Origin of the sequence: Corynebacterium sp. UMB9976 (assembly GCF_030212265.1) — a bacterium.
Lineage (GTDB): Bacteria > Actinomycetota > Actinomycetes > Mycobacteriales > Mycobacteriaceae > Corynebacterium.
The window spans coordinates 1-57003 of sequence record NZ_JASODY010000012.1 but is presented as its reverse complement, the minus strand read 5'-3'; the positions used below and the strand labels follow the sequence as shown (position 1 = coordinate 57003).

General features: G+C 66.0%; 53 protein-coding genes and 2 tRNA genes (1 of these 55 only partly in view). 19 read left to right on the top strand and 36 right to left on the bottom strand.

From position 1 onward, the window contains the following. A protein-coding gene (locus tag QP140_RS06945; RefSeq protein ID WP_070761836.1) for a succinic semialdehyde dehydrogenase crosses the window boundary here: on the top strand, nt 1–278 show its end. The gene continues 1321 nt to the left of window position 1, outside the view; 278 of the gene's 1599 nt are visible here — the last part of the coding sequence; the start codon falls outside the window, past its left edge; it ends in the stop codon at nt 276–278. A gap of 119 nt (nt 279–397) precedes the next feature. Here QP140_RS06945 and QP140_RS06940 read toward each other — a convergent pair whose 3' ends face one another. After that, on the bottom strand, nt 398–1150 hold the full coding sequence (locus QP140_RS06940; protein WP_284758811.1) for an SDR family oxidoreductase: 753 nt from the start codon (nt 1148–1150) through the stop codon (nt 398–400). A 75-nt stretch (nt 1151–1225) separates the two neighbouring features. Between QP140_RS06940 and QP140_RS06935 the strand changes: the two genes are divergently transcribed. Then, on the top strand, nt 1226–2149 hold the full coding sequence (locus QP140_RS06935; protein WP_284758794.1) for a PPK2 family polyphosphate kinase: 924 nt from the start codon (nt 1226–1228) through the stop codon (nt 2147–2149). Between the two features lie 100 nt (nt 2150–2249). On the opposite strand, the gene QP140_RS06930 is transcribed toward QP140_RS06935, so the two are convergent. From QP140_RS06930 to eno, 5 genes are all read right to left on the bottom strand, one after another. After that, nucleotides 2250–2323 (bottom strand) — tRNA-Leu (locus QP140_RS06930). 30 nt (nt 2324–2353) lie between these two features. Then, nucleotides 2354–3355 (bottom strand): Ppx/GppA phosphatase family protein, encoded by a 1002-nt coding sequence (locus tag QP140_RS06925; protein WP_284758792.1) that lies wholly within the window; start codon nt 3353–3355, stop codon nt 2354–2356. A 4-nt stretch (nt 3356–3359) separates the two neighbouring features. Continuing rightward, nucleotides 3360–3959, bottom strand: coding sequence for a DUF501 domain-containing protein (locus QP140_RS06920; RefSeq protein WP_070758619.1), 600 nt, complete (start codon nt 3957–3959; stop codon nt 3360–3362). A 74-nt stretch (nt 3960–4033) separates the two neighbouring features. Then, nucleotides 4034–4747, bottom strand: a complete 714-nt coding sequence (locus tag QP140_RS06915; RefSeq protein ID WP_148812612.1) for an FtsB family cell division protein — start codon at nt 4745–4747, stop codon at nt 4034–4036. Nucleotides 4748–4772: 25 nt separating this feature from the next. Continuing rightward, nucleotides 4773–6050, bottom strand: coding sequence for a phosphopyruvate hydratase (gene eno / locus QP140_RS06910; RefSeq protein WP_284758790.1), 1278 nt, complete (start codon nt 6048–6050; stop codon nt 4773–4775). 198 nt (nt 6051–6248) lie between these two features. On the opposite strand from eno, the gene QP140_RS06905 reads away from it, so the two are divergent. Beyond that, nucleotides 6249–6884 (top strand): 8-oxoguanine DNA glycosylase OGG fold protein, encoded by a 636-nt coding sequence (locus QP140_RS06905; RefSeq protein WP_148812616.1) that lies wholly within the window; start codon nt 6249–6251, stop codon nt 6882–6884. A gap of 32 nt (nt 6885–6916) precedes the next feature. On the opposite strand, the gene QP140_RS06900 is transcribed toward QP140_RS06905, so the two are convergent. The 4 genes from QP140_RS06900 to mfd all read right to left on the bottom strand — a co-directional run bounded on the left by QP140_RS06900 (nt 6917) and on the right by mfd (nt 13847). Next, nucleotides 6917–7684 carry a lytic transglycosylase domain-containing protein gene (locus QP140_RS06900; RefSeq protein ID WP_148813079.1) on the bottom strand — a complete coding sequence of 256 codons (768 nt, stop codon included), beginning with the start codon at nt 7682–7684 and terminating at the stop codon, nt 6917–6919. A gap of 151 nt (nt 7685–7835) precedes the next feature. After that, nucleotides 7836–8519 (bottom strand): metal-dependent transcriptional regulator, encoded by a 684-nt coding sequence (locus QP140_RS06895; protein WP_284758789.1) that lies wholly within the window; start codon nt 8517–8519, stop codon nt 7836–7838. 10 nt (nt 8520–8529) lie between these two features. Beyond that, entirely contained in the window at nt 8530–10050 is a 1521-nt protein-coding gene (locus QP140_RS06890) for a MazG nucleotide pyrophosphohydrolase domain-containing protein (protein WP_284758788.1), read from the bottom strand. A gap of 47 nt (nt 10051–10097) precedes the next feature. Further along, nucleotides 10098–13847 carry a transcription-repair coupling factor gene (gene mfd, locus QP140_RS06885; RefSeq protein WP_284758787.1) on the bottom strand — a complete coding sequence of 1250 codons (3750 nt, stop codon included), beginning with the start codon at nt 13845–13847 and terminating at the stop codon, nt 10098–10100. Between the two features lie 157 nt (nt 13848–14004). On the opposite strand from mfd, the gene QP140_RS06880 reads away from it, so the two are divergent. From QP140_RS06880 to pth, 7 genes are all read left to right on the top strand, one after another. Continuing rightward, nucleotides 14005–14076, top strand: a tRNA-Gln gene (locus QP140_RS06880). Nucleotide 14077: 1 nt separating this feature from the next. Then, the gene (locus tag QP140_RS06875; protein ID WP_284758786.1) at nt 14078–15427 is read left to right on the top strand and encodes an MFS transporter; all 1350 of its coding nucleotides are present in this window, start codon (nt 14078–14080) and stop codon (nt 15425–15427) included. A 209-nt stretch (nt 15428–15636) separates the two neighbouring features. Further along, nucleotides 15637–17103, top strand: coding sequence for a bifunctional UDP-N-acetylglucosamine diphosphorylase/glucosamine-1-phosphate N-acetyltransferase GlmU (gene glmU, locus QP140_RS06870; protein ID WP_284758809.1), 1467 nt, complete (start codon nt 15637–15639; stop codon nt 17101–17103). 164 nt (nt 17104–17267) lie between these two features. Beyond that, nucleotides 17268–18239: a ribose-phosphate diphosphokinase gene (locus QP140_RS06865; protein ID WP_070758627.1), complete on the top strand. Its 972-nt coding sequence runs from the start codon at nt 17268–17270 to the stop codon at nt 18237–18239. 181 nt (nt 18240–18420) lie between these two features. Then, nucleotides 18421–19374 carry a hypothetical protein gene (locus QP140_RS06860; RefSeq protein WP_284758785.1) on the top strand — a complete coding sequence of 318 codons (954 nt, stop codon included), beginning with the start codon at nt 18421–18423 and terminating at the stop codon, nt 19372–19374. A 329-nt stretch (nt 19375–19703) separates the two neighbouring features. Then, nucleotides 19704–20342 carry a 50S ribosomal protein L25/general stress protein Ctc gene (locus QP140_RS06855; protein WP_284758784.1) on the top strand — a complete coding sequence of 213 codons (639 nt, stop codon included), beginning with the start codon at nt 19704–19706 and terminating at the stop codon, nt 20340–20342. A gap of 137 nt (nt 20343–20479) precedes the next feature. Beyond that, nucleotides 20480–21127 (top strand): aminoacyl-tRNA hydrolase, encoded by a 648-nt coding sequence (pth, locus tag QP140_RS06850; RefSeq protein WP_284758783.1) that lies wholly within the window; start codon nt 20480–20482, stop codon nt 21125–21127. Between the two features lie 89 nt (nt 21128–21216). On the opposite strand, the gene QP140_RS06845 is transcribed toward pth, so the two are convergent. Both QP140_RS06845 and QP140_RS06840 read right to left on the bottom strand, forming a co-directional pair. Beyond that, on the bottom strand, nt 21217–22704 hold the full coding sequence (locus tag QP140_RS06845; protein ID WP_284758782.1) for a glyceraldehyde-3-phosphate dehydrogenase: 1488 nt from the start codon (nt 22702–22704) through the stop codon (nt 21217–21219). A 149-nt stretch (nt 22705–22853) separates the two neighbouring features. Then, entirely contained in the window at nt 22854–23828 is a 975-nt protein-coding gene (locus QP140_RS06840) for a hypothetical protein (protein WP_284758781.1), read from the bottom strand. 90 nt (nt 23829–23918) lie between these two features. Here QP140_RS06840 and QP140_RS06835 point away from each other — a divergent pair, with 90 nt between their 5' ends. Then, nucleotides 23919–25565, top strand: coding sequence for a peptide chain release factor 3 (locus tag QP140_RS06835; RefSeq protein ID WP_148812634.1), 1647 nt, complete (start codon nt 23919–23921; stop codon nt 25563–25565). 108 nt (nt 25566–25673) lie between these two features. On the opposite strand, the gene QP140_RS06830 is transcribed toward QP140_RS06835, so the two are convergent. Continuing rightward, nucleotides 25674–26339, bottom strand: coding sequence for a hypothetical protein (locus QP140_RS06830; RefSeq protein ID WP_148812636.1), 666 nt, complete (start codon nt 26337–26339; stop codon nt 25674–25676). A 49-nt stretch (nt 26340–26388) separates the two neighbouring features. After that, on the bottom strand, nt 26389–27264 hold the full coding sequence (gene ppk2, locus QP140_RS06825; RefSeq protein ID WP_070758634.1) for a polyphosphate kinase 2: 876 nt from the start codon (nt 27262–27264) through the stop codon (nt 26389–26391). 333 nt (nt 27265–27597) lie between these two features. Here ppk2 and QP140_RS06820 point away from each other — a divergent pair, with 333 nt between their 5' ends. Continuing rightward, nucleotides 27598–28284, top strand: coding sequence for a TetR/AcrR family transcriptional regulator (locus tag QP140_RS06820; RefSeq protein ID WP_284758780.1), 687 nt, complete (start codon nt 27598–27600; stop codon nt 28282–28284). A gap of 22 nt (nt 28285–28306) precedes the next feature. Here QP140_RS06820 and QP140_RS06815 read toward each other — a convergent pair whose 3' ends face one another. From QP140_RS06815 to rsmI, 10 genes are all read right to left on the bottom strand, one after another. After that, nucleotides 28307–29392, bottom strand: a complete 1086-nt coding sequence (locus QP140_RS06815) for an enoyl-CoA hydratase/isomerase family protein (protein WP_284758779.1) — start codon at nt 29390–29392, stop codon at nt 28307–28309. A gap of 85 nt (nt 29393–29477) precedes the next feature. Continuing rightward, nucleotides 29478–29801: a putative quinol monooxygenase gene (locus tag QP140_RS06810; RefSeq protein ID WP_284758778.1), complete on the bottom strand. Its 324-nt coding sequence runs from the start codon at nt 29799–29801 to the stop codon at nt 29478–29480. A 58-nt stretch (nt 29802–29859) separates the two neighbouring features. Continuing rightward, nucleotides 29860–31704 (bottom strand): ABC-F family ATP-binding cassette domain-containing protein, encoded by a 1845-nt coding sequence (locus tag QP140_RS06805; protein WP_284758777.1) that lies wholly within the window; start codon nt 31702–31704, stop codon nt 29860–29862. Between the two features lie 57 nt (nt 31705–31761). Continuing rightward, nucleotides 31762–32814, bottom strand: coding sequence for a 4-(cytidine 5'-diphospho)-2-C-methyl-D-erythritol kinase (locus tag QP140_RS06800; protein ID WP_284758776.1), 1053 nt, complete (start codon nt 32812–32814; stop codon nt 31762–31764). Then, a complete protein-coding gene (gene rsmA, locus QP140_RS06795; RefSeq protein WP_284758774.1) occupies nt 32811–33782 on the bottom strand; it encodes a 16S rRNA (adenine(1518)-N(6)/adenine(1519)-N(6))-dimethyltransferase RsmA in 972 nt (323 codons plus the stop codon). Before rsmA ends, QP140_RS06800 begins: the two co-directional genes overlap by 4 nt. Nucleotides 33783–33875: 93 nt before the next feature. Then, the gene (locus QP140_RS06790) at nt 33876–35036 is read right to left on the bottom strand and encodes a resuscitation-promoting factor (protein ID WP_284758773.1); all 1161 of its coding nucleotides are present in this window, start codon (nt 35034–35036) and stop codon (nt 33876–33878) included. Between the two features lie 306 nt (nt 35037–35342). Further along, the gene (locus tag QP140_RS06785) at nt 35343–36200 is read right to left on the bottom strand and encodes a TatD family hydrolase (protein ID WP_284758772.1); all 858 of its coding nucleotides are present in this window, start codon (nt 36198–36200) and stop codon (nt 35343–35345) included. A 21-nt stretch (nt 36201–36221) separates the two neighbouring features. Continuing rightward, the gene (gene metG, locus QP140_RS06780) at nt 36222–38057 is read right to left on the bottom strand and encodes a methionine--tRNA ligase (RefSeq protein ID WP_284758771.1); all 1836 of its coding nucleotides are present in this window, start codon (nt 38055–38057) and stop codon (nt 36222–36224) included. A 109-nt stretch (nt 38058–38166) separates the two neighbouring features. After that, the gene (locus QP140_RS06775; protein ID WP_284758770.1) at nt 38167–40110 is read right to left on the bottom strand and encodes a BCCT family transporter; all 1944 of its coding nucleotides are present in this window, start codon (nt 40108–40110) and stop codon (nt 38167–38169) included. 182 nt (nt 40111–40292) lie between these two features. Further along, nucleotides 40293–41225 (bottom strand): 16S rRNA (cytidine(1402)-2'-O)-methyltransferase, encoded by a 933-nt coding sequence (gene rsmI / locus QP140_RS06770; protein ID WP_442875019.1) that lies wholly within the window; start codon nt 41223–41225, stop codon nt 40293–40295. Between the two features lie 125 nt (nt 41226–41350). On the opposite strand from rsmI, the gene QP140_RS06765 reads away from it, so the two are divergent. Continuing rightward, entirely contained in the window at nt 41351–42853 is a 1503-nt protein-coding gene (locus QP140_RS06765; protein WP_284758808.1) for a dolichyl-phosphate-mannose--protein mannosyltransferase, read from the top strand. Nucleotides 42854–42914: 61 nt separating this feature from the next. On the opposite strand, the gene QP140_RS06760 is transcribed toward QP140_RS06765, so the two are convergent. From QP140_RS06760 to QP140_RS06735, 6 genes are all read right to left on the bottom strand, one after another. Beyond that, nucleotides 42915–43730, bottom strand: a complete 816-nt coding sequence (locus tag QP140_RS06760) for a zf-HC2 domain-containing protein (RefSeq protein WP_070758645.1) — start codon at nt 43728–43730, stop codon at nt 42915–42917. Nucleotides 43731–43809: 79 nt separating this feature from the next. Then, nucleotides 43810–44232, bottom strand: coding sequence for a DoxX family protein (locus QP140_RS06755; RefSeq protein ID WP_070758646.1), 423 nt, complete (start codon nt 44230–44232; stop codon nt 43810–43812). 33 nt (nt 44233–44265) lie between these two features. Continuing rightward, complete coding sequence (gene sepX, locus QP140_RS06750) at nt 44266–45600, bottom strand: divisome protein SepX/GlpR (protein WP_284758768.1); 1335 nt, start codon at nt 45598–45600, stop codon at nt 44266–44268. Between the two features lie 181 nt (nt 45601–45781). Next, complete coding sequence (locus QP140_RS06745) at nt 45782–46477, bottom strand: GNAT family N-acetyltransferase (protein ID WP_070758648.1); 696 nt, start codon at nt 46475–46477, stop codon at nt 45782–45784. 30 nt (nt 46478–46507) lie between these two features. Continuing rightward, nucleotides 46508–47746, bottom strand: a complete 1239-nt coding sequence (gene glp / locus QP140_RS06740; protein WP_284758767.1) for a molybdotransferase-like divisome protein Glp — start codon at nt 47744–47746, stop codon at nt 46508–46510. Nucleotides 47747–47750: 4 nt separating this feature from the next. After that, nucleotides 47751–48638 (bottom strand): UTP--glucose-1-phosphate uridylyltransferase, encoded by an 888-nt coding sequence (locus tag QP140_RS06735; protein WP_187441053.1) that lies wholly within the window; start codon nt 48636–48638, stop codon nt 47751–47753. Between the two features lie 129 nt (nt 48639–48767). On the opposite strand from QP140_RS06735, the gene QP140_RS06730 reads away from it, so the two are divergent. Together QP140_RS06730 and mscL are read left to right on the top strand one after the other, a co-directional pair. Then, on the top strand, nt 48768–49505 hold the full coding sequence (locus tag QP140_RS06730) for a 5-formyltetrahydrofolate cyclo-ligase (RefSeq protein ID WP_284758766.1): 738 nt from the start codon (nt 48768–48770) through the stop codon (nt 49503–49505). 38 nt (nt 49506–49543) lie between these two features. Continuing rightward, nucleotides 49544–50008 (top strand): large conductance mechanosensitive channel protein MscL, encoded by a 465-nt coding sequence (gene mscL, locus QP140_RS06725; RefSeq protein ID WP_070758652.1) that lies wholly within the window; start codon nt 49544–49546, stop codon nt 50006–50008. Between the two features lie 248 nt (nt 50009–50256). On the opposite strand, the gene QP140_RS06720 is transcribed toward mscL, so the two are convergent. From QP140_RS06720 to QP140_RS06695, 6 genes are all read right to left on the bottom strand, one after another. Then, nucleotides 50257–50904 (bottom strand): MogA/MoaB family molybdenum cofactor biosynthesis protein, encoded by a 648-nt coding sequence (locus QP140_RS06720; protein ID WP_070758653.1) that lies wholly within the window; start codon nt 50902–50904, stop codon nt 50257–50259. A gap of 104 nt (nt 50905–51008) precedes the next feature. Beyond that, complete coding sequence (locus QP140_RS06715; protein WP_284758765.1) at nt 51009–52502, bottom strand: S1C family serine protease; 1494 nt, start codon at nt 52500–52502, stop codon at nt 51009–51011. A gap of 37 nt (nt 52503–52539) precedes the next feature. Next, entirely contained in the window at nt 52540–54129 is a 1590-nt protein-coding gene (locus QP140_RS06710) for a sensor histidine kinase (RefSeq protein ID WP_284758764.1), read from the bottom strand. Continuing rightward, the gene (locus QP140_RS06705) at nt 54126–54821 is read right to left on the bottom strand and encodes a response regulator transcription factor (protein WP_284758763.1); all 696 of its coding nucleotides are present in this window, start codon (nt 54819–54821) and stop codon (nt 54126–54128) included. Before QP140_RS06705 ends, QP140_RS06710 begins: the two co-directional genes overlap by 4 nt. Nucleotides 54822–55019: 198 nt before the next feature. Next, entirely contained in the window at nt 55020–55187 is a 168-nt protein-coding gene (gene rpmF / locus QP140_RS06700; protein ID WP_015381369.1) for a 50S ribosomal protein L32, read from the bottom strand. Nucleotides 55188–55209: 22 nt separating this feature from the next. Next, nucleotides 55210–55479 (bottom strand): type B 50S ribosomal protein L31, encoded by a 270-nt coding sequence (locus tag QP140_RS06695; protein WP_012359795.1) that lies wholly within the window; start codon nt 55477–55479, stop codon nt 55210–55212. 359 nt (nt 55480–55838) lie between these two features. On the opposite strand from QP140_RS06695, the gene rpmB reads away from it, so the two are divergent. Genes rpmB through rpsR form a run of 4 tightly spaced genes read left to right on the top strand, consistent with a single transcriptional unit; the run spans nt 55839 to nt 56817 of the window. After that, a complete protein-coding gene (gene rpmB / locus QP140_RS06690; protein ID WP_012359794.1) occupies nt 55839–56075 on the top strand; it encodes a 50S ribosomal protein L28 in 237 nt (78 codons plus the stop codon). Nucleotides 56076–56077: 2 nt separating this feature from the next. Continuing rightward, a complete protein-coding gene (gene rpmG / locus QP140_RS06685; RefSeq protein ID WP_012359793.1) occupies nt 56078–56242 on the top strand; it encodes a 50S ribosomal protein L33 in 165 nt (54 codons plus the stop codon). Between the two features lie 3 nt (nt 56243–56245). Beyond that, nucleotides 56246–56551, top strand: coding sequence for a 30S ribosomal protein S14 (gene rpsN / locus QP140_RS06680; RefSeq protein WP_012359792.1), 306 nt, complete (start codon nt 56246–56248; stop codon nt 56549–56551). 17 nt (nt 56552–56568) lie between these two features. Further along, the gene (gene rpsR, locus QP140_RS06675; protein ID WP_012359791.1) at nt 56569–56817 is read left to right on the top strand and encodes a 30S ribosomal protein S18; all 249 of its coding nucleotides are present in this window, start codon (nt 56569–56571) and stop codon (nt 56815–56817) included. Nucleotides 56818–57003 lie beyond the last annotated feature (186 nt).

The window sequence follows — 57003 nt, the reverse complement described above, 5'->3', positions numbered from 1 at the left end:
ACCGCATCGCCCCACAGATCCGGGCCGGTTCCGTCTCCATCAACGACGGCTACACCGCCGCATGGTCGGCCATCGACAACACCAGTGGCGGCATGAAGGACTCTGGCATGGGTGGCCGCCACGGCGCGGCCGGGCTGTTGAAGTACACCGATAGCCAGAACATCACCGAGCAACGGTGGATGTCCATGCGTGGCCCTGAGAGCCTGGGGGCCAAGGCCTACGCGCGCATCATGAGCACCGCACTGCTGGCAGGCAAGAAGCTGCGCATGCTGCCCTAAGTACGCCGCACACGCGCGCCAGCCCTCCCCGACGGAGTCTTCGCCGGGGAGGGCTTCTTGCTGGAACGCTGGCTCCGCGAAGAGGCGCTCGCGGCGTACTCAGCGGCGGTGCCGCGCCCTTATTTCACGACCGGTCGCACGCTCACGGTCTCCAGGCAGGCCGCAGGCCCCATCTCGGCGGCCAGCCGCACCGCGGCGGCGATGTCCTCGGCGCGGACGTAGACACCCGGGTCGTAGCTATCGTTGCCTGCCTGGGCCTGCAGCTCGCGCTGCATATCCGAATCGACCTTCCCGGGGTGCACGGAGCTGACCCGAACCCTCCCCCGCTCTTCTTCGCGCAGGGCATCCGTGATCGCCTTGAGAGCGAACTTCGAGGCCGCATACGGCCCGTAGCCAGGGCCGGAGTTGTGCCCCGCCCCGGAGTTGATTGCGATCACCATGCCTCGCGCCTCACGCAGCGCCGGCAGCAGCAAGCGCGTCAGCTCGGCCACGGCGATGACGTTGACGTCGAGCACCTCCCGCCACATCTGAAGCGGTGCCTCCGCGATGGGAGCATGCCCCGTCACGCCCGCGGAGTGCACCAGCAGGTCGAGACGCTGCGGGGCGACGTCGGAAGAAAAAGCTTCCGCCAACGCCGCCGGATCGGACAGGTCCACAGCGACCACCTGGGCGTCCGGAAAATCCTCCCGCAGGCTGTGCGCGGATGTCTCCGAGGAGCAGCACAGGATGAGCCGGTGATCGCGGGCAAGGTCCTCCGCGATCGCCCGGCCAATGCCGCGGGACGCACCCGTGATCAGCGCAAGCGGCCGATTGCCGCTGTTGCCGGAGGTGGAATGGTCCTGATTCAAAGCTGCGTTATCCATGCTCACCATGCTAGTGAGCACCCTGCGAGCAGCACCATCCCCGTCGAGCTGAGCAAAGCCTCCGAAGCCGCTAAACTTGGGGTTATGAGCTTTGGAATGAACAACGCTCTCGGGCTGCGCGCGCCCAAGGGCAACATCGACCTCAAGTCATTCAACCCTCGCGAAACCCCGGGGGTGAGGGGCAAAGGCGAGAAGTTCGAGAAGCGGGTCAACAAGGCCTATAAGAAGATCGCCGAGGAACTGCGCGCCGAGCAGGCCAAGCTCTACGCAAACGGTGCCAGCGACGAGCAGGTCGGCAGCATCCTCATCATCCTGCAGGGCGTGGACGCCTCCGGTAAGAGCGGTGCCACCAACGCGATCCTGCAGGCCGTGTCCCCGCAGGGCGTGAACGTCGCCACCTTCGCAGAACCGGTCGAGTCGATCGACGATACCGACAACCGCGACTTCCTGTCCCGCATCCGCCACGAGCTGCCGGGCAACGGCGAGATCGCGATCTTCGACCGCTCCTACTACGAAGACGTCCTGGTCTCCCGCGTGGAGGGGCTCAGCGACGTCGAGGAAATCGACCGCCGCTACGACGCCATCCGTCGCTTCGAGAAGAAGCTCGAGGCCGACGGCACCCGTGTCATCAAGGTTCTCCTACACATTTCCCCGCAGTTCCAGACCAAGAGCTTCCTCTCCCGCCTGCGCAACCCGGCGCAGCGCTGGCGCTACTCCCCCAGCGACCTCGGCGTGCAGAAGAAGTGGGATGAATACCAAGAGGCTTATGCCCGTGCCATTGAGAAGACGAACGATGTTGCCCCGTGGTACATCGTGCCTAGTGATAAGCAGGACTACGCCCGCCTGGTCGTGCGCTACCTGCTGCTCAACGAGCTGCGAAACATGAAGCTGGAGTGGCCAGAGGTCGACTTCAACCTCGAGAAGCAGCTGAAGAAGGTCGAGAAGGCCGCCGTCAAGGCCGAAGAGAAGGCAGCCAAGGACGACGAGAAGGCAACAAAGAACAGCTAGGCGGAAGAACAGCTAGGCGGCGGCGCACAGCCACCGGCTGCAATAGCGAACACTACTAGCGAAGCCAGGCGGGAGAGGCGCTCTCCAGCCTGGCTTTTCGTACCCCCAGTCGGGTTCGAACCGACACTGGGCGGATTTTAAGTCCGCTGCCTCTGCCAATTGGGCTATGGGGGCATAGGGTCCGCGCGCTAGCGCGCACGGATTCTAAGCGCCGTTTCGGCGCATAACTTTTGCCAACATACCATCGAGGATGTCTTTCTCACTGATCGTGATCTCCTCGACGCCCAGGGCCAGGAAGCGGCTGGCGACCGCGTCGATGACCACCGCGCCACCTCCGACGACGTCCGCGCGGCCGGGGTGCATGGGACCGCACTCGAGGCGCTGGTCGACGGTCTTATCCCGCAGGTCGATGGCGGTATCCCGGAACGTGCGCAGCGGCAAGCGACTCAGGTGGATCTTCTCCGGCTGGTAGCTATCCAGCCCCTGCGTGATCGCGCTGAGGGTGGTCATGGTCCCAGCCACACCCACCAGGCGAGTCACACCCGTGAGGTCGACGTGCTCCTCCACCTCGCGGAGCTGCGTGGCGACGTAGTCCTCCGCCGCTGCGATTTCCTCCGCGGTCGGCGGATTGCTGTGCAGGTAGCGCTCGGTGAGCCGCACGCAGCCCATATTCGCGGAGTAGGCCTCGACCGTACCGGTGTCCGCGACGGCACCGTCGGCGTCGACGTCATGGACGACGAACTCGGTGGAACCGCCACCCAAGTCGATGACGCAGATGCGCTCCGGGGTTCCGGACGGCAGGTCGGCGACGGCCCCGGCGAAGCTTAGCTCCGCCTCCTGCTCGCCGCTGATGACCTCAGCCTGGCGGCCGTCAACGATCCGGCCCAGGTGGCGGGCGGTGATGGCGAAGAACTCATCGCGGTTCTTCGCATCGCGGGTAGCGCTCGTCGCCCCCATCATCACGTCCTCGACGTTGTGATCCACCATGCGCTGGGCGTAGGTGGCCAGGGCGTCGTCGACACGTTGGAGGGCCTCCGGTGCGAAACCACCCGTGGCGTCCACGCCCTGACCGAGCCGGACGATGATGTTATCGCGGTTGAGCTCCGTCAGCGTTCCGTCGGCCGCCCGCTCGGAGATGAGCAGGCGGATGGAGTTCGTGCCGCAGTCGATCGCGGCGAAGCGACGTGGGGCGTCGGCCTGGGCCATGTGTCTAGCTCCTCTGGTCTCGTTCGCGCTCGGGCAGGAACATGCCGGTGTTCTCCGCTCCCTCCACGGTAGTGGCCTGGACGAGGGAGATACCCAGCTCCTCGGAGGTCGGCCAATCGGCCGGGATCGCGGTGCCGGACAGGCTCGGGTCGTGCTCCACGGCCAGCGCCACGGTCTCGGTCCCGAGCCGGAGGCGTTCCGGCCCCTCGGCCAGCGCGTAGGCCATGAGGACGTGCAGGCACTTCACCCGATCGGGCATGCCCCCGCCCGAGAACTCAGTGCCGAGGTCCTCCATTGCGTTGCGCGTGGCCAGGTAGTGCTCGTGGGCAGCCTGGTAGTCCCGCTGTAGCTCCTCGTCCTCACCGAGGCGTTCCTGCATTGTCTTCATGACGCCGGCAACCTCCAGACGGCTGGCCTCTGCGGTCAGTCGGGGGTCGGTGAGGTAGTACAGCGTCGGGAACGGGGTGCCGTCCGGCAGCCGGGGGTGGGTCTTCACGACGGCTGGCTGGCCGTCTGGGGTTCGGTAGCTGACCTCCACCGCGCCGCGCGGCTCTCGGCCGAGCTGGGCGGCCATGATGTCCAGGTCTTCACGACTGACCGTCATTCATTCTCCTCTTGAAAAAGCCCGCGGGCTTGGGTCCTTCCAAGCTCTTCCGCGGGGCGTGCCGACTCCGGCGATTATGGCTGATTCTCGGGCAGGATCGGAAGTTTCATATCGCCGCTTGGCTGTTCGCCACCCTCGGGGTTGCCGCCGGGGTCCTGATTCTCGCCCTGACCGGCGGGGGCGCTACCGGCGTCGCCCGGAGCTTCCTCCCCAGGTTCGACGGCCACGGAGTCCCACAGCTTCTTAAACCACGGGCTGTTCTCGTATTCCTGCTCCGACGGGCTCTTCCCCGCCCCGGGGGCGTCCTCCCCCGCCGCCCCGGTGATCTTCGGCGAGATGATGCGGTAGGCGGACTCGCCGGGCTCGATCACGCCGAGCCGGATGCGAGCCTGCTCCTTGAGGTAGTCCTCGTTTTCGAAGCGGTTGAGCTCCGCCTGGAGCTCCGCTTTGTGGCGCTCCTGCTCCTGGATGGTGTTCTGCAGCTGGGCCAGCTCCGTGCGCTGTTCGTAGTAGTTGCGCAGCGGGGTGGCCAGGGACAGGGCCATCAGACCGACCACCAGGATCACAACGATCGCGGCAACGGGGCTCATTCGGGACGGCAGGGCGACGAAGCGGCGTGCCACGCGCTTGGGTGCCTGCCGCATCCGACGGCGACGGGCCTGATTGCGCTCCATGGAGCGCGCCTGCGGCAGCCGCTGGCCCGCGGAATCCGCTGAATCCGTGTTCGCCCCACCGCGCTGGTCACTGCCAGCGGGGCGGGGCGAATGATCGCGGGAGGGGTGGGTCATAACGGGCTATTCTAGTCCGCTCGCCCTAGTTCTTGAAGCGGGGGAAAGCGGAGCGACCCGCGTAGACTGCTGCACCCTCCAGGTAGCGCTCGATGCGCAGCAGCTGGTTGTACTTCGCCACGCGCTCGGAACGGGCCGGGGCACCGGTCTTGATCTGGCCGCAGTTCAGGGCGACGGCCAGGTCGGCGATGGTGGTGTCCTCGGTCTCGCCGGAGCGGTGGGACATCATGGTGCGGTAACCGTTGCGGTGTGCCAGCTCCACGGCGTCGAAGGTCTCGGAGAGGGTACCGATCTGGTTCACCTTGACCAGCAGGGCGTTGGCCGCCCCACGGTCGATGCCCTCCTGCAGGCGGGCCGGGTTGGTGACGAAGAGGTCATCGCCCACGATCTGGATCTTGTCGCCGAGTTTCTCGGTGAGGGTGACGTAGCCCTCCCAGTCGTCCTCGTCCAGCGGGTCCTCGATGGAGACGATCGGGTACTGCTCGACCAGGTCGGCGTAGACCTCAACCATCTCGGCGGAGCTGTGCTTGCCGCCCTCGAAGTTGTACACGCCGTCTTCATAGAACTCGGAGGAAGCGACGTCCAGGGCCAGGGCGACGTCCTCGCCCAGGGTGTAGCCAGCCTTCTCGATGGCCTCGACGATGAGATCCAGGGCTGCCTTGGTGGACTCGACGGATGGGGCGAAGCCGCCCTCGTCGCCCAGGCCGGTGGACAGGCCCTTGGCCTTAATGACGGCCTTGAGGCTGTGGTAGACCTCAGCGCCGACCTGCAGTGCCTCGGCGAAGGTCGCCGCGCCGATCGGGGCGATCATGAACTCCTGGACGTCCACGCCGGAGTCTGCGTGCGCGCCACCGTTGAGGATGTTCATCATCGGCACGGGCAGGACGTGGCCGTTCGGGCCACCGATGTAGCGGAAGAGCTCCAGGCCCGCGGAGTCCGCGGCGGCGTGGGCGACGGCCATGGACACGCCGAGCAGGGCGTTGGCGCCCAGACGGGACTTGTTCCCGGTGCCGTCGAGCTCCAGCAGGGTCTGGTCGATGAGGCGCTGGTCGTCAGCCTCCAGGCCAGCCAGGGCGTCGTCGATCTCGGTGTTGACGAACTCGACAGCCTTGGCAACACCCTTGCCCAGGTAGCGATCGCCGCCGTCGCGCAGCTCGTGCGCCTCGTGGACACCGGTGGACGCGCCCGAAGGCACGGCGGCACGGCCCATCGAACCGTCGTCGAGGATGACCTCGACCTCGACGGTGGGGTTACCGCGGGAGTCCATGATCTCCAGCGCGCTGACGTTAAGGATTCCGGCCATCTGTGTCTGCCTCCTAGGCACATTCGACGTTGCTTTGACCACTGGCGTGGGCGGGGTAAGCCGGGCACCATCGCACCGGCCCCGGACCCGAAAGCCAGGAACTATTCTAGCCACCTCTATTTTGCCATGCGCCCGCCATTCGACCTCCGATCGACCCACATGCCTCGCCCTCGCGCCACGTTCTGCCACAATGGGGCCATGAATCAGATCGTTGATGCTGTAAATAAAGTGTCCCCCACCACCGAGAAGGTCATGAACGACTCGGTCACCTTCTCCCCTCGCCGCTGGAAGTCCGGCTGGCCGTTCCACCTGCGCCATGTCCCACCCTTCCGGGACGACGCCACCGCCTCCATCACGCGCGCGGAAGTGTTTAGCTTCGCGGAAGACGCCGTTGCTTCCGGCTACGCCCGGGATCGGGTCATCGACTTCATTGGTGCTGCCTTCGCCTACGGGGCGGGTCAGTCCCAGGCGGTGCTGCCGTTGCAGCAGTTCCTGCGCAACAAGGCCAAGGCCGCCAGCCTGCTCAAGACGATCCCGACCCTGGAGTCCAAGGAACCAGCAGCGCGGTACGAGGCGCTGACGAAGATCGGCCTGCCGGCGAAGTTCGCCTCCTATATCGCCTACTTCCTTGCCGGTCCGCAGGCTGCCGGTGAGGATAAGCCGCTAGTGATCTGCTCCAACCGCGCGAAGATCGCGGGCCTGGAGAAGGATTCCGACTGGTCCGCCGCGGACTACGGCACCTACCTCGCCGCGGTGAGCGAGGCTCGCGACAGCGTCGACCCGGAGCTGCCACTCGACGCCGTCGAGTGGGCTATGCGCGAGTCGGTGCGTTAAACCGCACCCTGGAGCCAGTCCTTTACAGCGCGCTACATGATGCTGGCGGCCTGCCCCAGCGCGTAATTCGCCGCGGCGTCGCGGACGTCGCGGACGTACTGATCCGACTGGTTATAGGAGCGGATCGCCTGCGTCCACCCCTCCGGGGTGCTCAAGTCGCGGCCGAAGTCGCAGAGCAGGCGGGCAGCCGCGGCAGTTGCGTCGTCGATGTTCTGCGGATCCGCCACCCCGTCGCCGTTGGCGTCCACTCCGTAGTGCTGCCAGGTTTCGGGGATGAACTGCATCGGCCCCATCGCGCGGTCGAATTCCTTGTCCCCGTCGAGCTTGCCGCCGTCCGTGTCCTCGATGCGGGCGAACTTCTCCCCGTTGAGCTGGGGACCGAAGATTTTCGGGTCCGCGGTTCCCTGATCATTGAGCTTCGTGCCGCGCAGGGTCCAGCCGGCGTAGGAGCCGTGCTTGGTTTCCACGAAGCCCAGGCCGGCGAGGGTGTTCCAACGCAGCCCGCACTCCGGGCGGGTCTGGCGGGCGATGTTCTCCGCATTCCCGTAGGCGATCAGGGCCTGATAGGGGATGTTCGTCTCCGACACCTGACCACGCGCCCAACGGGCCAGCTGGTTGGCGGTGCGTCCCGGCTGATGGATATCAATGGTCGGCGCAGGCGCTGCCGCGGCGGGCGGGACGTCGTCCGGGATGGGAAGACGATTGGCCTTGATCGGCGAGTTTCCGGTGAAGGCGGCCACCAGAAAACCCACCAGGGCGATGATGCTCAGCAGGGCGACCACGACGACGCCGCAGCCCATCACAGCGCACCCGGAGCGGCGACGGCGTGGGACCGAGGCCGCGGGCTCGTAGCGGTTGTGATTCACAGGACTTCCTTCCCGCTGGCGCGCTGAGTAGCGCCCTTGCGGCGTGATTTGGGCATAGGCAAAGAATGATACCGGTGGCGGTGGGCTACGCGGGACGGATGCACCGAACCGCGGCTAACTGCGCGGCGGGCAGGGACACCACCGAACCGGATCGCGTACCGGACACGATACTGAATTCGGCGAGCGCTTCGAAAGGCCGGGGGTCGACGCGAATGTGAACCCCGGGGGTCACGCCACTGCCCTCCAGGTGACGGAGCAGGTCAGGATCGGAGTCGGAGACCCGCTCCACGCACAGCACATCCCCGACGGCTGCCTCGGAAAGCGGGAAGGACTCGGTTTCGGGGAGCTGGCCCGCCGCGTTCGGGATCGGATCGCCGTGCGGGTCCCGGTCCGGGTAGCCCATCAGCTCGTCGATGCGGGCGAGGAATTTCTCGCTGACGGCGTGCTCGAGCTCCTCGGCCTCGTCGTGAACCTCATCGAGGGAATAGCCCAGCTCACGGCAGAGATAGGTTTCGATCAGCCGGTGGCGGCGCACCATCTGAATCGCGAGCTCATGACCCAAGTCCGTCAGGGTGATGGGCGCGTAGGGGCGGTGATTGACTAGCCCCTGGGCCGCTAGCCGCTTCACGGCCTCGGAGGCGGTGGAGTTCTGCTGGCCAACCTTGGCAGCGAGCTGGGTCAGCCCCACTCCGGTGCCGCTCCACTCCTGGACGTCGAAGATCGCCTTGAGGTAGTCCTGCGAGCGGAAAGGAAGATCGGAAAGGCGCACGGCGAAGGCTCTAGCGTCCCATCCGGTCGAGCTGCTGGCGGAAGTTCTGAACCGCCTTGAGCAGGCGGTCCTCCGCCCCACCTGGCTCGTCGAGCTCGAGGCCGACCATCGGGTAGCGGATATCCGTCGGGATGTCTGCATCCCGCAGGCCGCGCTCGCGGGCCTCGCGGATGATCTCATCGGCTGCGGACAGCGCGGAGGTGTGGCGCGGCTGGGCTGCCTGAACTGGCTGAGCGACTGGGGCTGGCTGCGCTGCCTGCTGCGGCTGTGCCTGGGTCGCGTGTGCAGTCTGGGCGGGCTGAGCGACGGGGCTGGCCTGCTTCGCCGACGCCCCCTGGCCAGCGTTATCGTCCTTGGCGGTGGCCTGCGCACCCAGCGGGCCACGCTGCGACTGATCAGCTTGCTGCTCAGCGGCCTGCTGCTTCAGCTCGGCCTTCCGGTCCAGGTAATCGCGGAAGGCTGGACCGTGTGCCTCACGCTTGCGCTGCTCCTGAGCCTGCTTACCGGCACGCCACAGGTCGTTTTGCTCCTGAATACCCACCGCGCGCTCGACATCCTCGAAAAGGTACGGTGCGCGGTCACGCAGCTTCGCGACAAACGCGCCGGCCACGTGCCCGATGTCGAAAGCACCACGGCGGTTCGCAATCTCCGCGTGGAAGAGGACCTGCAGCAGCACGTCCGAAAGCTCCTCGCAGAGGTCCTGCTCGGCCCACTCGGGGACCTCGCCATCACCATCGGCCTGGTCTTCGGAGCCCACGGCGGCGAGGACGTCCCGCAGCTCGATGGTGCTCGCCAACTCCTCGGTCTCCTCCCGCAGGAAGGGCACCAGGTCGGCGTGGGTCATGGACTGCTCCCACTTGCCCTGGCGCAGTGCGCGGGCCATCAGCGCCACGGCATCCTCGATCTCATCCATGACGGACTCGGGCACCTCGGTGCGCGCGGTGCGGCGGCTACCCGCCACGGCGGCGGTGTGCTCGTCGGCGGAAAGAACCTCGCCCTCGACGAAACCCTCGCCACTATAGGCAGCCGAGGCTGCGGCGTCGGCGGCGTAGTCCGCATCCGCCTGCTGGGAGCTCGGCTGGTGGTACAGGTGCGCGGACTGCTGATAGGCATCGTCCACGGCATCGGCGTACTGCTGATAAGACTCCAGCGCCTCCGCCGGGTCCTGCTCCCCCATCCCGGACATCGCCTGGCCGATGGCCTCCGCGGAGGGCAGCGCGGGCGTGTGCGCCGGGGCGAGCTCACCGGAATCCCGCGGCCCGATCTCCCGATCTGGGGCGAGGTGCACCAGCAGGCTCGGGGCTGCCAGCAGCTCGTCGCCCTCCTCGATCCGCTCAATGACCAGGTCGTTTCGCAGATCGGTGGTGACGAGGACGTCGGACTCGTAGACCGTGTGTCCGCCGAGGTCGCCGATGACCCAGCGGATGCGGATCGGCACCTCCTCCGTATAGGAAACCTTGCCACTGAGCAGGGTCACGGCGTCGACGGGAATCATCGAGGGGAATCGAGGATCGAGGAGTACGACTGTCATGGGGCTAAAGTTTACGCTAGTGACTCGGAAGTTTTCGCACCGAGGGGCTAACGCGTCGGGGCACTACCTCCCCTGATGTCCCGTTCCGGGATCCCAGCCAGCTGGGTGAGTGCATTCGCACACCACTGCGCCAGCGGCACATCCCGCAACGCGACCGCCCGCATCCCCGCACCCTCCTTCGGCGCCGGAATAACCACGACCTTGGTGGTGGCCCGGTACGTCGCCCCCGGGAATAGGCGCTTCAACCGCACCTGGCCGGAGTCCTGCAGATCAATGGGGCTGAAGCTGATGCGAGATCCCGTCGCCACAACCTCCGAGACCCCCAGGTCACGGCAGATCAACCGCAGCCGGGACAGCACCGCGAGGTTGGTCACCTGGGCCGGCGGCTCGCCGTACCGATCCCGGAACTCGTTGAGCACCTCCTCAATCTGGTCCTCATCCTGCGCCTCCGCGAGCTTGCGGTAGGCCTCCAGGCGGAGCCGCTCGGAGGCCACGTAGGTCACCGGGATGTGCGCGTCCACCGGCAAGTCAATGCGGATCTCCTTCTTCTCCTCCTCGCGTCCGTCCACCGGCTTGCCGTCGGCCATCGCTCGGAAGGCCTCCACCGCCTCACCGACGAGGCGGACATAGAGGTCGAAGCCCACTCCCGCGATGTGCCCCGACTGCTCGGCGCCAAGGACGTTGCCGGCGCCGCGCATCTCCAGGTCCTTCATCGCGACGGCCATGCCCGCGCCGAGCTCGTTGTTCTGCGCGATGGTGGACAGCCGGTCGTAGGAGGTCTCGGTGAGCACCTCACCCTTCGGATAGAGGAAGTAGGCATAGGCACGCTCCCGGGACCGGCCCACGCGCCCGCGCAGCTGGTGCAGCTGGGATAGGCCCATGTGGTGGGCGTTCTCCACGATCAGGGTGTTGGCGTTCGAGATGTCCAGGCCGGTCTCCACGATGGTGGTGCACACCAGGATGTCGAACTCCCGGTTCCAGAAGCCCTCCACGGTGGTTTCCAGCTGCTCCTCGCTCATCTGGCCGTGGGCGACCACGACCCGGGCCTCGGGCACGAGGTTGCGGATGTGCTCCGCCGCCTTCTCGATGGATTTCACCCGGTTGTGGATGTAGAACACCTGACCGTCGCGCAGCAGCTCGCGGCGGATTGCGGCAGCGACATGCTTATCCTCCTGGGCTCCGACGTAGGTCAGCACGGGGTGGCGGTCCTGCGGCGGTGTGAGGATGGTCGACATTTCGCGGATGCCCGCCATGGACATCTCCAGCGTGCGCGGGATCGGGGTGGCGGACATGGTCAGGACGTCCACGTGGGTACGCAGGGACTTGATGTGCTCCTTGTGCTCCACGCCAAAGCGCTGTTCCTCGTCGACGATGATGAGGCCCAGGTTCTTCCAGGTCACGCCGGTCTGCAGCAGGCGGTGGGTGCCCACGACGATGTCGATGGTCCCCTCGGCCAGCCCCTTGAGGATCTCCTTGGACTGCGCAGGAGTGGTGAACCGGCTCAGCTCCGCGATACGGGTCGGGAAGTCCTGCATCCGCTCCCGGAAGGTCTTCATGTGCTGCTGCGCGAGCAGCGTCGTCGGGACGAGGACGGCGACCTGCTTACCCGACTGAACGGCCTTGAAGGCGGCACGCACCGCGACCTCCGTCTTGCCGTAGCCCACGTCGCCCACGATGACGCGGTCCATCGGCACCGGCTTTTCCATGTCGGACTTCACGGCTTCGATGGCGTTGAACTGGTCCTCGGTCTCCGTGAAGGGGAAGGCCTCCTCCATCTCCCGCTGCCACGGGCTATCCGGGGCGAAGGCGTAGCCCGGCGCGGCTTGACGCTGGGCGTAGAGCTGCACGAGCTCCCCGGCGATTTCCCGGACGGCCTTGCGGGCCTTGCGTTTGGTGTTCTTCCAATCCGCCCCACCCATCTTGGACAGGGCGGGCTTCTCGCCGCCGACGTAGCGGGACAGCAGGTCGAGCTGGTCCATGGGGACGTAGAGCTGGTCGCCCGGTCCTCCCCGCTTGCTGGGTGCGTATTCGAGGACGAGGTACTCGCGGCGGGAGGCGTCCGCCCCCTTGCCGACGGTGCGCTCGGTCATCTTCACAAACTTGCCGATGCCGTGGGAGTCATGGACCACCAGGTCACCGGGCTCCAGGGCCAGCGGATCGACACGGTTGCGGCGCTTGGCTGGCTTGCGCTTACCGGTCGCCGCCGCCTCCACGCGGTTGCCAGTGACGTCTGTTTCGGTGAGGAACAGCAGGCTGGGCTGGTCTCCCCCAGCCATTGGGAAGACGAGGCCATCGTGGGCGACCGCGTGGTAGATGCTGACCTTCTTCGGTGCCGGCTCCTGGTCCGGGGTCGCCTTGGATGTGGCCTGGCGGCCGATGCCGCGCTGGCCGCGCAGGTCCACCCCCACAGCTTCGGCGGCGATGCCTGCCTCGTGGAAGCGACGCAGCATGCGGGCAGCGACGGTGGGCGTTGGGGCGGCGAAGGCGACCCTGCCACCGGCCTCCACGCGGGTGCGGATATCGGCCATCATCTGCTCGATGGCCTCCATCTCACCGCGGGGCTGGGGCGCGGCGTCGTAATCCAGCAGGAGGGCGTCGCCGTCGAAGCCTTCGTCGGAATCCAACATGCCGAGCGGGGATAGCGTCCACCACGGCCTCTCCAGTGCTGCCTGGGCATGCCGGGCCGCGGCGACGGACACGTAGGCCACGCCGTCGGCAGGAGCGTCCGCTCCCATGGCCGCGGCCTCCCAACCGGCCTCGAGGAACTGCTCGCCGGTCTCCTTCAGGTCTGCGGCGCGGCGCTCGACAGCGGCCGGGGCCAGCACGATGGTGTGCGTGCCATCGGGCAGGAATTCCGGCAGGAGCTTCAGCTCACCGTCGTGGAGGCTCGGGATCAGTGCTTCCATGCCGGGCACCGCGATCTTCTCACTGATCTTGTGGTACACATCCGCCAGCTCGGCATAGCTGGCGTTTTCCTTAGCCAGTTCCGCGGCGCGGGTGGCCACGGAGTCGGTGATGAGCAGCTCGCGGGCTGGATAGACGGTGACCTCGTCGAGCTCAACACCTGGGATGGTGCGCTGATCGCCGACGCTGAAGGGCCGGATGTCGGAGACCTCGTCGCCCCAGAATTCCACGCGCACGGGCAGCTCCCCCGTTGCCGGGAAGACGTCGAGAATGCCGCCGCGCACCGCGAAGTGACCGCGCTTGGCGACCACGTCCACCGCGGAGTAGCCGCGCTCCACCAGCTCGTGCTGGATCTGTTCGAAGTCCACCTCCTGGTCGACGGCGAGGTGGACGGGGGTCACGGCACCGAGGCTGTCCTGGATGGGCTGCACCAGCGTGCGCACCGGCGCGACAACCACCCGGATCCGGGTCTCGGTCTCCCCCAGCTCGCCGGCGGTCTGCCGGTGCAGGCGGCGGAGCACCTTCATGCGTTGGGAGACGGTCTCCACGTTCGGGGAGATGCGCTCGTGCGGCAGGGTCTCCCAGGCGGGCATGAGCTCCACCTCGTCGCCCAGCATGGCCTTGAGCTGCTCGGTGAGGTCCTCGGCCTGCCGGGCGGTCGCGGTGATGACCAGCACCGGGGCGTGCTGGGCGACCGTGCCGACGGCGAAGGGCCACACCGCGTCCGGGCCTTGGATCGCCAACTGCGCAGCACCGATGTGGGTGACCAGGCCCTTGAGCTTCGAGTCGCGCGCGGCGGCCCGCAGCACACCCGACAGCGCGGGAGCCGCGTGCCCCCTATTCCCTGGTGCGGACGTATTTTGGCTTGCCGATGGGCGGACCGTGGTACTCATAGCGCCCCAGTGTAGCCGTGGGGGCAGACACCCCTCGCGCCTGGCCTGCACGGCCTGGCTGCCGCGGCAAGTCGGCGTTTTTCCACCCGCCGTGCGCCATGGGGTAGGGTGTTAAGCCGTTAGCGTCATCCTGCGGGATCTTCGACGGCTAGCGTTTTCCCCCATGGTGTAATTGGCAACACTGCGGTTTTTGGTACCGTCATTCTAGGTTCGAGTCCTGGTGGGGGAGCATGACGAGCGAAGACCAACAAGCTCAGGCCCCTACTCACTCCGAGCAGGGGCCTTTTTCGACGCGCCTGTCCCACAAACTGATCGGTAAGCCACCGCAGTCCGATCTGCCGAATGTGGAGCAGAACGGTCTGCGATTCTCCACCGCCTTTGGGTTTCAGAACATCGGCGACCAAATCATGAGCGCGAAGACGACGCTGCCGTGGTTGCTCCAGATGCTGGCCGCGCCCGCCTGGATCGCGCCGCTGTTGGTGCCGATCCGCGAGTCCGGGTCGATGCTGCCGCAGGCGGGGCTTCGCCCGTGGATCCAGGCCCGCTCCCACCGACTGCCGATCCTGCTGCTGGGCACGCTGGGTCAGGCGCTGGGCTGCATCATCGCGATGTGCGCGGCCCTGTTCACCTCCGGCACGGCTGCTGGCCTGCTCATCCTCTTCGGTCTCGCGCTGCTCGCCGCCTCCCGTTCGCTGGTGTCGCTGACAAGTAAGGACATCCAGGGCCGCACGATGCCGAAGGGTTACCGCGGCCGAGTCACTGGTTTCGCGACGACGCTCGCGGGTGCGGTGACCATCGTGGTGGGCCTAATCATCGCCGCCCTGCGTGACAGCCTGAGCCCCGGAACCTTCGGCGTGCTTTTCGCAGCTGGTGCCGGTGCGTGGCTGGTGAGCTTCCTGCTCTTCAAGGGGATTCAGGAGCCGCCGGTGGACGAGGGGGATCTCGCTGAGCCGCCGCACTCCTTCGTCGAGATGAATCGCGCCATCTGGGACGACATGTGGGGCCTGGTGCGGGACGACAAGCCCTTCCGAAACTTCGTGCTGGTCCGCTCCCTCATGCTCGCTTCCGCCCTCTCCCCCACCTTCCTGGTCACGCTGCAGGGCCGGGCGGGTTCGAGCGTGACCGGCCTGGGCCTGTTCGTCGTGGCCGCGGGCCTGGCCTCGCTGGCCGCCGGCCGGGTCTCTGGCGCATTGTCGGATAAATCCTCGAAGAACACCCTCTCGGGTGGCGCGCTTTTTGCCGTCGTTCTGCTGCTGATCACCATCGGCCTGGCACTGGCCTGGGAGGACGCCCTGTACTGGTGGCTGCCCGTAGCGTTCTTCGGCATCTCGGTGGCGCACGCGGCCATCCGGGTGTCCCGGTCGACCTATGTGGTGGACATGGCTGAGGGCGATCAGCGCACCCGCTACGTCTCGGTCTCCAACACGCTGATGGGCATCATCCTGCTGCTCATTGGTGCGCTGACCGCGCTGTTGAGCCTTATGGGGACCCTCTGGGCGCTCGGCGCTCTAGCCGCGTTCGGCGCGCTGGGCTCCCTGCTCGCGGCGAAGCTGCCCGAGGTTTCTGCCCGGCAGGATTAGGCCCCACCCACTCGGGGTGCGACACAGCCGCCGGCTCGCGAAGGTTTGTCCGGCGTGGCGGTTATGCTGGTGTACTACCAAGACCGTCCACACCCGATTTTCAAGGAGGGGCTGCCGCCGTGTCGCGCACTCCGAACAGGAACCAAGCCACCGACCAGCCAACGCAAACCCAGACCACGGGAGCTGGTGGGACGTCGGCGGGCTCGGACCTGGCCGTCGTCATCCTCGCTGCGGGCGCCGGGACGCGCATGAAGTCGGCCACGCCGAAGACCCTGCACGCCATCGGCGGACGCACTCTGCTGGCCCACAGCCTCCACGCCGCGGCGGGCGCGCAGCCAAGCAACATGGTGGCCGTGATCGGGCACGGCCGCGAGCAGGTCGGCCCGGCCTGCGAGCAGGTAGCCCAAGACCTGGGCCGTCAGATCAACCTGGCCGTCCAGGAGGAGCAGAACGGCACCGGGCACGCCGTCCAGTGCGCGATGGAGGAGCTGGCGGACTTCCAGGGCACCGTCATCGTCACCAACGCCGACGTCCCGCTGCTGACGGGTGAGACGATCACCGCGCTCTACCGCTCCCACACCGAGGTACCGACCGCGGTGACGGTGCTCTCCGTCGAGCAGGAGAATCCAACCGGTTACGGTCGCATCGTGCGCTCTGAGTACGGCGACGTCATGCAGATCGTCGAGGAAAAGGACGCCACCGAGGAACAGCGGGCGATCACCGAGGTCAACTCCGGTGTCTTCGCCTTCGACGCCGAGATCCTGCGGGATGCGCTGAGCCGCCTGAACACGGATAACGCGCAGGGCGAGCTCTACCTCACCGACGTGCTCTCCATCGCCCGGGCCGATGGCCACCCGGTGCGCGCCCACACCGCCAACGATGCCGCGGAACTCGCGGGCGTCAACGACCGGGTCCAGCTGGCCCGGGCTGGCGAGGAACTCAACCGCCGCGTGCTGGAACGCACGATGCGCGGCGGCGCGACGATCGTGGACCCGCACAGCACCCGCATCGACGTGGACGTTCAGGTAGGCCAGGACGTCACGATCCTGCCGGGTACCCAGCTGCTGGGCCGCACCCGGATCGCGGATAACGCCACCGTGGGCCCGGATACAACCCTGCAGGACACCACCGTTGGCGAAGGCGCCTCCGTGGTGCGCACCCACGCCCTCAGCTCCACGATCGGCGCCCGCGCAACCGTCGGGCCGTTCACCTACCTGCGCCCGGGCACGGAGCTCGGCGAGGAGGGCAAGCTGGGTGGCTTCGTCGAAACCAAGAACGCCACCATCGGGCGTGGTTCGAAGGTGCCACACCTGACCTACGTGGGCGATGCCACCATCGGCGAGTACAGCAACATCGGGGCCTCCAGCGTCTTCGTCAACTACGACGGGGTAAACAAGCACCACACCACGATCGGCTCGCACGTGCGCACCGGCTCGGACACGATGTTCATCGCGCCGGTCACCGTCGGCGACGGCGCCTACTCCGGGGCCGGCACGGTCATCAAGGAGGACGTCCCCGCCGGCGCTCTGGCCGTCTCCGGTGGCCAGCAGCGCAACATCGAGGGCTGGGTGGCCAAGCGCCGCCCCGGCACCCCGGCGGCGGAGGCCGCGCAGCGCGCCGCTAACGAGGCCGCTACCCCGCAGCCCGAGGGCGAGACCCCGGAGCAGGGGCAGTAGCTCTAGCCCTCGTTGGTTCTTTAAACCCAGGGCAATTATCATCAGTTCATGTAAAGCTGGTCACTGCGGCGAGCGGGTGGCGCTCCTCAAAGATCCTGCGCAAGGATCGACGGGCGGCATCGTACCGGCGAAACAAGAAAACAAATCCTCGGGAAGGCTGATCTGTGTCCACCACTCACTGGATCGACAACCAAAAGAACCTCATGCTGTTTTCGGGTCGTGCGCACCCGGAGCTGGGTGAGGCCGTAGCCCGCGAGCTTGGTGTCGAGCTGACTCCCACCACGGCGCGCAACTTCGCCAACGGCGAGATCTTCGTGCGCTTCGAGGAGTCCGTCCGTGGCTCCGACGCTTTCGTCCTGCAGTCCCACCCACAGCCGCTGAACGACTGGCTGATGGAGCAGCTGCTGATGATCGACGCCCTGAAGCGCGGCTCGGCGAAGCGGATCACGGCGATCCTCCCGTTCTACCCTTACGCTCGTCAGGATAAGAAGCACCGCGGCCGCGAGCCGATCTCCGCCCGCCTGATCGCTGACCTGTTCAAGGCCGCCGGCGCGGACCGCCTGGTCTCCGTGGACCTGCACACCGACCAGATCCAGGGCTTCTTCGATGGCCCGGTCGATCACATGCACGCGCTGCCGATCCTGACCAAGCACATCAAGGAGAACTACAACCTGGACAACATCGTGGTTGTCTCCCCGGACGCCGGCCGTGTGAAGGAGTCCGAGAAGTGGGCCAACCAGCTGGGCGGCGCCCCGCTGGCCTTCATCCACAAGACCCGCGACATCGACGTGGCCAATAAGGTCACCTCCAACCGCGTGGTCGGCGACGTCGAGGGCCGCACCTGTGTGCTGCTGGACGACATGATCGACACCGGCGGCACCATCGCTGGCGCTGTCCAGGTGCTGAAGAACGCCGGTGCGGGCGACGTCATCATCGCCACCACCCACGGTGTCTTCTCCGGCCCGGCCCGCGAGCGCCTCAGCGAGTGCGGTGCCCGTGAGATCATCACCACCGACACCCTGCCGCAGAGCACCGAAGGCTGGGATAACCTCACGGTTCTCTCCGTGGCCCCGCTGGTGGCAAAGACGATCCACGAGATCTTCGAGAACGGCTCGGTGACCACTCTCTTCGAGTAGTCCCCTGCGCCTGCCTGCGCGCTCCACCCCCGTTTCCGCCCGCCTGTGGGCGGAACCGGGGGTGTTTTGCTGTTGCAGGGCGGGTTTAGCAGGACCCCGAGCGACCTCTCAGCTAATCTTTAGCTTCGATCACGTTTCTTATGCCCGCGGGCCGCCGCCCCGGCATGCAGTGGAGGTTTCTATGCGTCGCTCCGCCATCCCCGCCGTTCTAGTCGTCGGTCTGCTCGCCCTGAGCAGTTGCTCCAGCCTCCAGTCCGATGACGACGCCTCCGGCCCGCCGACGGTGACGGTGACCACCACGAAGCCGGGCAAGGCCCCGAAGCCGACGGGAGGCAAGGGCTCCGGGAAGTCCGCGGATCACGAGGAGGACGAGGACTCCGGCGGGGAGGCTCCTGAGCCACGCGGCAAGGGAGTCAGGGACGTGCCCGCCTCCGAGTTCCGCTACGGCTCCGATTACACGAAGATCTTCACCGTGGAGCACCTGGGTATCCACTGCATCTCCAAGCCCGGGAACAACGGATTTGGGACTTTCAACTGCTCCAACGTGGAGAGTCGTCTGCCGGGACTGTACTCCTCCCCCGCTTCTGGTGTGGAGGCCCAGCCCGATAACATCATCACGCTGACGCCTGCCACGTCGGGCATGTTCTGGTTCACCCGACACTCCATGGACCCGAGTGGCGGCGGGTGGCTCCACGGCGAGCCCCGCGCGCTCAAGCCCGGGGAACGCGTCACCTTCGGCAAGGTCACCTGCACCGCAGGATCCAAGGATCTCGAGTGCCACGCAACCAAGGGGGCGGGTCGCAAGCCGAATAGCTCCGAGCCACACAGCATGCGGATCACCTCGAAGCACATCTACATCGATGGCAGCGCCGAACCCTTGGGCGGAACCTGTGCCCCAGTCCGAGGCAAGGGTGGCGAGAAGCTCACCCCACGGCTGTCTCGCGGCGATGGCGACTGCAACACGATGCGCGCCACGTTGAAGGAATACCTGAGCAAGGAATCCGGCAGCGGGCCGGCAGAGATCAGTACCGGTTTTAACTGCCACCGAAACGCTATCGCTCAGTCCGGCAAGGTTGCGGGGGCCTGCGCCGAGCGCGATGGCGGGCAATACCGCGAGTTCACCTTCGACGCCTAGGCCAGCGCGCGGCCGCAGCCATTCGGAAACCACGCCGCGACCTGCCCCGAACCCCTCCCCGGAGGGGTTTGCGCCCACCACCTTCCAGCTTGTAAGATTGGTGCCGATCTCGGCGAGGGCTGGCTCTTAAACAAGCTGGCCGTTATCGGCGCGATGAACTACCCGGCCATGCGGCTTCCTTGTATTCGAGGGGCTTCACGTGGGCGGGGTGGACACCCGCCGCGAGAAACCGCGGCTTTTTTCTTTTCCGGTTAACGATCCCGGGCGAAGAGAAAAGCAGTGGCAACCGCAATATTTACACTTCAACTTCTTAACTCTAAGGAGCACTCATGGCTGAATTGACTCGTATCGAAGGCGTTCTGCGCACCGAGTTCGGTAAGGGCGCATCCCGTCGCCTGCGTCGCGACGGCCGGATCCCACTGGTTGTCTACGGCAACAAGCTGGACCCGGTCCACGTCCACGTCGATACCCTGGACCTGCACGCACTGGTCCGTAACGAGGGCGTCAACGCCGTGTTCGAGCTGAACATCGACGGCGAGGACAACCTGGTGATGGTCAAGGCCATCGACCAGAACGTCCTGACCCTGGACATCGACCACGCTGACCTGCTGAACGTCAAGCGCGGCGAGCGCGTCGAGGTCGAGGTTCCGGTCATCCACGAGGGCCTCCCGGCACCGGGCGCAATGGTTGTTCAGGATGTCGACGTCCTGCTGCTCGAGGTCGACGTCCTCGACATTCCGGAAGAGATCGTCCTGGACATCAACGGCCTGGAGATCGGCGAGCAGATCCTGGCGAAGGACGTCAAGATGCCGTCCAACGCTGTCCTGGTTTCCGACGCCGAGGAGCTCGTCATCAACATCGTCGAGCCGGAGGAGGAAGAGCTGCCTGAGGACGACGAGGCTGCTGCCGAGGGCGAGGACGCTGCTGCCGGCGAAGAGGCCGAGGCACCGGCAGAGTCCGAGGACTAATCCCCTCCCCTGCACGCCGGCCGCTGAACGCAAGTTCATGGCCGGGGTCGCAACTTTCACCCGCTGCGCCGGGCACGAGGCATGAACCATACCTTGTGCCCCAGCGCGGCGGGTCTTTCTATGGAAGGATTCCAACTGTGTGTGGAAAGCTGAAGAACTCCTCCCCCAAGAAGTCCCCGAAGGCTGCTGGCAGCGCGGATGCCCCGTGGCTCGTCGTTGGGCTCGGTAACCCGGGTGCCCAGTACGAGACCACGCGCCACAACATCGGCTACCTGGCGGTCGACGAGCTGCTGGAGGATCTCACTCCCATGCCAGGCACGTTGAGTGCCCACAAGCGCACCAACTCGCTGATCTGCCAGACGAAGATTGACGGGCAGTCGGTGATCATCGCCCGGGCCCGCAGCTACATGAACCTCTCGGGCGGGGCGATCGGGGCTTTGGCGAAGTTCTTCAAGGTCCCGGCCGATCACGTGATTGTGATCCACGACGAGTTGGACCTCGACCCGGCAGCGGTGCGCATCAAGGTCGGTGGCGGCGAGAACGGCCACAACGGCCTGAAGTCCACCACCCAGGCGCTGGGCACCCGGGACTACGTACGCATCCGGATGGGCATCGGCCGGCCCCCGGGGCGCATGGACCCGGCGAGCTTCGTTCTCAAGCCCTTCAGCAAGCAGGAGCACGAATGGCTGCCGCTATCCCTGGGGGATGCGGCAGACGCGGTGCGTCTCATCGTGAGCCGCGGGGTGGCCATCGCCCAGAATGAGATTCACGGGCGCAGCCGCTAACAGGCAACGTGAAAGGGCCCGCGACCAGTATCGGTCGCGGGCCCTTTAGCTCGCTTGTGGGGCCGCGCTGCCCGGCCCCGGGAACTCCCTTAGTTCAGGGTATCCAGTGCGGCGCGGGTGGGCACCACAGCGTGCTGGGCGCTGGCCAGCTGCTCGATAATGCGGACCACCTGGCAGGAGTAACCGAACTCGTTGTCGTACCAGACATAGAGCACGAGGTTCTTGCCGGCAGCGATCGTCGCACGGCCGTCGACGACACCAGCGTGGGTGGAGCCGACGAAGTCGGTGGAGACGACCTCCGGGGAGTCGATGTAGTCCACCTGCTGACGCAGCTCGGAGACGAGCGAGACATCGCGCAGGTAGTTGTTGACCTCGTCCTTGGTGACCTCGCGGGACATGCTGAGGTTCAGCACGGCCATGGAGACGTCCGGGGTCGGGACGCGGATGGCGTTACCGGTCAGCTTGCCCTCGAACTCCGGCAGGGCCTTGGAGACGGCCTTAGCGGCGCCGGTTTCGGTGAGCACCATGTTCAGGGTGGCGGCACGGCCGCGGCGCTCGCCCTTGTGGAAGTTGTCGATGAGGTTCTGGTCGTTGGTGAAGGCGTGGACGGTCTCGACGTGGCCGTGGTCCACACCCCACTTGTCGTTGACGACCTTCAGCACCGGGGTGATGCCGTTGGTGGTGCAGGACGCGGCGGAGAGGATGCGGTCGTCCTCGGAGTTCAAGTCGACGTCGTTGTGGTTGATGCCGAAGACGAGGTTCTTGATGTCCCCCTTGCCCGGCGCGGTGAGCAGCGCGCGTGCAACGCCCTTGGCCTGCAGGTGCTGGCCCAGACCCTCGCGGTCGCGCCACACGCCAGTGTTGTCGACGACGATGGCGTTATCGATGCCGTACCGGGTGTAGTCGATCTCGGACGGCTTGTTGGCGTAGATGACCTGGATCGGGGTGCCGTTGGCCCAGATGACGTTGTTCTCCTCGTCGACCCAGATGGTGCCGTCGAAGCTGCCGTGGACGGAGTCGCGGCGCAGCAGGGAGGCACGCTTCTGCAGGTCGTCCTCGGAGTTCTTGCGGACGACGATGGCGCGCAGGCGCGGGCCGGCCTTCTCGGAGCTCTGGGCGAGCAGGATGCGGGCCAGGAGGCGGCCGATGCGGCCGAAGCCGTAGAGGACGACGTCGGTGGTCGGGGTGTCGCCGCGGGTGCCGATGACGTCGGCGAACTGCTCCTTGAGGAACTCGTCGATGGCGGCGGTGTCCCCGAAGTCGCCCCCCTTGTCCTCGAATGCGGTGGCCAGGGCGCCGAGGTCTGCCGCGACGGTGTTCAGGTCGAGCTCTGCGATGCGCTCGAGGATCGGCATGGTGTGCGCGATCGGCAGGTCGTTGTTGGTGATGCGACGTGCGAAGCGGTGCTGCTTCAGAATGTCGGTCTCCGCAACGTTGATGAGCTGGCGACCGAAGATGGACGTCACGACGTTCTTTTCGCGGCGGAGCTGCCCGAGCAGCGGGATCATCTTTTCCGCCAGGGCGACGCGCTCGTTCCAATCAGCTTGCTGCTTGTCGATGGACGCAGAAGCGGACATGAGACCTCCAAAAATTAAAGGGGTAAAGATTAACCACCCTAAACCCTAATTGTCTTGGGGTTGAAAGTGGGATTCCACCCCTAGTGTTGCCCCTTTTTTCTCGCACTACCGCCCCCAGTCCGGACTGGGCAGCGCGATCCTTCGTCGCGTTAGGAGCGTGGCTTTTCCGGCGCCTTCCGGCGCAGCCTCAGCAGCGTTAGCGCAGGCCAGAGGATATCTACGGCGAAAACAATGGCGGCGCACACCCAGCCCGCGGCCCGCAGGGAGCCCAGCTTTCCCGCGTAGTCCGCGAGCCCAGGGGCCGCCGGTGTGATCACGCCCACGTTCACCACGATGAGGGCGATGAGCGTCAGCAGTGCGATCCCCCGCTGCAGCCTCGCCATGCGCACAATGAGCTCCGGGCCACGTCGCTGACCTGGTGCCGAGGGGTTGTAGAAGCTCAGCCAGTAGGAGGCAACGAAGGCCACCAGCGCCAGCAGCGCCGCGCAGAACGGGGTGCGGTAGACCTGCCAGAGTTCCCGCCCACTGTGCACGTCGGTGTTCCACCAGAGCACCACTCCGGTGGCGACGACCACGCCGTAAGCGAGGATAAACAACCAGCCCGCGGACTTCGGGTACACCAGCTGGTCGAAGGAGCGGGGCACGGTGCCGGGTTGCTGCTGATAGTGGGCGTATTGCTTGCGGGCGGATTCGGAGGCCGACGCCGTGTCCGTGAAGTCCGCGTTCTCGTCGCCGATCTCCCACCACCGAGACAGCCGGCGCTCCTGCCGGATAGCGCGGCGACCCTTGGCCCAGAACCACAATCCTGCGCAGATCTGAACCACGGGCAGCACCGCGCAGCCCCACAGCACCAGGCGGTGGGTCTCCTGCCCCAGCGCCACCAGCACCGCGATGGTAAACAGCAGCAGCACTCGCGTGTTGGCCTTCTTGAAGTCAGACTTCGCGGCCAAGACAACGGGATTGAGGCGCTTGATTCGGGGGATGCGCACCCCCAGCATCCTGTCCTCCGAGGAGAGCACCAGCATGGAGCGCATAGTCGCCCAGATCAGGATCATCAGCACGATCCCAAGCACAGCGGGCACGACCGTATCGATCGTGACGTACTGGGGGTCAGTGCTGGACATGGTGTGAAAGTTTAGCCGACCGGCCCCGCCCCCTGCCCAGCGGCTGGAGGGATTCGGGCTGGGGCTTGTGGGGCGCTACCCTGGGTACTCATGAACGCCCACGCTGCTGCTGAAGCCACCCGACGCCGTACCTTCGCCGTCATCGCCCACCCGGACGCCGGTAAGTCCACCCTCACCGAGGCGCTGGCGCTGCACGCCCACGTCATCCAGGAGGCCGGCGCGGTGCACGGCAAGGCGGGGCGCAAGTCCACCGTCTCCGACTGGATGGAGATGGAGAAGGACCGCGGCATCTCGATCGGTTCCTCGGCACTGCAGTTCGACTACGCACCGGAGGGGCACGAGGGCGAGCCCTACGTCATCAACCTGGTGGATACTCCGGGCCACGCGGACTTCTCGGAGGACACCTACCGCGTGCTCTCCGCCGTGGATGCCGCGGTGATGCTCGTCGACGGCGGTAAGGGCCTGGAGCCGCAGACCCTGAAGCTGTTCCGGGTGTGTAAGGCCCGTGGGCTGCCCATCGTCACGGTGATTAACAAGTGGGACCGGGTAGGCCGGGACGCCTTGGACCTGGTGGAGGAGATCGTCAGCGAGATCGATCTGCAGCCCACTCCACTGTTCTGGCCTGTCGGTGAGGCCGGGGACTTCCGGGGACTCGCCCGCATCGACGAGGACGGCAACGCGGAGGAGTACATCCACTTCACCCGCACCGCCGGTGGTTCCACGATCGCCCCGGAGGAGCACTACACCCCGGGTGAAGCCGCCGACCGCGAGGGGGATGTGTGGGAGACGGCCGTCGAGGAGGCCGAGCTGCTGGCCGCCGACGGCGCACTGCACGATCAGGAGCTCTTCCTGCAGTGCGTGACCTCGCCGGTGATCTTCGCCTCCGCGATGCTGAACTTCGGTGTGCACCAGATCCTGGACACCCTGTGCGCGCTCGCCCCATCCCCCGCCGGCCGGGCATCCGACGAGAAGGCACTGGCCGCCCAGTCCGGTGCCTCCGCCGCGGTACAGGAGTTCCGCGATACCGGAGATGATTTCTCCGGCGTGGTGTTCAAGGTGCAGGCCGGCATGGACGCCCACCACCGCGACCGCCTGGCGTTCATGCGAATCATTTCCGGCGAGTTTGAGCGCGGCATGCAGGTCACCCACGCCCAGTCGGGCCGCAGCTTCTCCTCCAAGCACGCGCTGACGATGTTTGGCCGGACCCGTGAGACGGTGGAGACCGCCTATCCGGGCGACATCATCGGCCTGGTCAACGCGGGCGCGCTGGCGCCGGGCGACACGATCTACACCGGTAAGAAGGTGCAGTTCCCACCGATGCCGCAGTTCGCCCCGGAGCACTTCCAGACGCTGCGCGCGAAGTCCCTGGGCAAGTACAAGCAGTTCCGCAAGGCGCTGGAGCAGCTGGAGTCCGAGGGCGTTGTTCAGATTTTGCGCAACGACCTGCGCGGCGACGCCGCCCCGGTGATGGCCGCGGTGGGCCCGATGCAGTTCGAGGTGATGCAGGGGCGCATGGCCGCGGAGTACAACGTGGAGACCGTCACCGAACCGGTGCCGTATTCGGTAGCCCGCCGCACCGACGAGGCCTCCGCCCCGCAGCTGGGGCGCCAGCGTGGCGTGGAGATCTTCACCCGCGGCGACGGCGAGCTGATCGCCCTGTTCGGCGATAAGTGGAAGCTGGCCTTCATCGAGAAGGAGTTCCCGGATCTGACGCTGGAGACGCTGGTCGCCGACTAGCCCCGCCCTGGTGGGCGTGGGCGCGACAGCAAGACTGGCGCCCAGCCGGAACCCACCAACGGCCCCGCTGCTTTTTGCAGCGGGGCCGTTGACGTCCTCAAAAAGAATCTAGAGCAGCAGCGAGGCGCCGAAGAGGATGAGAACCGCCGCGACCAGGTAGCCGGCGGCCTTAGCCATCGCGGCTTTGCGCTCCCGCATGGCTGCCATCGCCGAGCCGAAGACACCGTTCGGGTACGCACGCACGAGGCCCACGAACACGGCGCTCAATGCGGGCAGGCTGAGCGCCAAGCTGGCGTAGAAAATCAGCCCAACGTAGCGCAAGACCGCGGAATAATCCCCGGCCGAAAGGTAGGCCAGGCCGGTAAAGAAGGGCGCCGAGGTCGCGGATTGGATCACACCGAGCAGGAAGCCCAGGCCGAAAGTCGCGGCGGATGGGGTGGTCAGCGGCCCCACCATCCGATTGAGCAGCTGGGACTGCTCGGCACCCGGCTTGCTGCGCAGCGTGAGCACGAGGGTGAGCACACCGATAGCGATGAGGACCAGCGCGAAGACCGGGGAGTCCAGCGCACGGGTCACCGCGTCACCGAGCCCGTCGAAGGCCAGCATGGTCACCACGGAGAGAACAAGCACGCCGAGCCAGTCTCCACCCACCACGAGCGTGGCGATACGCCGGTAGGGTGCGGCGGGTGGCAGCATCACGCCGAGGGCAACGATGACTCCGATGAGCAGCGCGTTGAGCGAATCAACCAGCGCGAAGGAAACGGCATGCAGCATGACGCCCTAGGCTACTCGCACTTCGCCCCCACTACCCCATCGGCGGGTTTTAGGACTTCTTGGAGTCCTTGCCCTTGGGCTCCTCATCGACCTCGAGCTTGGCGGCGTAATCCGGCACGTAGCGGAACTCTTCGCGCGGCGGGCGCTGGTAGTTGGATTCGGAGACCGGACGCTCCGGGATCTCCGGCAGCTCGCGCTCAATGTGGTGGTAAGGGATGGAATCCAGCAGGTGAGCAATGACGTTCACGCGGGAGCGCTTCTTGTCCTCGCTCTCCACCGTGTACCACGGGGCCGATGGGATGTCCGTGTGGACGAACATGGCGTCCTTGGCGCGGGAGTAGTCCTCCCAGCGGGTGATGGACTGCAGGTCCATCGGGGAGAGCTTCCAGCGGCGCAGCGGGTCCTCGAGGCGGGAGGTGAAGCGTGCGTACTGCTCCTCGTCGGAGACGGAGAACCAGTACTTGCGCAGGATGATGCCGTCCTCCACGAGCAGGCGCTCGAAGATCGGGGCCTGGTGCAGGAAACGGCGGTACTCATCGGTGGTGCAGAAGCCCATGACGCGCTCCACACCGGCGCGGTTGTACCAGGAGCGGTCGAAGATCACGATCTCGCCAGCGGTGGGCAGCTTTTCGACGTAGCGCTGGAAGTACCACTGGCCCTTCTCGCGTTCGGTCGGCGCCGGCAACGCCTCGACGCGGCAGGAGCGCGGGTTGAGGTACTGGGTAATGCGCTTGATAGCCGAGCCCTTACCGGCGGCGTCACGGCCTTCCATGACGATGACGACGCGGGCGCCGGTCTCGACGACCCACTGCTGCATCTCGACGAGCTCAGCCTGCAGGCGCTTGAGCTCCTTTTCATAAGCCTTCTTCTTCAGCTTCTTCGGGTGGGGATTGTGCGGGCCCTGAAAGGCGATGGCGTTGTTCATAGTTAATAGAATACTGGGAACACGCTGACAACGCGCAGCCGCAGGAGCCTGCGGGCCGTGATTTTGAACACCCTTCACCCCCCCCCTGTTGGCCGAACTTTCCTGACGGCTGCGCTCACCGCCGCAGCACTCGCGCTTACTGCGTCACGGTCCCACGAGCCCCCTCACCACGAAGCAGTGATCAATGAAAGTGTCCTTATTCCATAGGTCGGCTACATATTCAGCTATAATTGATGAACAGAATTTCACGTAGTTTTGCACCAACCGGGGAATAACCCCTCCAGGTTCGCCCCGCGTATAAGGGCAAGAAGCTAGTCATTTAGGTGGTTCGAGTTGAGCACAACACAGAACAACTCACGCGCTCCCCTCGGCGGAGGCTCTAACGCCCAGCGACCGTTGGTCGTCGAGGGCGCAGCGAAGAAGCTACGCACCTTGCGGGACCGGAAGAAGGCCGATACCCGTGATGCTCTCGCCCGCGCGGCGGCCGAGCTCATGCTCGAAGAAGGTTCCGACGGCGCCAGCATCCGGGCGATCACCCGGCGCGCCCGGGTATCTTCCCGCACTTTCCACAACTACTTTCCCAACCGTGACGCGGCGTTCTTGTACTTCATCGAGACCTACGTGCGCCAGATCGCCGAGTGGATCGGCCGGACCGACCCAGGGCTAACCCCGGTGCAGCTGCTGCGCCAAATCACCCACGAGATCATGACCTCAGGCGACAACCCGTTGCCCGCGATTAACCTCGCGTCCTCCCTGGGTGAGCACATGACGGTGCAGATGGATCGCGAAGGTACGGGCGTGCTGCTCGAGCTTTTCGGCAGCCTGACCCACGCGGTGCACCGCTACTGCGATGGCGCACTCAACCTCGTCGAGATCCACCTACTCATCAACGCGGTGACCGCGATGGTCAATGCCGCGACCGAGATCGCCAACAACCCCGGCTACGCCGGTGAGGAGGCGCTCGAGGACATCCTCAACACTGGCTTCGACCGCCTAGAGCGTGGTTTCGGCGCTAACTAAGCGCGGCACCAGCTAAGCCACGTTAGGACTCCAGCATCTCCCGCCACACGGCTGGATCCACTTCTCCGGCATCCGCCGGCTCGAACTCAGGCGACTGGTCCTTATCCACCAGCACCGCCCGGATGCCCTCCGGGAAGTTGAGGTCTCGCCGCAGGGCAGCGCCCACCGCGAACTCGTTGCGCAGCGCGGTGGCCAGGTCAGTGTGGCGAGCGTGCCGCATGATCTCGGTGATCGCCACCAGGCTGGTCGGGTTGGCGTTCTTCACCGCCGCGCGCACGTCTGCGAGGAACATCTCCCCCGCCTCATCCGGGGCACTAGCCGCAGCAAGCGCCTCGTCGATCTGCAGCCAGGTCTCCCCACTGAAGATTTCACTGATCAGCTGCGCATTCGCGAGTAGCGTCGAGGCCTCACCGGCCGCGCCGTCGGCGAGGGCCACGGCTGGTTCCTGAGCATCCTCCCGCAGCGCGCGGGCCAGTCCCTTCCCCGCCACCGCGTCGCCGAAGGCCTGCGGATCGGGCGCGAAGTGCGTGGCCAGCCCCGTGGCCAGCAGGTCGGCGCTATTCATCCGCCAGCCGGTGGTGCCGAGGAACACGGCCAACGCCCCGGCCTCCGGGAGCTTCTCCGCGTAGCCCTCCGGGGGCGTGAGATTGTTCAAGCGGTGGGTCATGCCGACGTCCGGAACGAAAGCGATCGCCGCCTCCGGCATCGCAGCCATGACCTTGGGGCCGACGACGCGGTGGGAGCCGTGGGCGGAGATCCCGAAGCCGCCACCCATCACCACGCCCTGCCAGATGGCGACGATGGGCTTCGGGTAGGTGGCCAGGCGGCGATTCAGCCCGTACTCATCCTTAAAGAACTCGTCACCGGACTGGTGGAAACCGGCGGCATCGTCCTCGGCCACGGAGCGGACGTCGCCCCCAGCACAGAACGCCCGCTCGCTGCTGGAACGGATGAGGACCTGCTCGACGGTGGCGTCGTCCAACCAGCCATCGACGGCCTCGCGGATCCCCGTGATCATCTCCTGATTGAGGGAGTTCAGCGCCTTCGGACGGTCAAGTTCGATGATTCCCGTCCGGCCTTCAACCACTGTGGAAATAAACTGCGTCACGATACCCACCCTTAATTAATCGTTTCTTCGCTAGATATACCTGTGGCGACGGGCCGGGGTGCCCGGCGCGCCGCCACAGAAATTGTTAGTCGACCTGGAACTCCGCCATGCGGTCCCACTCGGTCTTCCCCGGGATCAGCGTGTTGATGATCTGCGGGGTCTCCTTGAGGATCTTCGGGAAGAGCTCCGTGGCCTTCTTAAAGTGCTCGGAGTTCACGTGTGCCTCCGCAGCGTCGTCCTCGAAGGCCTCGATGAGGATGTACTCGCTCGGGTCGTCCGTGTTGCGGAACCAGTCGAACCACAGGCAACCCGGCTCCTTGCGGGTGGCCTCGGTGAACTCCGCGACGTGCTCGCGAAAGTTCTCGACGTGCTCGTCCAGGGGCTTGAATCGAACATTAATGAGAATCATGCTCCCATGCTAGCCATGCAGCCGCGACCCTCGCCAGGTTTTTATTTTCCGCACCCGGCTAGGCGTTTTCGCGGCGCTCCGCGGCCTCCAGCCACTCCATCTCGAGCTCCTCGTGCTCGTCCTTGGCCGCTTGCAGCGTCTCGTTGAGCTCGGCGAGCTTTTCGTGGTCCATGGCCTCGGCTGCCGCGGCCATCTCGTCCTCGAGCCCCGCGATCTTCTCGGCCAGCTTCGCCATCTTCCGCTCCGCGGCGTTCATCTGCTTGCGCAGCTCGCGGTCCTCCTGGGCGCTCAGGCCGCTTGATTCCTTCTTTTCTGTCTTTTCGACGTCGCCGCCCTGGCCTCCCAGGTTCATGGAGTTTTCATCCGTGCCTAAAGCCTTGGCTTGCTCGGCGCGCAGCGTGAGGTACTGCTCGATACCGCCGGGGAGGTTTGTCAGCTCCCCGTCGCCGAACAGCGCCCAGGTGGAGTCGCAGAGCCGCTCGATGAGGTAGCGGTCGTGGGAGATGACCACGAGGGTGCCAGCCCAATTGTCCAGCAGCGTCTCCAGTTCCTGGAGCGTGTCGATATCCAGGTCGTTGGTGGGCTCGTCGAGCAGCAGTACGTTGGGTTCGCTCATGAGCACGCGGGTCAGCTGCAGACGGCGGCGCTCGCCACCGGAGAGGTCCTTCACCGGCGTGCGCTGCCGCTTCGGGCTGAAGCCCAGCCGCTCGGCCAGCTGGGAGGCGGAGATCTCCTTATCCCCGATCGTCACGTAGCTGGCCACGTCCGTGACGGTGTCCAACAGACGGCGCTCCGGATCCAGGTCGTCGAGTTCCTGCCGGAGCCAACCGATGCGCACGGTCTTGCCCTCGATGCGCTTGCCTGAGTCCAGCGGGTAGTCGCCCGCCAGGGTGCGCAGCAGGGTGGTCTTGCCGGAGCCGTTGACCCCCACCAGGCCGATGCGCTCACCGGGCCCCAGACGCCACGTGAGGTGCTCGATGAGGCGCCGACCGTCCGGCGTGCTGATGCTGGCATCCTCCAGGTCGATGACCTTCTTACCCTGCCGGCGGATGGCGAAGCTCATCAGCTCCACGCTGTCGCGCAGCGGCGGGACGTCCGCGATGATGGCCTCGGCGGCCTCGATGCGGTAGCGCGGCTTGGAGGTGCGGGCGGGTGCCCCGCGGCGCAGCCAGGCGAGCTCGCGGCGGGCGAGGTTCTGGCGGCGCTGTTCGGCGGCGTTGGCCTGGCGGGTGCGCTCGGCTCGGGCGAACGTCCAGTCGTTGTAGCCACCCTCGTAAACGTCCACCTTTCCGTCGTGGACCTCCCAGGTGTAGGTGGCGACGGTGTCGAGGAACCAACGGTCGTGGGTGACGACGAGCAGCGCGGTGTTGCGGGACAGGATGTGCTCGGCCAGCCACTGCACGCCCTCGACGTCGAGGTGGTTGGTGGGCTCGTCAAGGATGAGCAGGTCGAGGTCTTGAACCAGTGCGGCGGCCAGTCCGGTGCGGCGGCGCTCACCGCCGGAGAGCTGCGAGACCGGGGTGTCGAGGCCGAGTTCCACGATGCCCAGGCCGTGCAGCACGCGGCGCACCTTCGACTGGGAGGCCCACTCGTAGGTCTCCATGCCCAGCGGGTCGAGGACGGCCTGCCCGACCGTGAGTTCCTTCTTCTCCGGGTCGGTGAGGCATTCCCGGAGGACGTCCTGGGTGACCATCGCCAGGCGGAGATCGTTGTTATGGGACACCCGCCCCGCGTCGGCAGGCACTTGCTTGGAAATCACCTTCAGGAGGGTGGACTTGCCGCCACCGTTGAGGCCCACGACGCCGATGCGGTCGCCCTCGTTGACTCCGAGGCTGACCTTGTCCAGCAGGGTTTTCAGGCCATAGGACTTCTCGACGTTTTCCAGGTTGATGAGGTTCACCACGGTGGGTTTTCGCTCTCCTTTAATTTCTGTTGTGCTGTTTTTCTTGTGTTTTCCAGGCTAGCTGCGGACTACGCGCGCCCCCGGCGCGGGCGAACTCGTCACGACCGTGGCGCTGGCCTTGCCCGCCACGGACACGGCGGTGGCGACCTCCACGGCGCTGGCCTCGTCCTCGCACAGCATGGCGATGGATGGCCCGGAGCCGGAGACGATGGCAGCGAGCGCGCCGGCCTCCTTGGCCACCGCCAGCGTTTGCCGCAGGCTCGGCAGCAGGCTGATCGCGGGCGCCTGCAGGTCGTTGACCAGCAGCGGGGCGAGCTGATGGGGGTCGCCGGTCACCAGCGCGCGCATCAACTCCTCGGTCCCCTGGGCGCGGATGTCCGGCCGGTTGCCGGTGCGCGCGGCCTCCCGCTGGCGGTCCAGCTGCGCGAAGACCTCCGGGGTGGACAGCCCGCGCTTATCGGTGGCAATCGCCCAGTGGTAGGGCCCCTGGGACATGATGCTGATCAGCTCGTCCCCGCGGGCGGTCCCGAGCGCGGTGCCGCCGAGCACGCAGAAGGGCACGTCGGCGCCCAGGGTGCCGGCGATCTGCAGTAACTCCGCCTGGCTGGGCGCCACAGCCTTGCGCGGGGTGGGATATGGCAGGGGCTGGCGGCCGAAGTAGAACTCCACGGCGGCGACGAGGGCGGCTGCGGCGTCCGCGGAGCCACCGGCCATCCCGCCGGCCACGGGCACATTCTTATCGATGTGGATGCTCACCGACGGCGCGCGGGTCGCCGGGTCGGCCGCGGGGTCTTCCAGCAGGCCTGCGCGCTCGCACCACAGGTCGCGGATGAGCTCGACGGCCCGCCAGGCGAGGTTGCTGGGGTCGCGCGGCACGAGGTGGGCATCCGGTCCCGCGACCGTGAGCTCGGGTTCCTCTCCGCGCGGAACCGCGGTGAGGGTCACGGTCTCCTTAAGGCTCACGGACTGGAAGATGGTTTCCAGCTCGTGGTAGCCGTCCGGCCGGACGTCGCCGACTGCCAGGTGAAGGTTGATCTTGCCGTGCGCGGTGGCGGCCACGCTGATGCGCGGGGTGTCTCCGTGCTCGTCACCGGGGCGCTGCGTGCTCACTGCTCCCCCTCCTTGCTTACGAGGCTGGCCAGGGCAAGCGCCACGAATGCATCGGCGCCGAGTTTCTCCCCCCGCTGCTTCGGGTCGATGCCCGCTGCACGCAAGACGTCCTCGGCCTGCTGTCCACCACCGAAGTGCCCGGAGAGGGCGGCGCGCAGGGTCTTGCGCCGCTGCAGGAAGGCTGCGTCTGCCAGGGCGAAGGTCTCCCGGCGCACGGCCTCTTCCGCGAATCCCGAGGCAGCGACGGCTTCGGCCCACGGGGCGGCCGGCTTGTCCCCCACACCCCAGCGGTCGATGCGCACCAACCCGGAGTCCACCTTCGGGGCGGGCCAGAAGACGTTCTTTCCGATCGTCGCGGCGCGGAAGGTATCGCCGTAATAGCGGGCCTTCACGCTGGGCACCCCGTAAATCTTGCTGCCCGGCTTGGCGGCCAGCCGGTCCGCGACCTCCAGCTGCACCATCACGAGCACCCTACTGATCGTGGGGAACTGCTCCAGCAGGTGCAGCAGCACCGGGACGGAGACGTTATAGGGCAGGTTCGCCACCAGCGCGGTGGGTGCCGCCAGCCCCTGCTCAGCCCAATCAGCGGCGGTGACCTGGAGGGCGTCGCGGAGGATGAGGTGGAGCTTATCGGCGACCGGAGCGGCCTGCTCGGCGACGGTGCGCGGCAGCCGTCCTGCCAACAGTGGGTCGATCTCGACGGCGGTGACCTCCCCCACCGCGCCCAGCAGCGCCAACGTCAGGGAGCCCAACCCGGGGCCAACCTCGATCACGTGGTCCTGCGGGCCGACATCCGCGGCGTGCAAAATCTTACGAACCGTATTTGGGTCGTGGACGAAGTTCTGGCCGAGCTTCTTGGTGGGGTTAACCCCCAGCTCCTCGGCGAGCTGGCGGATCTCCACCGGCCCGAGCAGCGATACTCCCCCGTCTAGCGCCGGGGCATCCTGGGCACGCACGTCATCATTCACGCCTTCGAATATAAACGACCGGCAGCGTAGCGGGCGAAAATGCTTCCCCGCTACGGCTGCCGGTGAGTGCTTGTGTTCTGCGAACGCTGGGCTTTAGCGCAGGCCCATCTTCGCGGTGCAGGCAGGCCAAGCGCCCCAGCCCTGCGCGGCCTGGACGCGCTCTGCCACGGCGATCTGCTGCTCGCGGGTGGCCATGTGGGCTGCCGGAGCGTACTCGGTGCCACCGAAGCCCGCCCAGGTGGACGGGGTGAACTGCAGACCACCGGAGAATCCGTTGCCGGTATTGATGGACCAGTCGCCGGTCGCCTCACACTGCGCGAGCTCATCCCACACGGAACCGTTCGCAACAGCCGGGGCATCCGGGCCAGCTGGTTTCTTCGGCTTGGTGCCGACCTTGACCACAGCCTCAACCGGAGCCTCGAGCTCCTCGCGCTCCAGGACCTTGCGGTCGGTGACCTTGCCGTTGTGGCGGGTGACCAGCAGCTTGACGCGCTCCTTGCCGTCCTTGCCCTCCTTGACGACCTTGCGCTCGCCCTCTGGCAGGTTGGCGTCCTCGATCTCGCGCTCCGGAGCGCTCACGGCGCGCTCGAAGGTGTGGTCCTTCTTGGAGACGCGGACGACGTCGATGTGCATACCCTCGCGCAGCGGAGTATCTGCGGACGGGGTGACGATGTCATCCTTGCCCAGCGGGGTGCCGCGCAGCTCGAAGATATCGCCGACGGTACGGGCCGGCAGCTTCATGCGACCCTGCTTGCCGCCGTCGTTGAGGGTGAAGTACTTGGACGTGGTGACGTCCAGATCCATGCCCTCAGCCGGGATCTTGGTGTTCATACCGGCCGAGAGGGAGCCGGTGGCGATCTCGTCGTACTTGCCGACCTGGCGCAGCATCTCCTCGACGGTGACGGAGGTGGTGTCGACATTCTCGCGCTTGCCGTCGATGATCAGGGCGACCTGCTTGGCGGAGCGCACCTTGATGGTGTCGTTGTTGGAGACAGATTCGGACGGTGCCGGGCTGACGAGGTCCTTGGGGTTAACCTCGACGCCGTTCTTCTCCAGGATGTCGCCGACGTTGCCGGTGACGGAGCTGGCCTCGATGATTTCACCGTTGACGTCCAGCGTGATGTTCTTGTGCGCCGCCGCGGCGACGCCACCGCCAACAACCAGGGTCGCCAGCATGCCGCCGGTGGCCAGGCGCAGTGGCGTGGAGTTGGTGTTGTTGATGCGGTGCAGGCTGGACTTCTTCTTAGGAGACACTCGAAACCTCTCGATTTTCTTGTGATCGCTTCGCCCCCACCGGGGCTGAACTTTTATCACAATACGATAACGATGAAGTTAAAGCCAGAAGAATCCACAGACGTGGGCAAAATCACCCTCAGTCGGGGAATGCGCTCTGTAACAGCAATAACAGGCCGTCACACGCGCAACGGCAGCACGCTTGCGCACCAGGACCGTAAGCGCCGGACGCGCCTGCGGTTCCCTGGGTCGCGTAGGAAGATAACGGGGTTTGACTCGCCCTGATCCGGGGAGCCCGACCTGAAGATAACGTGGCTTGGCTCGCCCTTAACCAGGGAGGCCGAAGACGCGGTTGGCATTCGCCCACGCCAGTTCCGCGAACTCGGCCGGCGACTGGCCGCGCGCCTCCGCGAGCACCCGGGCTGTGTATCCCACGAACCCGGGTTCGTTGCGCGCACCACGGAAGGGCTCGGGCGTCATATAGGGAGCGTCCGTCTCCACGAGGATCTGCTCGGCCGGGGCCAGGCGCGCAGCCTCCCGGAGCTCCTCATTGCGCTTGAAGGTCGCATTGCCCGCGAAGGAGAGAACGTAGCCGCGGTCGATGGCCTCGCGGGCCACGTCCAGCGGAGAGGAGAAGCAGTGCAGGATCACGTCGGTGGGCTGCGGGGCATCCGCGAGGATGCGCATCAGATCCTCGTCCGCCTCACGGTTGTGGATCATCAGCGGCTTGCGCGCGCTGACCGCAAGGTCGATGTGCCAGCGCAGCGCGGCTTCCTGTACCTCGAGCGAGGGCGTGGTGTCGTCGTGCTTGATCCAATACGCGTCCAGGCCGGTCTCCCCGATCGCCACACAACGCTCGTTGGCAGCCATCTCGATGAGGCTGGTTTTGGCTGCCTCATCCAGCTCGTCGGCGCGGGTCGGGTGGATCGCGCAGGCGGCCCAGACGTTATCGAACTCTTGGGCCGCCGCCAGCGCCAGCTCGGTCTCGGCCAGTCCATCACCGACGGTGCAGATCCGCTCCACGCCGGCCTGCCCGGCGCGGGCGACGAGCTCCGCGGTAGCGGCACGGCGGTCCTGTCCCTCCTGCGCCCCCTTGGCGATGGTGGAGGCCAGGTGGGTGTGGGAGTCGAAGAGAGCTCCGATGCTCTCCGGCAGGACAGGCGTGGGGCGTTTCTTTTTAGACATATCCCCCACGCTACCGGTCAGCTAGTCCTTGACGACCGGCGCCCACTCCGGGCCGGTCTCCGCCAGCTCCGGGTCCAGCTTCTGGAACAGCGGCTTCGGCTTGCTCAGCGGGGTGCCCGGGGTCAGCTCGATGCGCTGCCAGGTGGCCTGCTGCTCGGTGTAGTTACCCATGATGACCGGGTAGGTGCTCCCCTCTTCCGGCAGGCCCACACCGACCGGGGTGCGCGGGGATTCGTCCTTAACCTCAACAATCTCCGGCTGGGCTGCCCAGATCCCCTCGCCGCCGAGGGTCTCGAAGACCTTCTGAGCGGAGAAGGGCAGGTACGGGGTCATCAGGGTGTTGACGTCCGCGACAACCTGCAGGGCAACGTACAGGACGGTAGCCAGGCGCTCGCGCTGGGTCTCGTCCTTCGCCAGCTTCCACGGCTCCTGGGCGGCGATGTACTGGTTGGCCCGCGCTGCGATGCGCATGGCCTCGGTCATGCCTGCCTTGAACTTGGAGAGCTGCAGCGCGTCGCCGACGATGTCGAAGGCCTTCTTGGCCTCGTCCAGCAGCTCCTGATCCTCGGCGGTGTACTCGCCCGGGGTCGGGATCTCGCCGAAGTTCTTGTGCGCCATGGACACCGTGCGGTTGACCAGGTTGCCCCACTCGTTGGCCAGCTCCGAGTTGATGCGGCGAACGAACTCGTCCCAGGTGAAGTCCGTGTCCGTGTTCTCGGGGCCTGCGACGGCGATGAAGTAGCGCAGCGCGTCGGGACCGAATTCCTTGAGGAAGTCGCGGACGTAGATCACAACCCCCTTGGAGGAGGAGAACTTGGAGCCGGACATGGTCAGAAACTCGGAGGAGACGACCTCGGTCGGCAGGTTCAGCTCGCCCAGCTCGCCCTGCTCGCCGCCCTTGCTTCCCTTGCCGGCGTAGCCGAGCATCTCGCCTGGCCAGATCTGGGAGTGGAAGGTGATGTTGTCCTTACCCATGAAGTAGTAGGACACGGCCTCCGGGTCGTTCCACCACTTACGCCAGGCCTCCGGGTCGCCGGTGCGCCAAGCCCACTCGATGGATGCGGAGAGGTAGCCGACGACCGCGTCGAACCAGACGTAGAGCTTCTTGGCGTTGTTATCCTGCCAGCCCTCGATCGGGACGGGCACGCCCCAGTCGATGTCGCGGCTCATCGCGCGGGGACGGATGTCCTTCAGCAGGTTCAGGGAGAACTTCAGGACGTTCGGACGCCAGTCATCGCGTCCCTTCAGCCACTCCTCCAGCGCCTCGGCCAGGGCGGGCAGGTCGAGCATGAAGTGCTCGGTGTCGACGAACTCCGGAGTCTCGCCGTTGATCTTGGAGCGCGGGTCGATCAGGTCGGCCGGGTCCAGCTGGTTGCCGCAGTTATCGCACTGGTCGCCGCGGGCGTCGGTGGCGCCACACAGCGGGCAGGTGCCCTCGATGTAGCGGTCCGGCAGGGTGCGGCCGGTGGACGGGCTCACGGCACCACGGGTGGTCTGCTTGAGCATGTAGCCGTTGTCGTTGAGCCCGCGGAACAGCTCCTGGACAATCGCGTAGTGGTTGCGGGTGGTGGTGCGGGTGAAGAGGTCGTAGGACAGTCCCAGTCCCACGAGGTCCTCGACGATGATGCGGTTGTAGCGGTCCGCGAGCTCGCGGACCGTGGTGTTTTCCTTATCCGCCTGCACCAGCAGCGGGGTGCCGTGCTCATCCGTGCCGGAGACCATCAGCACGTCGTTGCCGATCATTCGCTGATAACGGGCAAAAACGTCGGACGGGACGCCGAAGCCGGCGACATGGCCGATGTGACGGGGGCCGTTGGCATAGGGCCAGGCAACAGAGGTGAGTACGCGCTTTGACATGCCTTAAACCCTATTAGATCCGTGCCTGCTGCGCGAACAAAGCCCCACCTCCCGGGGCAAGTTCCGACCGGGTAGGTGGGGCTGGGTTCCGCGAAGGACCGCGTGGGGCTTAGCTGCGCCCGTCGGCGTCCTCGTCGTTGCGGTTGCTGATGTAGTCGGCGACGTCTTCGGCGTCGACAACCTCAACGACCTTCTCGCCGTCGTAGACGCTCATCGTCTCCAGACCGTCGAGGTCCTCGGAGGCGTAGCTCTGCGCACCTGCGGAGTCCTCGACCGCAGCTTCGGCGTCTGCCGTGGCGGCGGCGTGGGGCGCAGTGTCCGCCGTCGTGGCGGTGACGTCCTCGCGGCGGTTCTTCATGCGGCGTGCCCGCTTCACGATCTCGCGGTTTTCGCGTTCCCGGTATTCGCGGGCGACGCGCAGCACCATCCTCCGCTGATTCTTCTGATCCAGGTAGAGCGGGTCGTCGCCCAGGGCCTTCACCACGGCGAACATCAGGGCGATGATGATGAACACGAATGGGGAGGCCGCGATAATCGTGATGTTCTGCAGGTTATCCAGCGAGTCCGCATCACCCGTGGTCAGCATGATCACCGCGATGGCGCAGGTGAGAACACCCCACAGGACGGTGACGATCGGGGATGCGACGAGGCGGCCGCGCTGAGACATGCTGCCCATCACCGTGGAGGCGGAGTCCGCCGAGGTGATGAAGAAGGTGCCAAGCAGCAGCATCGCAATGATGGACACACCCGCGCCGAATGGGTACTCGTACAGCAGGTTGAACAGCATCTTGGTGGCATCACCGTCGCCCCAGATGGACTTGCCGGTCTCCTCGAGGTGGATCGCGGTGCCGCCGAAGATGGAGAACCACAGGATCGTCACGGAGGTCGGGACGAGCAGGATCACCATGATGAACTCGCGGACGGTACGGCCGCGGGAAATACGAGCCAGGAACATGCCCACGAACGGGGACCAGGAGCCCCACCATGCCCAGTAGAAAATGGTCCAGCTAGACAGCCAGTCACCGGCGTCCTCGGAGGACTGGGCGGTGCGGGAGGCCATGGCGAAGAAGTCCTGCAGGTAGTTGCCCAGCGTCGTCGGGACCATGTTCATGATGACGACGGTCGGGCCGACAATGAGGACAAACAGCGCGATGATCGAAGCCAGCACCATGTTCGTATTCGAGATCCACTGAATACCCTTGCCCACGCCGGATGCGGCGGAGATCAGGAAGGCGATGCCGAGCACGACGATGATGCCAACGATCAGGGTGTTGCCGGGGTTATCGACCCAGTCGACGATTTCCATGCCCGAGGCGATCTGGCGAGCACCAATACCCAGGGAGGCGGCGGTGCCGAAGACGGTGGCGAAAATAGCCAGGATGTCGATGAGCTTACCGAGCCAGCCCTCGGCCAGGCGATGGCCGATCAGCGGGATGAACGCGGAGCTCAGCAGCTGCTTGCGCCCCAGGCGGAAGGTGCCGTAGGCGATGGCCAGTCCGACGATGGCGTACAGCGACCATGGGTGCAGACCCCAGTGGAAGAGCGTGGAGGCGAAGGCCTCGCCCACGTTGCCCTCCGGGCGACCCGGCACGCCGGTGCGGAAGTGGGTCAGCGGCTCGGTGGTGCCGTAGAACATCAGGCCGATGCCCATGCCGGCGGCGAACATCATCGCGACCCAGGAGAATGTCGAGAACTCTGGCTGTTCATCATCCTTGCCGAGCTTGATGTGCCCGAACTTCGAGAAGGCCACGAAGAGCACGAAGAAGACGAACACGGTCGAGGCCAGAATGAACAGCCAGCCCCAGTCAACCACGACGTAGTCCAGCGCCTGGCTGGCGAAGTTGGCGAAGGATTCGGAGCCCACGAGCCCCCAGGCCACCACGGCGAGGACGAGCGCGGCGGCGGGGCCGGTGACGACCCAGTCGATGCCTGCGCGCTCGTCCTTGGCCGCGGCACTATCCGCGGGTTCACTCAGCCGCGCGGCGTCTTGGGCCTCTTGCGGCGAGATACTGCCTTCCTTCAGCTGGTCAAGGGTGTTCTCAGAATTGCTCATTGCCCCACTGTGCGTGGGATTTTTGCGTTTTGCTAGTTTTCGGCGCCGTTATCGAGCTCGCAACGGGCTCACAGCGGTTTTCTAGGTGGCTGCCAGAATTGTTATAGCGCTGTTCAGGGCGCTCTTCCCTACCAAGAGATAACAATCTGATAACAAATTCGCTTTGATGCGCAGGTTGTGGCCTATTTTTCCGCCCGGGCGGCCAGTACCGCCTCGTAAACATCCCGCTTTCCGAGACCGTGGGAGGCAGCCACCTCCCCGGCGGCGGCCTTCAGCCGCTGCCCCTGGGATACCAATTCCTCGACCTCGCCCACGACGTCTTCGGGCGCGACCTCCGCCGTGGCGGCGGTCGCCTCGATCACAACAGTGATCTCCCCCTTGACCCCGGCCTCCGCCCACTCGGCGAGCTGGCCGAGCGTGCCCGCCTTGACCTCCTCGAAGGTCTTGGTGAGCTCCCGGCACACGGCTGCCGCGCGCTCCTCTCCCAGCACCTCGGCGGCAATTTCGAGCGTGGAGGCCAACCGGTGGGGTGACTCGAAGAAACAGACGGCCTCGTCCCCGCTGCGGGCGGCGTCGAAGAACTGGCGGCGCTGGCCGTCCTTCCTCGGCGCAAAACCCAGGAAGCGGAAGTGACCGACCCCGATCCCGGAGAGCGCCAGTGCCGTCGGCACAGCGGACGGACCCGGCAGGCAGGTCACCGGGACGCCGCGTTGGTGGGCTGCGACGACGGCAGGAAAACCCGGGTCCGACACGGAGGGCATGCCCGCGTCCGTGATGACCAGCACCCGCTGGCCGGTGGCCGCGGCTTGGACGAGCTCCTCGGCGCGGTGCTCCTCGTTGTGGTCGAAATTGGAGAGCACCTTGCCACGGATGCTGACCCCCAGCGCGTCGGCGAGCGCCCGGCTGCGGCGGGTATCCTCCGCCGCGATCACGTCTGCGGTGGCCAGGGCGTGGAGCAACCGGATCGACGCATCCTGCGGGTTGCCCAGGGGCGTGGCCGCGAGGATGATGCCACCGTCCGGCAGCGGCGGATTGGCGCAGGCCTGTTCCCACAGGTGGCCGAAGTCCGGGGCTGGGGCGTCAATGGTGCGGGAGTGCGTCGGTGCGGAGCTCATGCCACCAGCATGGCACCGCTTAAAGCAAAATCCACATCGGATAAGCTTTCCCTGTGACAACGAAGACCTCCCCGGCGCCGGCCACCGGGCCAGCCGAGCCCCGCGTGGGCCAGCCGAATCAGCGGATGAACCAACGCCGTTGGGCGATCATTCAGCTTCTGCTGGCCGCCTTCGCCGCCCTCCTTCGGATGGTCAATCTGGGCTCCCCCACCGACGGCGGCACCCCGGTCTTCGATGAAAAGCACTATGTCCCTCAAGCCTGGCAAATCCTGCGCGGCTGGGACCACCTGGTGCTGGGAGGCATCGAGGATAACCCCGGCTATGGGCTGGTCGTTCACCCGCCGCTGGCCAAAGAAATCATGGCCGCCGGAATGGGGGTCTTTGGCTATACCCCCTTCGGCTGGCGGGTGTGCGCCGCGCTGGCGGGCGTGGCGGTGGTCTGCTTGATCGCGGGCATCGCCCGGCGGATATCCCGCTCGGACTTGGTCGGCTTGCTGGCCGGCGTGCTCGCCCTCTCCGATGGCATTCTGCTGCTGACCAGCCGTTCCGGAATGCTGGATCACTTCCAAACTCTCTTCCTTTTGGCCACCGTGTACTTCCTGGTCCGCGACCACGAGGAGATGGAGCGCCGCTACCGGGCCGTGTTTCGTGAGGGCCGAATCGGGGACTTCCCGGCTGGCCCGCGGCTGGGCTTCCGCTGGTGGCGCTTCGCCGCCGGCATCGCGCTCGGTGGCACGCTGGCGGTCAAGTGGTCCGGGCTGTACTACATGGCCTTCTTCGGCGTGGCCCTCGTGGCCCTGGATGCGCACCGTCGCTGGCGTTATGGCGTGCGCCGTCCGCTGCTGGGTGCGCTGCTTCGGGACGCCCCGCCGCACTTCTTCGCGGTCGTCATCGTCCCGGTGTGCTGCTACCTGCTGTCCTGGCGGGCGTGGTTCGGCAGCGAGACCTCCGTGTACCGGCACGCGGTGGAGTCCGGGCTCGTCGAGGACGCCACCGCGCTGGCCGAATCCCCGCTGGGATTCCTGCCGGATTCTGTCCTGAACTTCCTCTACTACCACCTGTCGGTGCTGCGCTTTCACTCGGAGCTGACCAATTCGAATGGTCACAACCACCCGTGGGAGTCGAAGCCCTGGTCCTGGCTGGCCTCCACCCGCGGGCTGATGTACTACAACCCTAGCCACGAGGACGGCACCCGTACCGTGGAGCTACTGGTTGGGACGCCGGCGATCTGGTTCCCCACCGTGCTGGTGCTGGCCTATGGCTGCTACCGCCTGGCCCGGTTCCGGGACCTGGTGTGGGTCGTGCCGGTCGTGGGTTTCGCCGCCGGATTCCTGCCGTGGCTGCTGAACACCGACCGCCAGATGTACCTCTTCTATGCGCTGAACCTCGCGCCCTTCCTCATCATCGGCCTGGCGCTGATCTGCGGCCGTGTCTTGGGGTGGCGCATGGCGCCCGGCAGCACGCACCGCCCGGTGGCATGGTTACAGGCCCACGCCGGCCTGGTACTGGTCGTGGCCTACCTGGGCTTTGCGGTATGGAATTTCCTCTTCTTCCTGCCGCTGTACACGGCCATGCCGCTGAGCCCTGCGGAGTGGGCAGCCCGCATGTGGCTGCCTTCCTGGCACTAGGGCTTCCTAACACTAGGGCTTCCTGGCACTAGGGCTTCCTGGAACTAGGGCAATCGGTCGGCTAGTGGCGGCGATGATCGCCGGGATAGTAGCGAGAATGCTCCTCGGCATCCACCGCGGAAAAGTTCATCGGCTTGGCTGAGAGCACGTGCCAGGAATCGCGCAGCGGCCGAATCGTATGGTGCCGGGAGAGCCAGCAGGTCACCAGCGCGATCACCGCAGCGAGGTGAATGGCGAGGTTGCCGATGAGTGCCGGATCGACCCCGGTGCCACCCGCCAGCCCCATGATGATGTCTCGGGTGGCGAAGCCCCCGCCGAAGGCCCACATCCCCAGGTAGACGGGCAGCAGCCCGCCGGCAGCGCGAGGCGCCCAGGATGCCCAGGCTAGGCCCGCGCCCAAGGCGAAGCGGCTGATGGCCGCATCAATCATGTATTTCGCGAGCTCCGGGTCCGCGGCCCCCGCCTGCGGCCCTTCCCCCGGCCGGATGGCCTCGTAGAGCTGCGCGGGATCCGCGGTACCCGCGGTCGAGCCAGCAAACAGGAGGATCGCCCAGAGGAAATAGACGACCGCGAGCACCGCCAGCGCGATGCGGGCCCCCAGCAACGGCAGCTGCCGCCGACGAATGTCGCCACCAACCTCGGGGGTTTCCTCTGCCACCTGCAGCACCTTGGCAGCGAGATCCGCACCAGCCCCCTGGGTCGGCGCGGGCGGGTTGGCCCGCAGCCGCAGGTCGCGCCCGATCGCGGTCACCTGCGCGTACCACGCCTGGCACTCCTCACACTGAGCCACGTGGGCGTCCACGATCTCTCCCGGCACCGCGGCGTCCTCGCCGTCTAGCCGCGCCGAGAGCGCTGCCCGAACTTCTGCGCATTCCACAGACCTTATGCTCCCCTAAAAGCCTCGTGCTGCCAAGCAGAGGCGGCGCTAGCCCCTTCCACCCCGCTCACCCGACGGCTCACCCGAAGCGGGAGAATGCCCGGTCCAGGCTGGCTCGCCCGGAACCGAAGACCACGATCGCCAGCAGCCCCGCGCACAGCACCAGCGGCAGCTCGATGCCGTTATCGGCGGCGAAGAGCCCCTGGGACCAGTGCACCAGGTACATCGCGGCGATCATGTGCAAGATCAGCAGGCCAGCCATCAGCGGCGCCAGCAGGCCCACGACCAGAAGCGCTCCCCCGATGAGCTCCAGCCCGGTGGCCAGCCAAGCGGAGAGCTCGGGCTGCGGGATCCCCTGGTGGGAAAACTCTGCGATCACTCCGGAGTCTCCCCCAAGCTTCTGGATGAAGAGTTTCTGCCAGCCGTGGGCGATGAAGATGGTGCCCAACACAGCGCGGATCAGCAGCAAGGCGCCGTCGCGGGCGACCTGGTGTTCCAGCATCGTTGACTATCCGCCGTGTTCTGCGCGTACGCCTTAGACCGCGCGGATGTGGGTGCGGTCGTGCGGACCGTCCCAGTAGTCCAGGTCCGCGTCCTCGCCCGGGTAGTCGTCGAAGCCGTCGTCGAAGAAGTCCCCGCCGTTGGCGTAGGCCAGGTTCTCCAGCTCCGGGTCCGCTTCGTCCGTTTCGACGACGATCGCGCCCGGCCGCAGCAGACGGTCCGGAACGCCGAGCTCAGCGTCCTCCAGGTTGCGCACACCCAGGCGGGCGCGGCGCATCCGTGCGAGACGGCGGCGGCGCAGCTTGGCCTCCTCGATCGCCTGGCGGCGCAGGTTGAACAGGTACACGCCGGTGAGCGCAGCCGTCACGAGGAAAGCGATCCACAGCTTGCCACCGACGATGAGGCTGGCGATCAGGGCGATCGCGGTCAGCCCGGCGAGCACGCCGAGCACCTGCTTGCGGCGCTGCAGGCGGCGGTTGTAGAGCTGCTGGGATGCGACCGGGTCGTAAACTCCGCGGCCTCGGCGGGAGGCGATGAATTCCATGTCCTCCTCGGACAGCTCGAAGCTCTCCTCCTCTGCTTCGACCAGCGGCGACTCGGCCTCGGCAGCCTCGTCCTCCTCGCAGACCCCTGCGTCCACGTGCAGGTCCCCGCCGCGGAAGTAGGCGGTCGGGATGTTACGCAGCGCGGGCTGCTCCTCCGATGCGTCCTCGGTGTCCGCGTCCGCAGTGTCTGCCTGCTCCGCCTCGGCCACGCGCAGGGTCGCCGGCGTGTCCGCACCGGCGTCCTCGTGGGCTTCATCCTCGTGCGCCATGGTGTCTGCTGCGTCGTCGGCCAGCTCCGCGTCGACGGTGACGGACTCGGTGCTCATGGCCGGCACCTCGGCCGGGACGGTGCGACGCTGGGCGTCCGCCACGTGCTCCTCGCCGTCCAGGTCCTCGGCATCGGCGTCGACGATCTCGCCCTCCAGGGTCTCCAGGTTGGTGGTCTCGTCCGTGGCATCCTCGGCGACGTCGGTGTGGTCCTCGTCGACCTCTGCGTCCACCGTCTCCACGCCATCGGCGATGTCGGCATGTTCGCTGGAACGCTCCTCGTCGCGGGCGTCGACGTCCTCATCGAAAAGGACGTACTCCGGTTCCGCCTCGACGAAATCGATGTCCGCGTCCACGTCCTCATCCGAGGACATGTAGTGCCCCTCAGCGGGAAGCAGACGGCGCGGACGGCGGGAACGCTTGGCACCGCCTTCGTACAGAATTCGGGTCTCGGACATGCCCCGCGACGTGCGGCGCACCGGAGACTGCTTGCGCAGCAACAACGGCGCCATCAGCAGCAGCCATACTGCGAGGATCAACAGAAGGGAGCCGGACACTTATGCTCCTAAAAGCTAGACAGCGGTTTGGGCCTCTGGGGTGTACCCAGCGGGTGAACTAGCCCTGCCGGAGGATGGCGGCAAGGCCAGCAGCAATACCTTCCAAGGTATCGGCAACCTGGGCGCTTCGCTTCCTGCCACGCCGCGTGGCGAGCCAAAACGCGGAAGTTTTGCCTGAGGCCTAGTCGACCCGGAAACGTCCCTGGTTCGCGAGCCGATGGGTGATTCCGGGGCCGAGCTCCTCGACTGTCTGAGCGACCAGCAGGTGGTCCGTCCACTGCCCGTCGATGTGTAGGTTGCGCTGCAGCCGCCCCTCGACCCGGTACCCGGTGTTCTCCAGCACGCGGCGGGAGGCGGGGTTGTCCTCCATGACGGTGGCCTCCACCCGGTGCAGGCCGAGCCCCAGCATCGCCAGGTCGGTACCCAAGGCGACGGCGGCGGTAGCCACCCCACGGCCCTGCCAGCGGGAATACACCCAGTAGCCGATCCAGCAATTACCGATCGTGCCGTATTGCATGTTGCCGAGCGTGAGCTGGCCCGCAAACTCGCCGGCTACCTCGATCGCCAGCGACATCGCTACCCCCTGACGCTCCGCGAACTTGAGTCCCCGGTAGGTCCGGCGCCACATTTTCGGCGAGTGCGCCTCCTCCCAGGAGGTGGCCACGGTCGGCTCGACGGGGCGCAGCAGGTGTTCATCGGCGATGCGGAAGGCGCGCCAGGCCGCACCGTCGGAGCGGCGCAGCTCCCGCAGGCGCACCGGCAACTCCGTGGCGGAGTCAGCAACGGCGCCCGGTCGCTGGCGCGCCTGCGGCAACCACACGGTAGGCACCCGCCACCGCGCCCCGTTGCCCCTGGCCAGGCGCCTATCCAGCTCCACGTCCGCCGCTCCCCTGCGAGTTCCCCGCTACTAGGAGCGGTTCGTCAGGAAGAGGACGTCGACGAACTGGCCCGGCGCGATGTGCGTTTCCTCCGCAGGCACGGTGATCAGGCAGTTCGCCTGGCCGTAGCTGCCTAGCAGATGGGTCGGTTCCCCGCCGCCCACCGCGCCCAGTGGGTCCACGAGGAACTCGCGAGTCTCCCGATCGCGCATCAGCTGGCCGCGGATGAAACCACGGCGGCGCGGTGCCGAATCGATAGCGGCAATGGTGCGGGCTCGCACCACCCGGCGGGTGGCCTGGCGCTGGCCGCGGATGATCTGAATCAGCGGGCGGACCAGCACTTCGAAGGCCACGAGTGCGGCGGAGGGATTGGCGGGCAGCAGGAAGGTCGGCACCTGGTCAGCACCCAGGGTGCCGAAACCAAGGATCGAGCCCGGGTGCATCGCGATGCGAGTGGTTTCCATTGGGCCGAGCTCGCCCAGGATCTCGCGGAGCTGGTCGCTGCCTTCCCCACCAATCGCCCCGGTGATGACGAGCACCTCGCTGCGCATCAGCTGGGCCTCGAGCACCTCCTTGATGCGGCGCGGCTCACCCGCGAGGATTCCCATGCGGTGCGCTTCAGCGCCCGCCTCCTTGGCGGCGGCGGCCAGGGCGTAGGAGTTGGCGTCGTGAACCTGCCCCAGGCCCGGGTCGCGGTCGATGTCGACGAGCTCGGGGCCGAAGGCGAGCACGCTGAGTCGCGGGCGTGGGTAGACCAGCACCTTGGAGCGGCCGATGGCTGCGAGCAAGCCCACCTGGGCCGCGCCGAGCACCGCGCCCTGCTCGACGACGACGTCGCCCGGCTGGACGTCGGAACCGAGGCGGTGGACGAACTCCCCCGAGTTCACGGTGCGTAGCGGTTCCACGTGGCGGCCGTCGACCTCCACCCAGTCGAGCGGAAGAACGGCGTCGGCGAGAGTCGGGATCGGCGCCCCGGCGTGGACGCGCACGGTCTGGCGCGGTTGCAATCGAACGGGACGGCTCGAACCTGCGGTGACCTCACCGACGACCGGGAGGGTGGGCAGCTCGCCGGCTGCGGGTTCGCGGACGTCCACGGCGCGCACCGCGTAGCCGTCGATGGCGGCCTGGTTGAAGCCGGGTACCGCCCGGTCCCCCTCGATCTGCTCCGCGCAGCGCAGGCCGAGCGCCTCCGAGATGGAGATGCGCACCGGCTCGGGCGTGACCGCCGCCGCGGAGATGATCGCTAGCTGTTCCTCAACGCTGCGCATGGGGCTACTCCCCGAGTCGCTGCTCGAGCCACTGTTTCAGGGACTCTCCGTAGGTCTCATCCTCGAGGGCCATGTCCACGCAGGCGCGGATGTAGCCGCCCGGGTTGCCGAGGTCGTGACGCTTGCCCTGGTGGACGACGATGTGCACCGGGTGCCCCTCGGAGATCATCAACTCGATGGCGTCGGTGATCTGGATCTCGCCACCCTTGCCCGGCTTGGTGCGGGTCAGCGCCTCGAAGACCTGCCGGTCCAGCAGGTAGCGGCCGGTGGCCGCGAAGTTCGACGGGGCGTCTTCGAGGTCCGGCTTCTCGACCATGCCGTTGACCTTCTTGACCTGCGGGTCATCGGAGTCGGCGGCGATATCGAAGACACCGTACTTGGAGACGTCCTCCTCCGGCACCTCGACTGCGCACAGGACGGAGCCACCATAGCGCTGGCGGACCTCCAGCATGGTCTCCATGATCCCGTAGGGCAGGACGAGGTCGTCCGGGAGCATGACGGCGAAGCACTCTTCGTCCTCGGCGAGGTGGGATTCGGCCAGGCCGATGGCATGACCAAGGCCGAGCGGCTCCGGCTGCTCGATGGCGGCCACGTCGATCAGGCCGTCGGTGGCGCGAACCTTCGCGAGCTGGTCCTCCTTACCGCGAGCTTCGAGGGTGGCCTCGAGTTCAGCGTCGGTGCGGAAGTGCGCCATGATGCCCTGCTTCTTCGGGGCGGTGATGATCGCCAGGCGTTCAGCACCCGCCTGGGCGGCCTCCTTGGCGATAAGCTCGATCCCGGGAGTGTCGACCACGGGGAGCAGTTCCTTGGGCACCGTCTTCGTCGCAGGCAGGAAGCGCGTCCCCAGTCCTGCGGCGGGGACCACAACTGTGCGAAGCTCATTGGAAGTCATGAGGTGCATCGTACCGCCCAGCTGGGCCAAAGTGCTGGACTTACACCCGGTGCGGGCCGGAAAAGATCCGTTGAGAATTCCGGCTTCGCCACCCCACACGAGCAGAGAGCAGGAGCAGCGAAGGAGACCATGCCCCACAACCCCGAGAAAACCCGCGCTACGAAGGCCGCCTTGCGCGCCGAGGTTCGCGATACCCGCAAGCAAGTTCCAGCAGCTGAGCGTGCACAGCGCGACCGCGCCATTCAGCGCCACCTGGTGGCAGTCTTGGAGCGACGGTTCCCCGACTCCCGGCCGGTCGTGGCCGCATTTTGCGCTCTGCCGGGCGAGCCCGGAGGCACGGACCTCCCGGAAGCCCTACGGGATGCAGGCTTTGAAGTGATTCTGCCGGTCGTTAAGTACAAGCCCCGCAGGCTGGAATGGCGCAGGTTCACAGGCATGGCAGACCTGGTGGAAAACTCGATGGGGATCCCGGAGCCCACGGGTGAGAACCTTGGCGAGCTGATCGATATTGCGGACGTCGCCGTCCTTCCTGCCCTCTCGCTGGGTTCCGACGGCACCCGGCTGGGCCAGGGCGGCGGATTCTACGACCGCACGCTCGCCGACTTCGTGGCGGGCGATGCCTCGCATCCGTCCGAGAATGTGGAGGTATCAAACGCCAACGCCGCCCCCACCGTGGCTCCGGCTGTGAATCCGGTCACGATCCCGGGGGTCGGCACACCGTTCCCTGCACCCCGGTTGCAAGCGATCTGGGCCGTGGTGGACGACCCGGAGCTGCGTGTTTGCGTTCCCTCAGCCCCGCACGACCTCGCGGTCGCCACCGGAATCACCCCGAACGGGGTCTATCATTTTCCCAGCTCATCGGTATAATAAATTCAGTCTTTTATACCTTTAAGAAGGGGATTTTCATGCTGTCTGGATTCAAGGAATTCCTGATGCGCGGCAACGTGGTTGAGCTCGCAGTAGCCGTCGTTGTCGGTTCCGCGTTCACCGCAATCGTCACCGCTTTCACTGACAAGATCGTCAACCCTCTGATCGCCGCGCTGGGCGGTTCCCCAGAGTTCGGCCTGGGCTTCCACATCCGCGAGGGCAACCCGGCCACCTTCATTGACTTCGGCGCCGTCATCACCGCTGCGATCAACTTCCTGATCATCGCAGCCGTGGTCTACTTCATCCTCATCATGCCGATGAACAAGCTGGCCGAGATGAACGCTCGCCGCAAGGGCATCTCCACCGAGGAGGCAGCTGCAACCGAGACCGAGCTGCTGGCCGAGATCCGCGACCTGCTGCAGCAGCAGAACGGTGTCTCCACCAAGAAGGTCGACCCGTCCGTCGCTAACGACGACGATCCGACCGGCCGTCACGCTGAGTAAGTCCCGCTGAGCAATTCGCTCAGCCGTATTCCAGCTCTACGCTCGTCGAACTAGTTCTTCGCCCGCCCCCAGTGGGGCGGGCGTTGTTCTATCCAGAACTCTTTATCGAACCCGCCGTGCTCGGCCGGGTTCTTTTCTTTATCGACGCCCCGCCCCGCGGCCTTGGGATCTTTCACCCGCCCGGCGGCGTTCCGGGCGCTGCGGGCCTTAGCAAGGCTGGCGAGCCCGCGTGGTGCGCGGCGGGCCATTTAGACGCCGAGCTCGTCGAGCACGTGGTTGACCAGCGGGCCGAGCGTGGCCATGCCGTCGCGAATTGCGCCTCGGCTGCCGGCGATGTTCACGACCACGGTGGACCCGGAGATGCCGGCGAGGCCACGGGAGAGAGCGGCATCCTTGTTATTGGCGGCCAGCCCGGAGCTGCGGATCGCCTCCGCGATGCCCGGGATGCGGCGATCCAGCAGCTTGCGGGTGGCCTCGGGGGCGCGGTCACGGGGACCGAAGCCGGTACCGCCGATGGTGATGACGAGATCTGCGCCGCCCACCACGCCGGTTTCGATGGCGTGGCGGATCTCGCTCTTGCGCTCGGCGACGTTGACAACCGCATCGACGATGAAGCGGTCCTCTGCGAGCAGTTCGGCAACGAGCTCGCCACTGCCGCCCTGGCCAGCGCGATCCTCCCCGATCAGCACGACAAGCGCGTGGCGGGTGGGCACGGCCTCGGCGGCTGCGCGCTTGGCGGCGGCCTGCGCATCGAGGCTCTGGTCAAGGCTGTGGAGGAAGCTATCGTCTGGCTCCGGAATGGCGGCGTCCAGCCGGTCTAGCTGACTGTGGTCGATGTCGTCCACGATCGGGTTTCGGACACCGAGCTCGTGGGCTTCATTCCGGTTTAGCGTCAACGCTTTTACTCCTTCACGGCAGGTGGGTCGCTTTAACTTTAACGCGGGAGAGGATTTTTAAAACCCCTAATGAGGTTTTATTTTCACCCCTCCCCCGTGTGTGTCTACTCCTGGGTTTCGGCCTCGGTGCCGAGGGTGACGTCGAGCTGCTTTTCCGGTCCATGTCCCCCAGGCAGGACGGTGAGCTTCACGGTGTCCCCGACTTCGTGGGAACGGATGGCGGCGATGAGCCCCACGCCGGTGTCGATGAGTCGGTCGTCGACCTTGCGCACCACGTCCCCCTTCTTCAAACCAGCCTTTTCTGCGGGGCTGCCGGGGCTAACTTCCATGACCTCGGCTCCCACGTAGCGGCTGGCGGTGTTGATCTGCGCGCCGATCATCGGGTGGGCGGCCTTGCCGTTATCGATCAGCTGCTTGGCGATGCGCACCGCCTGGTTGGACGGGATGGCGAAGCCCAGGCCGATGGAGCCGGAGGTACCCCCTCCACCCAGGGTCGCGATGACGGTGGGGATGCCCACGAGCTCGCCCTTGAGGTTCACGAGCGCGCCGCCGGAGTTTCCGGGGTTGATGGCGGCGTCGGTCTGGATGGCGTCGATGAGGGAGCCCTCGCCGCCGTCCTCGCCGGCTGCCTGGACGGGGCGGTCCTTGGCGGAGACGATGCCGGAGGTCACGGTGGAGTTCAGGCCCAGCGGGGAGCCGATCGCGGCGACCGTCTCGCCAACATTGATGGCGTTGGAGTCCCCCATCGCCATGGGTTGCAGGTTATCGGCGCCTTCCGCCTTGATGACGGCGATATCGGTCTGCGGGTCAGCGGCGATGAACTTAGCTGGCAGCACGCGACCATCGGCGGTGATCACCTGCATCTTCGCACCACCCTTGGCGGCGGCACCGACGACGTGGTTATTGGTGAGGATCATCCCGTCGTTGGTGAAGATGGATCCGGACCCCTCCTCCCCGCCACGGGCGGTCTGCACTTGGATCTGCACCACCGAGCGGGTGACCTTATCCGCGACCTGGGCGATGGTCCCGGACTCCTCCAGTCGGCTACTGCTGGTGTCTTCGTTGCCGGTAGGCGCAGAGTCGAGGGTGTTCACGGAGCGGGTGCTGTTGGTTCCCTGCATGGAGGTCAGGGCGAAGGTCGTGCCGGAGGCGAGAACCACCGCACCCACCATGAGGGCCGCGACCGCACCGGTGGACCAGCGCTTCTTCTCCTTCGGCGGCGCGTTCAGCGGGCCCTCGCCCGGCTCGCCTGGCCCTGCCTGGGGCGGGTAGCCCGGTTCGTGCGGCAGCGCCTGCGGGCGCTGTGGAACCTGCGCGCCCTGGCTGGCCTGGGCCTGGTGAGTCTCGGCCTGACGGGTCTGGGTATAGCCGGTGTGCGACTGGCCCCACTGGGCACGCTGACTGTCCTGAGCCTCGCCCGCCCAGCCCCCGGGGCCGTACTGCGCCCCAGCCTCGCCGCGGCGGGTGTTGCCATTGTGCCCGAATGGCCCAAAGTCCGACGCCTGCGGATAATGCTCTCCCCCGCCACCGCTGGCGCCATTGCCGCCGACACCGTTACCGCTATTCAGATTCTCACCATTTTTATCCATAGGAACCATCCTCCACTTCCCTTCTAAAAAATACTGGGACGCAGCCCTATTTTTCGCTGGGAGTTCCACGGCGGGCGGGCAACACAACCCGCATCAGCGCGCCACCGTCGTCAGATTCATCGGCGATGATCGCCCCGCCGTGATTCACCACAGCCTGCTTCACGATGGAAAGCCCCAGGCCAGAACCCGGCATCGAGCGAGAACTGATCGAGCGGTAGAAGCGATCGAAGACCTTTGCCCGGTCATTGGGTGGGATACCCGGCCCCGAGTCCGCGACTCGAATTTCCACAGCCTCCTCGTATCCCTCACCGCCCTGCGCCCCGGCAGGAAGACCCGAGGCCGCCGGCGGGATGGGTTGCATCCACACTCGCACGGTGCCGCCCTGCGGAGACCATTTAGCTGCGTTGTCCAGCAGGTTTAGCAGCGCGCGTTTCAGGCTGAGCGGATCCCCCTGGGCGACCCAGGGTTCGGCGTGGATCTCAAAAATGACGTCCGGGCGGCGCCGCTGCACCTTCGCCACACCAACGCGAATGCAGTCGTTGAGGTCGACCTCCTGGTCGCTGAGGACGGGACCATCCTCACGGGCGAGGTCCACCAGGTCCTTAATCAGGGCACTCATCTCGTCCAACTGGCTGAGCACATCACGTTCGATCTCCCGGCGGTCCGCCTCCGAATTACCCGGGGAGTCCTCGCGCGTCGCGAGCAGCAACAGCTCGATATTGGTCCGCAGGGAGGTCAGCGGCGTCTTCAGCTCGTGGGAGGCATCTGCCACGAGCTCCTTCTGCTTTTCTCGGGAGGTCTGCAGGGCCAGCATCATGTTGTTGAAGGACTGGGTGAGGGTGCCGACCTCGTCATTGGAGAAAACAACGAGCTGACGAAGCTCATCCGTATCCGTCACTCGGTCCGTGGCCCGCCGGAGGCGGTCGATGGGTCGCAGTCCCGTGCTCACCACGGCGGTGACCAGCACGATCGCGCCGAGCGCCCCGCAGATACCAATCATGGTCAGGATGAGCGCCAGCGAATCCAACGCCCGCTGCGTCGACGAGGCGTCAGAAACGAGGACGACGACGCGGCCGTCGGGTGCGGCGACTGCAAAGTAACGGTCGTCGCCATCGGAGCGGTAAGAATGTGGGTGCTCGCCCCGGATGACCGAGATCTCGGCGTCCTCCAGGACGGGTTCGAACTTCGCGACGGGCGCGGCGATTCCGGTATAGGTCTCGGGGACGACGATAAAACTTAGGGTGTTCGAGATGCGCTCGAAGGCCGGCTCGTAATTCTCCTCCTGAACACCACCTGGGGTCTTCTCGGGTGGCATCTCGATGATGCTCTGCGCCTGGGAGCGCAGCAGGCTATCGCTGGTGCGCCACAAAATCTGGGACACCGTGGCGTAGGCCGCGAAGGTAACGGTGGCGATCGAGAAGATGATGACCAGGGAGGCCAGGATGGTCAACCGCTGTTTGATGCTGCCCAGCGTGCCGTCCAAAAAGCGGCGCCACCGGGGGCGTTTGGTCAGCTCGGCGGCACTTTCCGGTTCGAGGAGCATGCCGTGGTCGACATTCTCGCCCGCGGTGCGCTCCCCCGTCGCCGAGCGGGAGGCACGACCCCGGGGTTCCGGGGAGAGCCGCCTCAAACTCATGGGGCAGTCTCGCGCAGGACGTAGCCCACGCCGCGAACCGTCTGGATCAGGCGTGGCTCGCCGTCGGCCTCGGTCTTGCGACGCAGGTAGCCGATGTAGACCTCCAGGGCATTGCCGGAGGTCGGGAAGTCATAGCCCCACACGTCCTCGAGGATCGTCATGCGAGAGAGCACCTTGCGGGGGTTTCGCAGCAGCAGCTCCAGCAGCGCGAACTCGGTGCGGGTCAGGCTGATCTGGCGGCTGCCGCGCGTGACGTCGCGGGTCGCGGGATCAAGTTCGAGGTCCTCGAACTTCAGGATCTCGGTCTGCTGGGTGTCCACCGCCGCCGGGCGTGCGGCGCGACGGACGAGGGAGCGGGTGCGAGCCAGAAGCTCCTCGAGCGCAAAGGGCTTGGTGAGGTAGTCGTCCGCGCCGGCATCCAGCCCGGCGACGCGCTCCGAGACGGAGTCGCGGGCCGTGAGCAGGAGGATTGGGATGTCATCACCCTGGGAACGCAGCTCGCGGCACACTTCGAGCCCGTCGAGCTTCGGCATCATGACGTCGAGGATCGCCATGTCGGGACGCTCGGACTGAACTTTATCCAGCGCTTCCTCCCCGTCCGCGGCGAGCACGACGGCGTACCCATTGAAAATCAGGGAACGGCGCAGCGACTCGCGTACAGCCGGGTCATCGTCCACAACGAGAATCTTCATATAGCTATTGTGCCCTCTCGGCGCGACTTTGTGTTAAAGCTCAGCACCTGTTTAGGTTGCTTGCACCGGCTGGTTAGGATTCTTCTACATCTCGAACGCAAGTTTTAGGTACTTCCCCGGTTGTGCGCCGGCAGAAAAAATGCCCGCGACCTGCGATCCAGGTGCGGGCGTTGGGCCGGTAAAACCGGCTGACCGGAACTAGTCCAGGTCGATCAGGCCGAGCTGAGCAGCCTTCACCAGGCGGCGAGGGATCTGCACCTCCTGGCCGTTGATCTTCTGAGTCTGAAGATCGACGTTATCCGCCTTCCACTGGGAACGGCGGGCGCGGGTATTGGCGCGGGACTTCTTAAACTTTGGTACTGCCATTTTCTTCTACCCTCCTCGAGCCTTACTGGGTCTTCTTCTTGCGGCGAGCCATGCCACCGTAGCGGCGCTGGAACTTCTCGACGCGACCTGCGGTGTCCATGACGCGCTGTGCGCCGGTCCAGAACGGGTGGGACTCGCTGGTGATGTCGACGACGATCAGCGGGTACTCGTTGCCATCCTCCCACTCGACCGTGCGGTCAGAGGTGGCGGTGGAGCGGGTCAGGAACTGCTTACCGGTAGCAGAATCCTTGAATACCACTGGGTGGTAATCCGGGTGGATATCCTTCTTCATACTTCTTCCCTTAGGTTGATCACATCGGGTCGGTCCCACACATGACAGCGCGGGTCGTGCCCGAGTCGGGGCGAAACATTGTCTTCACGTTCGAGATGCCACGATGGCAGCACGTACGACCGCAAAAGTCTATCGCATTTCGACCGGTGGACATAATTGACCGGGCGCCGCACAAGCACCAGTCCCGACTGGACAAGATTAGGCGCTTTTCCACCTGAGCTGTATAATCGTCCTCTGCTGTTGTCTATGTAAACGTCATCACCGTGCATACAGCGTATTTCGTGCTTCCTAGCGGACTGTCTACCCACCGGGGAGCCTGCATTTTTCGTTGTGTTGTGCATGGTGGAAGGAGAAAACCCATGTCGGCATATTGCCAGGTGACGGGCCGCAAGCCGGGTTTCGGCAAGCAGGTTTCCCACTCTCACCGACACACGAGCCGCCGCTGGAACCCGAATGTTCAGCGTCGCAAGTTCTACCTGCCTTCTGAGGGCCGCACGATCACGTTGACGGTCTCTCCGAAGGGCCTGAAGACCATTGACCGTGATGGCATCGAGTCCGTCGTTGCCAAGATTCGCGCTCGTGGGGAGAAGATCTAAAAATGGCTCGTAACGATATTCGTCCAATCATCAAGCTCAAGTCCACGGCTGGCACCGGTTACACCTATGTCACCCGTAAGAACAAGCGCAACAACCCGGATCGCATCACTCTGAAGAAGTACGACCCGGTTGCCCGCAAGCACGTCGAATTCCGCGAGGAGCGATAATTTATGGCTAAGAAGTCCATGATCGCGAAGAACGAGCAGCGCAAGGAAATCGTCGCCCGCTATGCGGAGCGTCGCGCTGAGCTCAAGAAGATCATCAAGAACCCGAACACCAGCGACGAGGATCGCATCGAGGCGCAGTTCGAGCTGAACCGTCAGCCGCGCGACGCCTCCCCTGTTCGCGTCCGCAACCGTGACGCCGCCGACGGTCGCCCACGTGGCTACCTCCGCAAGTTCGGCCTGTCCCGTGTCCGCGTCCGCGAGATGGCTCACCGCGGTGAGCTGCCGGGCGTTCGTAAGTCCAGCTGGTAATTAGGGAGGCTCTTTAAATGAAGCGCAACAACATGAAGCGGGCGCGGATGGAGCAGTCCCGCCGCCCCAAGAAGAACCCGCTCAAGGCCGAAGGCATCGAGCAGGTTGACTACAAGAACTACGCTCTCCTGCGTAAGTTCATCTCCGACCGCGGCAAGATCCGTTCCCGCCGCGTCACGGGCCTGACCCCGCAGCAGCAGCGTGAGGTTGCTACCGCGATCAAGAACGCCCGCGAGATGGCTCTCCTGCCTTTCAACAGCCGTTAAGAACCGGCAGGTAGACGTTACGTAGACAAAGAAGGCCCGCCCAGGCTTTATGCCAGGGCGGGTCTTCTTTTCGCTGACTACGCTGTTGGGTCAGGAACGGGTTAAGTAGCAAAAAGTGTGTCTGCCCGGCGTGTCGCCGGGTGGGCCCTTTTTATCTCATGGGCCCTTTCCGGATTCCTATGTTGT

Bases quoted from the DNA above. Each gene is read 5' to 3' on its own strand.
- QP140_RS06940 (WP_284758811.1), bottom strand. From the start codon at position 1,150: ATGGTGAGCATGGATAACGCAGCTTTGAATCAGGACCATTCCACCTCC.
- QP140_RS06935 (WP_284758794.1), top strand. From the start codon at position 1,226: ATGAGCTTTGGAATGAACAACGCTCTCGGGCTGCGCGCGCCCAAGGGC.
- QP140_RS06925 (WP_284758792.1), bottom strand. From the start codon at position 3,355: ATGGCCCAGGCCGACGCCCCACGTCGCTTCGCCGCGATCGACTGCGGC.
- QP140_RS06920 (WP_070758619.1), bottom strand. From the start codon at position 3,959: ATGACGGTCAGTCGTGAAGACCTGGACATCATGGCCGCCCAGCTCGGC.
- QP140_RS06915 (WP_148812612.1), bottom strand. From the start codon at position 4,747: ATGACCCACCCCTCCCGCGATCATTCGCCCCGCCCCGCTGGCAGTGAC.
- eno (WP_284758790.1), bottom strand. From the start codon at position 6,050: ATGGCCGGAATCCTTAACGTCAGCGCGCTGGAGATCATGGACTCCCGC.
- QP140_RS06905 (WP_148812616.1), top strand. From the start codon at position 6,249: ATGAATCAGATCGTTGATGCTGTAAATAAAGTGTCCCCCACCACCGAG.
- QP140_RS06900 (WP_148813079.1), bottom strand. From the start codon at position 7,684: ATGGGCTGCGGCGTCGTCGTGGTCGCCCTGCTGAGCATCATCGCCCTG.
- QP140_RS06890 (WP_284758788.1), bottom strand. From the start codon at position 10,050: ATGACAGTCGTACTCCTCGATCCTCGATTCCCCTCGATGATTCCCGTC.
- mfd (WP_284758787.1), bottom strand. From the start codon at position 13,847: ATGAGTACCACGGTCCGCCCATCGGCAAGCCAAAATACGTCCGCACCA.
- QP140_RS06875 (WP_284758786.1), top strand. From the start codon at position 14,078: ATGACGAGCGAAGACCAACAAGCTCAGGCCCCTACTCACTCCGAGCAG.
- QP140_RS06860 (WP_284758785.1), top strand. From the start codon at position 18,421: ATGCGTCGCTCCGCCATCCCCGCCGTTCTAGTCGTCGGTCTGCTCGCC.
- QP140_RS06855 (WP_284758784.1), top strand. From the start codon at position 19,704: ATGGCTGAATTGACTCGTATCGAAGGCGTTCTGCGCACCGAGTTCGGT.
- QP140_RS06845 (WP_284758782.1), bottom strand. From the start codon at position 22,704: ATGTCCGCTTCTGCGTCCATCGACAAGCAGCAAGCTGATTGGAACGAG.
- QP140_RS06840 (WP_284758781.1), bottom strand. From the start codon at position 23,828: ATGTCCAGCACTGACCCCCAGTACGTCACGATCGATACGGTCGTGCCC.
- QP140_RS06835 (WP_148812634.1), top strand. From the start codon at position 23,919: ATGAACGCCCACGCTGCTGCTGAAGCCACCCGACGCCGTACCTTCGCC.
- QP140_RS06830 (WP_148812636.1), bottom strand. From the start codon at position 26,339: ATGCTGCATGCCGTTTCCTTCGCGCTGGTTGATTCGCTCAACGCGCTG.
- ppk2 (WP_070758634.1), bottom strand. From the start codon at position 27,264: ATGAACAACGCCATCGCCTTTCAGGGCCCGCACAATCCCCACCCGAAG.
- QP140_RS06810 (WP_284758778.1), bottom strand. From the start codon at position 29,801: ATGATTCTCATTAATGTTCGATTCAAGCCCCTGGACGAGCACGTCGAG.
- QP140_RS06785 (WP_284758772.1), bottom strand. From the start codon at position 36,200: ATGTCTAAAAAGAAACGCCCCACGCCTGTCCTGCCGGAGAGCATCGGA.
- metG (WP_284758771.1), bottom strand. From the start codon at position 38,057: ATGTCAAAGCGCGTACTCACCTCTGTTGCCTGGCCCTATGCCAACGGC.
- QP140_RS06775 (WP_284758770.1), bottom strand. From the start codon at position 40,110: ATGAGCAATTCTGAGAACACCCTTGACCAGCTGAAGGAAGGCAGTATC.
- rsmI (WP_442875019.1), bottom strand. From the start codon at position 41,225: ATGAGCTCCGCACCGACGCACTCCCGCACCATTGACGCCCCAGCCCCG.
- QP140_RS06765 (WP_284758808.1), top strand. From the start codon at position 41,351: ATGAACCAACGCCGTTGGGCGATCATTCAGCTTCTGCTGGCCGCCTTC.
- QP140_RS06755 (WP_070758646.1), bottom strand. From the start codon at position 44,232: ATGCTGGAACACCAGGTCGCCCGCGACGGCGCCTTGCTGCTGATCCGC.
- glp (WP_284758767.1), bottom strand. From the start codon at position 47,746: ATGCGCAGCGTTGAGGAACAGCTAGCGATCATCTCCGCGGCGGCGGTC.
- QP140_RS06735 (WP_187441053.1), bottom strand. From the start codon at position 48,638: ATGACTTCCAATGAGCTTCGCACAGTTGTGGTCCCCGCCGCAGGACTG.
- QP140_RS06730 (WP_284758766.1), top strand. From the start codon at position 48,768: ATGCCCCACAACCCCGAGAAAACCCGCGCTACGAAGGCCGCCTTGCGC.
- mscL (WP_070758652.1), top strand. From the start codon at position 49,544: ATGCTGTCTGGATTCAAGGAATTCCTGATGCGCGGCAACGTGGTTGAG.
- QP140_RS06715 (WP_284758765.1), bottom strand. From the start codon at position 52,502: ATGGTTCCTATGGATAAAAATGGTGAGAATCTGAATAGCGGTAACGGT.
- QP140_RS06710 (WP_284758764.1), bottom strand. From the start codon at position 54,129: ATGAGTTTGAGGCGGCTCTCCCCGGAACCCCGGGGTCGTGCCTCCCGC.
- QP140_RS06705 (WP_284758763.1), bottom strand. From the start codon at position 54,821: ATGAAGATTCTCGTTGTGGACGATGACCCGGCTGTACGCGAGTCGCTG.
- rpmF (WP_015381369.1), bottom strand. From the start codon at position 55,187: ATGGCAGTACCAAAGTTTAAGAAGTCCCGCGCCAATACCCGCGCCCGC.
- QP140_RS06695 (WP_012359795.1), bottom strand. From the start codon at position 55,479: ATGAAGAAGGATATCCACCCGGATTACCACCCAGTGGTATTCAAGGAT.
- rpmB (WP_012359794.1), top strand. From the start codon at position 55,839: ATGTCGGCATATTGCCAGGTGACGGGCCGCAAGCCGGGTTTCGGCAAG.
- rpmG (WP_012359793.1), top strand. From the start codon at position 56,078: ATGGCTCGTAACGATATTCGTCCAATCATCAAGCTCAAGTCCACGGCT.
- rpsN (WP_012359792.1), top strand. From the start codon at position 56,246: ATGGCTAAGAAGTCCATGATCGCGAAGAACGAGCAGCGCAAGGAAATC.
- rpsR (WP_012359791.1), top strand. From the start codon at position 56,569: ATGAAGCGCAACAACATGAAGCGGGCGCGGATGGAGCAGTCCCGCCGC.